The sequence below is a fragment of the Pseudomonas fluorescens genome (genome assembly GCF_018614655.1).
Lineage (GTDB): Bacteria > Pseudomonadota > Gammaproteobacteria > Pseudomonadales > Pseudomonadaceae > Aquipseudomonas > Aquipseudomonas fluorescens_BX.
Map to the genome: position 1 here is coordinate 1 of NZ_JAGGOG010000019.1, position 56,915 is coordinate 56,915.

General features: G+C 58.7%; 55 protein-coding genes and 1 riboswitch (1 of these 56 running past the window's edge). Of the genes, 21 read left to right on the top strand and 34 right to left on the bottom strand.

The genetic code is table 11. The features are described from left to right. Positions 1–490 precede the first annotated feature (490 nt). From J7E41_RS19640 to cobO, 6 genes are read right to left on the bottom strand one after another with little or no spacing between them, the layout of a single operon-like run. The gene (locus J7E41_RS19640) at positions 491–1,942 is read right to left on the bottom strand and encodes a cobyric acid synthase (protein ID WP_214995380.1); all 1,452 of its coding nucleotides are present in this window, start codon (positions 1,940–1,942) and stop codon (positions 491–493) included. After that, on the bottom strand, positions 1,939–2,928 hold the full coding sequence (gene cobD, locus J7E41_RS19645; RefSeq protein WP_214995382.1) for a threonine-phosphate decarboxylase CobD: 990 nt from the start codon (positions 2,926–2,928) through the stop codon (positions 1,939–1,941). The genes J7E41_RS19640 and cobD overlap by 4 nt, the downstream gene beginning before the upstream one ends. After that, positions 2,921–3,829, bottom strand: coding sequence for an adenosylcobinamide-phosphate synthase CbiB (gene cbiB / locus J7E41_RS19650; RefSeq protein WP_214995383.1), 909 nt, complete (start codon positions 3,827–3,829; stop codon positions 2,921–2,923). The genes cobD and cbiB overlap by 8 nt, the downstream gene beginning before the upstream one ends. Further along, positions 3,826–4,476 carry a 5,6-dimethylbenzimidazole synthase gene (bluB, locus tag J7E41_RS19655; RefSeq protein ID WP_214995385.1) on the bottom strand — a complete coding sequence of 217 codons (651 nt, stop codon included), beginning with the start codon at positions 4,474–4,476 and terminating at the stop codon, positions 3,826–3,828. The genes cbiB and bluB overlap by 4 nt, the downstream gene beginning before the upstream one ends. After that, a complete protein-coding gene (locus tag J7E41_RS19660; RefSeq protein WP_214995386.1) occupies positions 4,473–5,792 on the bottom strand; it encodes a cobyrinate a,c-diamide synthase in 1,320 nt (439 codons plus the stop codon). The genes bluB and J7E41_RS19660 overlap by 4 nt, the downstream gene beginning before the upstream one ends. Next, positions 5,789–6,400, bottom strand: coding sequence for a cob(I)yrinic acid a,c-diamide adenosyltransferase (cobO, locus tag J7E41_RS19665; RefSeq protein WP_214995388.1), 612 nt, complete (start codon positions 6,398–6,400; stop codon positions 5,789–5,791). The genes J7E41_RS19660 and cobO overlap by 4 nt, the downstream gene beginning before the upstream one ends. Positions 6,401–6,478: 78 nt before the next feature. Next, positions 6,479–6,726: riboswitch (cobalamin riboswitch) on the bottom strand. Positions 6,727–6,825: 99 nt separating this feature from the next. On the opposite strand from cobO, the gene J7E41_RS19670 reads away from it, so the two are divergent. Beyond that, positions 6,826–8,139 (top strand): PQQ-dependent sugar dehydrogenase, encoded by a 1,314-nt coding sequence (locus J7E41_RS19670; RefSeq protein ID WP_214995390.1) that lies wholly within the window; start codon positions 6,826–6,828, stop codon positions 8,137–8,139. 56 nt (positions 8,140–8,195) lie between these two features. Here the strand turns inward: J7E41_RS19670 and J7E41_RS19675 are convergent, their stop codons facing one another. The 5 genes from J7E41_RS19675 to J7E41_RS19695 form a co-directional block, all read right to left on the bottom strand. Further along, complete coding sequence (locus tag J7E41_RS19675; RefSeq protein WP_214995392.1) at positions 8,196–8,735, bottom strand: C40 family peptidase; 540 nt, start codon at positions 8,733–8,735, stop codon at positions 8,196–8,198. A 144-nt stretch (positions 8,736–8,879) separates the two neighbouring features. Beyond that, complete coding sequence (locus J7E41_RS19680; protein WP_214995393.1) at positions 8,880–9,524, bottom strand: C40 family peptidase; 645 nt, start codon at positions 9,522–9,524, stop codon at positions 8,880–8,882. Positions 9,525–9,738: 214 nt separating this feature from the next. After that, the gene (gene hda, locus J7E41_RS19685; protein WP_054049492.1) at positions 9,739–10,443 is read right to left on the bottom strand and encodes a DnaA regulatory inactivator Hda; all 705 of its coding nucleotides are present in this window, start codon (positions 10,441–10,443) and stop codon (positions 9,739–9,741) included. A 230-nt stretch (positions 10,444–10,673) separates the two neighbouring features. Continuing rightward, the gene (locus J7E41_RS19690) at positions 10,674–11,747 is read right to left on the bottom strand and encodes an AI-2E family transporter (RefSeq protein WP_214995395.1); all 1,074 of its coding nucleotides are present in this window, start codon (positions 11,745–11,747) and stop codon (positions 10,674–10,676) included. 42 nt (positions 11,748–11,789) lie between these two features. Next, complete coding sequence (locus J7E41_RS19695; RefSeq protein WP_214995397.1) at positions 11,790–12,836, bottom strand: DUF2066 domain-containing protein; 1,047 nt, start codon at positions 12,834–12,836, stop codon at positions 11,790–11,792. Between the two features lie 342 nt (positions 12,837–13,178). On the opposite strand from J7E41_RS19695, the gene purM reads away from it, so the two are divergent. The 4 genes from purM to J7E41_RS19715 all read left to right on the top strand — a co-directional run bounded on the left by purM (position 13,179) and on the right by J7E41_RS19715 (position 16,044). After that, positions 13,179–14,237, top strand: coding sequence for a phosphoribosylformylglycinamidine cyclo-ligase (gene purM, locus J7E41_RS19700; protein ID WP_181285051.1), 1,059 nt, complete (start codon positions 13,179–13,181; stop codon positions 14,235–14,237). Further along, entirely contained in the window at positions 14,237–14,887 is a 651-nt protein-coding gene (gene purN, locus J7E41_RS19705) for a phosphoribosylglycinamide formyltransferase (RefSeq protein WP_214995399.1), read from the top strand. The genes purM and purN overlap by 1 nt, the downstream gene beginning before the upstream one ends. A gap of 8 nt (positions 14,888–14,895) precedes the next feature. After that, the gene (locus J7E41_RS19710) at positions 14,896–15,609 is read left to right on the top strand and encodes a DUF3108 domain-containing protein (RefSeq protein ID WP_214995401.1); all 714 of its coding nucleotides are present in this window, start codon (positions 14,896–14,898) and stop codon (positions 15,607–15,609) included. Positions 15,610–15,855: 246 nt separating this feature from the next. Then, the gene (locus tag J7E41_RS19715) at positions 15,856–16,044 is read left to right on the top strand and encodes a hypothetical protein (RefSeq protein WP_214995403.1); all 189 of its coding nucleotides are present in this window, start codon (positions 15,856–15,858) and stop codon (positions 16,042–16,044) included. Between the two features lie 157 nt (positions 16,045–16,201). Here J7E41_RS19715 and J7E41_RS19720 read toward each other — a convergent pair whose 3' ends face one another. The 5 genes from J7E41_RS19720 to cysM form a co-directional block, all read right to left on the bottom strand. Next, positions 16,202–16,747 (bottom strand): DUF2058 domain-containing protein, encoded by a 546-nt coding sequence (locus tag J7E41_RS19720; RefSeq protein ID WP_214995405.1) that lies wholly within the window; start codon positions 16,745–16,747, stop codon positions 16,202–16,204. Between the two features lie 25 nt (positions 16,748–16,772). Then, entirely contained in the window at positions 16,773–17,606 is an 834-nt protein-coding gene (gene mazG, locus J7E41_RS19725) for a nucleoside triphosphate pyrophosphohydrolase (RefSeq protein WP_214995407.1), read from the bottom strand. A 21-nt stretch (positions 17,607–17,627) separates the two neighbouring features. Then, entirely contained in the window at positions 17,628–19,871 is a 2,244-nt protein-coding gene (gene relA / locus J7E41_RS19730) for a GTP diphosphokinase (RefSeq protein ID WP_214995409.1), read from the bottom strand. Positions 19,872–20,006: 135 nt separating this feature from the next. Beyond that, on the bottom strand, positions 20,007–21,359 hold the full coding sequence (rlmD, locus tag J7E41_RS19735; RefSeq protein WP_214995411.1) for a 23S rRNA (uracil(1939)-C(5))-methyltransferase RlmD: 1,353 nt from the start codon (positions 21,357–21,359) through the stop codon (positions 20,007–20,009). Beyond that, positions 21,359–22,261 carry a cysteine synthase CysM gene (gene cysM, locus J7E41_RS19740; RefSeq protein ID WP_214995413.1) on the bottom strand — a complete coding sequence of 301 codons (903 nt, stop codon included), beginning with the start codon at positions 22,259–22,261 and terminating at the stop codon, positions 21,359–21,361. The genes rlmD and cysM overlap by 1 nt, the downstream gene beginning before the upstream one ends. 288 nt (positions 22,262–22,549) lie before the next feature. On the opposite strand from cysM, the gene J7E41_RS19745 reads away from it, so the two are divergent. Continuing rightward, positions 22,550–23,821 carry a glycerophosphodiester phosphodiesterase gene (locus J7E41_RS19745; protein ID WP_214995415.1) on the top strand — a complete coding sequence of 424 codons (1,272 nt, stop codon included), beginning with the start codon at positions 22,550–22,552 and terminating at the stop codon, positions 23,819–23,821. 36 nt (positions 23,822–23,857) lie between these two features. Here the strand turns inward: J7E41_RS19745 and J7E41_RS19750 are convergent, their stop codons facing one another. Then, positions 23,858–24,466, bottom strand: coding sequence for a tRNA-uridine aminocarboxypropyltransferase (locus J7E41_RS19750; protein WP_214995417.1), 609 nt, complete (start codon positions 24,464–24,466; stop codon positions 23,858–23,860). 5 nt (positions 24,467–24,471) lie between these two features. Next, positions 24,472–25,365, bottom strand: coding sequence for a LysR family transcriptional regulator (locus J7E41_RS19755; protein ID WP_214995419.1), 894 nt, complete (start codon positions 25,363–25,365; stop codon positions 24,472–24,474). Between the two features lie 277 nt (positions 25,366–25,642). Between J7E41_RS19755 and speB the strand changes: the two genes are divergently transcribed. The 4 genes from speB to J7E41_RS19775 are packed head-to-tail and all read left to right on the top strand — an operon-like array spanning position 25,643 to position 29,969. Next, entirely contained in the window at positions 25,643–26,593 is a 951-nt protein-coding gene (gene speB / locus J7E41_RS19760) for an agmatinase (RefSeq protein ID WP_214995421.1), read from the top strand. Next, complete coding sequence (locus J7E41_RS19765) at positions 26,593–27,018, top strand: YybH family protein (RefSeq protein WP_214995423.1); 426 nt, start codon at positions 26,593–26,595, stop codon at positions 27,016–27,018. The genes speB and J7E41_RS19765 overlap by 1 nt, the downstream gene beginning before the upstream one ends. A 21-nt stretch (positions 27,019–27,039) precedes the next feature. Beyond that, positions 27,040–28,551, top strand: a complete 1,512-nt coding sequence (locus tag J7E41_RS19770; RefSeq protein WP_214995424.1) for a purine-cytosine permease family protein — start codon at positions 27,040–27,042, stop codon at positions 28,549–28,551. 35 nt (positions 28,552–28,586) lie between these two features. Beyond that, positions 28,587–29,969, top strand: a complete 1,383-nt coding sequence (locus J7E41_RS19775; RefSeq protein ID WP_214995426.1) for a sodium:solute symporter — start codon at positions 28,587–28,589, stop codon at positions 29,967–29,969. Positions 29,970–30,670: 701 nt separating this feature from the next. Here the strand turns inward: J7E41_RS19775 and J7E41_RS28360 are convergent. Together J7E41_RS28360 and ptrR are read right to left on the bottom strand one after the other, a co-directional pair. After that, positions 30,671–30,793, bottom strand: coding sequence for a PA1414 family protein (locus J7E41_RS28360; RefSeq protein ID WP_003210728.1), 123 nt, complete (start codon positions 30,791–30,793; stop codon positions 30,671–30,673). Between the two features lie 136 nt (positions 30,794–30,929). Next, positions 30,930–31,823 carry a putrescine utilization regulator PtrR gene (gene ptrR, locus J7E41_RS19780; protein WP_214995428.1) on the bottom strand — a complete coding sequence of 298 codons (894 nt, stop codon included), beginning with the start codon at positions 31,821–31,823 and terminating at the stop codon, positions 30,930–30,932. A gap of 104 nt (positions 31,824–31,927) precedes the next feature. Between ptrR and J7E41_RS19785 the strand changes: the two genes are divergently transcribed. Then, entirely contained in the window at positions 31,928–33,094 is a 1,167-nt protein-coding gene (locus J7E41_RS19785) for an MFS transporter (RefSeq protein ID WP_214995430.1), read from the top strand. A gap of 93 nt (positions 33,095–33,187) precedes the next feature. On the opposite strand, the gene J7E41_RS19790 is transcribed toward J7E41_RS19785, so the two are convergent. Next, complete coding sequence (locus tag J7E41_RS19790; protein WP_169353434.1) at positions 33,188–34,024, bottom strand: CvfB family protein; 837 nt, start codon at positions 34,022–34,024, stop codon at positions 33,188–33,190. Between the two features lie 336 nt (positions 34,025–34,360). On the opposite strand from J7E41_RS19790, the gene J7E41_RS19795 reads away from it, so the two are divergent. The 3 genes from J7E41_RS19795 (at position 34,361) to J7E41_RS19805 (ending at position 36,406) form a co-directional block, all read left to right on the top strand. Next, positions 34,361–34,540 carry a hypothetical protein gene (locus J7E41_RS19795; RefSeq protein WP_034146402.1) on the top strand — a complete coding sequence of 60 codons (180 nt, stop codon included), beginning with the start codon at positions 34,361–34,363 and terminating at the stop codon, positions 34,538–34,540. Positions 34,541–34,748: 208 nt separating this feature from the next. Further along, the gene (locus J7E41_RS19800; RefSeq protein ID WP_214995432.1) at positions 34,749–35,474 is read left to right on the top strand and encodes a TorF family putative porin; all 726 of its coding nucleotides are present in this window, start codon (positions 34,749–34,751) and stop codon (positions 35,472–35,474) included. 65 nt (positions 35,475–35,539) lie between these two features. After that, positions 35,540–36,406, top strand: a complete 867-nt coding sequence (locus J7E41_RS19805) for a DUF6279 family lipoprotein (protein WP_214995433.1) — start codon at positions 35,540–35,542, stop codon at positions 36,404–36,406. A 73-nt stretch (positions 36,407–36,479) separates the two neighbouring features. Here the strand turns inward: J7E41_RS19805 and J7E41_RS19810 are convergent, their stop codons facing one another. Next, complete coding sequence (locus J7E41_RS19810; protein ID WP_214995435.1) at positions 36,480–36,872, bottom strand: transcriptional regulator; 393 nt, start codon at positions 36,870–36,872, stop codon at positions 36,480–36,482. A gap of 156 nt (positions 36,873–37,028) precedes the next feature. On the opposite strand from J7E41_RS19810, the gene J7E41_RS19815 reads away from it, so the two are divergent. Next, positions 37,029–37,304, top strand: coding sequence for a hypothetical protein (locus J7E41_RS19815; protein WP_214995437.1), 276 nt, complete (start codon positions 37,029–37,031; stop codon positions 37,302–37,304). Between the two features lie 47 nt (positions 37,305–37,351). Here the strand turns inward: J7E41_RS19815 and J7E41_RS19820 are convergent, their stop codons facing one another. Further along, positions 37,352–38,698 (bottom strand): DEAD/DEAH box helicase, encoded by a 1,347-nt coding sequence (locus tag J7E41_RS19820; protein WP_169353419.1) that lies wholly within the window; start codon positions 38,696–38,698, stop codon positions 37,352–37,354. Between the two features lie 192 nt (positions 38,699–38,890). On the opposite strand from J7E41_RS19820, the gene J7E41_RS19825 reads away from it, so the two are divergent. After that, positions 38,891–40,180 carry a mechanosensitive ion channel family protein gene (locus tag J7E41_RS19825; protein WP_214995439.1) on the top strand — a complete coding sequence of 430 codons (1,290 nt, stop codon included), beginning with the start codon at positions 38,891–38,893 and terminating at the stop codon, positions 40,178–40,180. Positions 40,181–40,282: 102 nt separating this feature from the next. Here J7E41_RS19825 and J7E41_RS19830 read toward each other — a convergent pair whose 3' ends face one another. From J7E41_RS19830 to J7E41_RS19840, 3 genes are all read right to left on the bottom strand, one after another. After that, positions 40,283–41,158 carry a carboxylate/amino acid/amine transporter gene (locus tag J7E41_RS19830; protein ID WP_214995441.1) on the bottom strand — a complete coding sequence of 292 codons (876 nt, stop codon included), beginning with the start codon at positions 41,156–41,158 and terminating at the stop codon, positions 40,283–40,285. 201 nt (positions 41,159–41,359) lie between these two features. Then, the gene (locus J7E41_RS19835) at positions 41,360–41,959 is read right to left on the bottom strand and encodes an FMN-dependent NADH-azoreductase (protein WP_214995443.1); all 600 of its coding nucleotides are present in this window, start codon (positions 41,957–41,959) and stop codon (positions 41,360–41,362) included. Positions 41,960–42,110: 151 nt separating this feature from the next. Next, positions 42,111–42,425 carry a 3-phosphoglycerate kinase gene (locus J7E41_RS19840; protein ID WP_214995445.1) on the bottom strand — a complete coding sequence of 105 codons (315 nt, stop codon included), beginning with the start codon at positions 42,423–42,425 and terminating at the stop codon, positions 42,111–42,113. 49 nt (positions 42,426–42,474) lie between these two features. On the opposite strand from J7E41_RS19840, the gene J7E41_RS19845 reads away from it, so the two are divergent. The 5 genes from J7E41_RS19845 (at position 42,475) to aqpZ (ending at position 47,574) form a co-directional block, all read left to right on the top strand. Next, entirely contained in the window at positions 42,475–43,398 is a 924-nt protein-coding gene (locus tag J7E41_RS19845) for a LysR family transcriptional regulator (protein ID WP_214995447.1), read from the top strand. Positions 43,399–43,412: 14 nt separating this feature from the next. After that, entirely contained in the window at positions 43,413–44,216 is an 804-nt protein-coding gene (locus J7E41_RS19850) for an alpha/beta fold hydrolase (RefSeq protein ID WP_214995449.1), read from the top strand. A 3-nt stretch (positions 44,217–44,219) separates the two neighbouring features. After that, entirely contained in the window at positions 44,220–44,783 is a 564-nt protein-coding gene (locus tag J7E41_RS19855) for a peptidylprolyl isomerase (protein ID WP_214995451.1), read from the top strand. A gap of 83 nt (positions 44,784–44,866) precedes the next feature. Next, positions 44,867–46,699 (top strand): ABC transporter ATP-binding protein, encoded by a 1,833-nt coding sequence (locus J7E41_RS19860; protein ID WP_214995453.1) that lies wholly within the window; start codon positions 44,867–44,869, stop codon positions 46,697–46,699. Between the two features lie 170 nt (positions 46,700–46,869). Then, entirely contained in the window at positions 46,870–47,574 is a 705-nt protein-coding gene (gene aqpZ, locus J7E41_RS19865) for an aquaporin Z (protein WP_169353428.1), read from the top strand. Positions 47,575–47,585: 11 nt separating this feature from the next. Here aqpZ and J7E41_RS19870 read toward each other — a convergent pair whose 3' ends face one another. The 8 genes from J7E41_RS19870 to hrpA form a co-directional block, all read right to left on the bottom strand. After that, positions 47,586–48,710: a GNAT family N-acetyltransferase gene (locus J7E41_RS19870; protein ID WP_214995455.1), complete on the bottom strand. Its 1,125-nt coding sequence runs from the start codon at positions 48,708–48,710 to the stop codon at positions 47,586–47,588. Positions 48,711–49,001: 291 nt separating this feature from the next. Further along, on the bottom strand, positions 49,002–50,006 hold the full coding sequence (locus tag J7E41_RS19875; RefSeq protein ID WP_214995457.1) for a hypothetical protein: 1,005 nt from the start codon (positions 50,004–50,006) through the stop codon (positions 49,002–49,004). Next, complete coding sequence (locus tag J7E41_RS19880; RefSeq protein WP_214995460.1) at positions 49,999–50,472, bottom strand: CesT family type III secretion system chaperone; 474 nt, start codon at positions 50,470–50,472, stop codon at positions 49,999–50,001. The genes J7E41_RS19875 and J7E41_RS19880 overlap by 8 nt, the downstream gene beginning before the upstream one ends. Before the next feature lie 592 nt (positions 50,473–51,064). Further along, positions 51,065–52,399: an OprO/OprP family phosphate-selective porin gene (locus J7E41_RS19885; protein WP_214995462.1), complete on the bottom strand. Its 1,335-nt coding sequence runs from the start codon at positions 52,397–52,399 to the stop codon at positions 51,065–51,067. 336 nt (positions 52,400–52,735) lie between these two features. Next, a complete protein-coding gene (locus tag J7E41_RS19890) occupies positions 52,736–52,972 on the bottom strand; it encodes an anti-sigma factor family protein (RefSeq protein ID WP_214995464.1) in 237 nt (78 codons plus the stop codon). Then, entirely contained in the window at positions 52,966–53,580 is a 615-nt protein-coding gene (locus tag J7E41_RS19895) for an RNA polymerase sigma factor (RefSeq protein WP_214995466.1), read from the bottom strand. Before J7E41_RS19895 ends, J7E41_RS19890 begins: the two co-directional genes overlap by 7 nt. Positions 53,581–53,673: 93 nt before the next feature. Then, complete coding sequence (locus J7E41_RS19900; protein ID WP_214995468.1) at positions 53,674–54,795, bottom strand: beta-ketoacyl-ACP synthase III; 1,122 nt, start codon at positions 54,793–54,795, stop codon at positions 53,674–53,676. Between the two features lie 224 nt (positions 54,796–55,019). Further along, positions 55,020–56,915: the final stretch of an ATP-dependent RNA helicase HrpA gene (hrpA, locus tag J7E41_RS19905; protein WP_214995470.1), read on the bottom strand. 2,016 nt of this gene lie beyond the right edge of the window; 1,896 of the gene's 3,912 nt are visible here — the last part of the coding sequence; its start codon lies beyond the right edge, outside the window; the stop codon is at positions 55,020–55,022.

Sequence of the window (56,915 nt, forward strand, 5' to 3'; positions counted from 1 at the left end):
CCCACGGAACAATGCCTACGTTCAGCCATCGTGGTTTAACGGGGCGCCTAAGATCAAAAACAAAGCAGAAGCGAGGCGGCCTGACAGCCGACCTGACCTCTAAGGCATTCGCGTTTCCCCCATCCCCCACGTAGCAGCTGTCGAGCGCCAGCGAGGCTGCGTGCTCTTGATCTGCTTTTGATCTTGATCTTGATCTTGATCTGAGGCGCCCCGTTAAACCACGCTGGCCGAACGTAGGTATTACGCAGTGGGTATCCCGGCATGGATGCCGGGATAGCCGCGCTGGGCCATGGATGGCCCGTCGCGGCGGCCCACGGAGTAATGCCTGCGTTCGGGCACACCGAGCCTGAGCGAGGTGCCGAGTGGTGGGGCAAGAGCCCTTTGGTTACTTTGGGCTGGGCCGGCATTCCGGCTTTTCCAAAGTGACCCGCCGTAAGGGCGGAACCTTAGGTAGCCGTTACCAAAGGAATGGATATGCACCCAATCCAACTCAAACCCCACACAACCCAAGCAACAACCCCGTGTCCAAATGCCTCTCCACCAAATCCGCCAACCGCTCAATATCCCGCTCACGCAACCCGTGATAATCCACCGCCTGCACATCCTCCAACCCCGCCCAGCGCAACAACGCACTACACGCCGCCGGCGTCTCAAACACCCCATGCAGATAAGTGCCAAGAATCTGCCCATCATCACTTCGGGCACCATCAAAGCGCCCATCATCCAGCACCACCAACGGCTGCTCCAAGGCACGACCTGTGGTCACCCCCGCGTGAATCTCATAACCACTGACCTCAGCATCCTCCAACAACAACCGCCCACGCACATTACGCAGTTGCTTCTCTTCTTCCAAAACAGTGCTGAACGCAAACAACCCCAGACCCTCGCTGGAACCCGCAGCCCCTTCCAACCCCAGCGGGTCATGCACCTGCTCACCGAGCATCTGCAACCCCCCACAAATCCCCAACACCTTGCCGCCATACCGCAAGTGCCGAGCAATTGCCGTGTCCCACCCATTGGCCCGCAAATACGCCAAATCACTGCGCACACTTTTCGAGCCCGGCAAGATAATCAGGTCTGCCGCAGGAATCCCCTGCCCCGGCCCGACAAACTGCAAATCCACCTGGGGATGCAACCGCAGCGGATCAAAATCCGTGTGATTACTGATACGTGGCAACACCGGTACCACCACCTTGAGCACATGCGCGGCCTTATCAATCTGGCGCTGGTCAATGCCGTCCTCGGCCTCCAGATGCAAGTCCATCACATAAGGCAGAACACCCACCACCGGCTTGCCTGTGCGCGCCTCAAGCCAGTCCAGCCCAGGCTGCAACAAAGCCATATCGCCACGAAACCGGTTGATGATAAAACCCTTGACCCGCGCCTGTTCGGTCGGCGATAGCAGTTCCAGCGTCCCCACCAAATGGGCGAAAACCCCGCCACGATTAATATCGGCAATCAGCAACACCGGACAATCCACCGCCTCGGCAAAGCCCATGTTGGCAATGTCATTGGCCCGCAGATTGATCTCCGCCGGCGAGCCCGCGCCTTCGACCATGACCACCTGATACGCCGCACTCAAGCGCTCATGGGAAGCCAGTACCGCCTGCATGGCGATAGCCTTGTAGTCGTGATAGGCCACGGCGTTCATGCTGGTGACGGCGCGCCCATGGATGATCACCTGGGAGCCGGTGTCACTGTTGGGCTTGAGCAGCACCGGGTTCATGTCGGTATGGGGCGCCAGGTTCGCCGCCTGGGCCTGGACCGCCTGGGCCCGGCCAATCTCACCACCTTCGGCGGTCACTGCGCTGTTAAGCGCCATGTTTTGCGGTTTGAACGGCACCACCGCCACGCCCTGGCGCACCAGCCAACGACACAGCGCGGTCACCAGAGTGCTTTTGCCCGCATCGGACGTGGTGCCTTGCACCATCAAGGTACTCATGAGGCTTCCCTGTAGGCGATCAAGGCGTGTTCCAGCCGCAGCCAATCGGCGTCGGCTCCCGGCAGGCCGAAACGCAGGCTGCTGTCGTGGACAAACAAGCGCAGCAGAATGCCACGCTGGGCCATGAATTCATGCAGGTGTTCGGCGCGCTCGGTGATCAGCCACTGAAACAAGTCACAGCCGCCCTGAGGTTGCAGGTCGAAGCGCTGCAGCAGCTCGCACAGTCGCCGGCTGGCCTCTTCACAGCGCAGTCGCTGCTGGACGTGACCGGCACTGTCTCTCAGGCACACCTGGCCCAGCACTCGCGTCGGCCCGCTGACCGCCCACGGCCCGACCTGTTCGGCCAGCAGTTTGAGCAACCTGCGTTCGGCCAGGACAAAGCCCAGCCGCACGCCGGCCAGGCCGAAAAACTTGCCGAACGAACGCAACACGATCAAGCCCACTTGATCAGCCTGGCTCGCCAGGCTCAGTTGCGGGGTGTTGTCCATGAAGGCTTCGTCTACCACCAGCCAGCCGCCGCGCTCGGCAAGCCGTGCGTGCCAGTCCAGCAGGCGCTGCGGGGGCAAACTCAAGCCTGTGGGGTTATTGGGGTTGACCACCACCAGCACGTCGAGGCTGTCGAGAAAGAAGTCGACTTCCTGCTCCAGCACTTCACGCACGATATAGCCAGCGCGGCGCCAGGCTTCGGCGTGCTCGGCATAACACGGCGACAGCACGCCGACCTTGCCCGCACGCCGCAAGCGCGGCAGCAGTTGGATCGCCGCCTGGGAACCCGGCACCGGCAGCACCTGGGTGGCGCCGTAGTACTCGCAGGCTGCCTGCTCCAGGCCATCGTCGGTCTCTGGCAGACGTGCCCAGGCCCGTAGCGGGATTTGCGGGATAGGCCAGGGCCAGGGCGCGAGGCCACTGGACAGGTCCAGCCAATCGGCCTCGGGAACGCCATATTGCAGGGCTGCCTTGCGCAGCCGACCACCATGCTCAAGCATAAAACTCAGCCCCCACACACAGAATCAGCAACCACAGCCACACCCCGCGCTGCACCAGTTGCCAGCCACGGTCGATGGAATCGGCATCCGCCGGCACACCTTCACCCAGTTGTGGACGCTGATGCAGTTCGCCGTGATAAATCGCTGCGCCGCCCAACTCGACACCCAGCGCACCAGCACCGGCAGCCATCACCGGGCCCGCATTGGGGCTGTCCCAGGTCGAGCCCTGGGTGCGCCAGCATTTAAGAGCCAGCCGGGTTTTGCCCAGCAGCGCGTAGGTCAAGGCCACCAACCGTGCAGGAATATAGTTCAACACATCATCGATCTTTGCCGCAGCCCAGCCGAAGCGTTCAAAACGCTCATTGCGATAGCCCCACATGGCATCCAGCGTGTTGCTCAGGCGATAGAGCACCACGCCGGGCACGCCAGCAACGACAAACCAGAACAGCGCCGCGAACACCGCATCGCTGCCGTTCTCCAGCACCGATTCGGTAGCCGCGCGGGCGACTTCGGTGCGGTCCAGTTCGCTGGTCTGGCGGCTGACCAGATAACCGACACGTTTACGTGCTTCTTCGAGATCATCACTGCGCAGAGCCTGGGCCACCGGTGCCACGTGTTCGCCAAGGCTGCGCATGCCAAGGGCACAATACAGTGCAAGAATGTCTATGACCCAACCCATGTAGGGCGCCCACGACAGGGCCGTGGCCAGCAAGGTCAACGGTATGACCGCGATCACCCACGCGGTGACACCATGACTGCGCCAGCCACGACCGGCAGAGTTGAAACGTTGCTCGATGCGCCCGGCGAAATTGCCGAACGCCACCAGCGGATGCCAGCGCCTGGGTTCGCCCAGCAGCGCATCCAGCGCCACGGCAGCGACACTCAGCAAGGCCACACTCATTGACTCACTCCCCAATAATTTTCATACAGCATGTCGCTCAATGGACGTGGTTCGGTCCAGCCTTCGAGTTGCAACATCGGGGCCGGGTAAAACTCGGTGACCGGCCCGAGACACAACACCGCCAAAGGTTTTGCGCCGGGCGGCAAGCCCAACAGATCGGCCAGAGCCTGGGGCTCGAATAAAGAGACCCAACCCATGCCCAGCCCCTCGGCCCGGGACGCGAGCCACAGATTCTGGATCGCGCAGGACAAGGACGCCATGTCCATTTCCGGCAGGGTACGGCGGCCGAAGATATGCCGCTCGCGATCATCCATCAGTGCCGCTACCAACACCTCGGCGCAATCGTTGATGCCTTCGACCTTGAGCCTCATGAACTGGTCAGAGCGCTCGCCCAGGGCAACCGCTGTACGCACCCGCTCTTGCTCCACCAACTGCTGGATCTGGCCGCGCAGATTGCGGTCGCTGATGCGGATAAAGCGCCAGGGTTGCATCAGGCCGACGCTAGGTGCCTGATGCGCGGCTTGCAGCAGGCGTTGCAACAGTTCCGGGGCGACAGTGCCGCCGCTGAAGTGGCGCATATCGCGGCGTTCGGCGATGGCGCGGTAGACGGCGGCGCGCTCGGTTTCGGGGAAGGCGTTGTGGCTCATGGCGCTATCGCGGCCTCGCGGTCGGGCGCAAACAGTGCCGCCACCGCAGCCGGGTTGGACGGGAAATAAAAGTGCACATAAGAAGCCGTCATCCGCCCTTGCCGGTAAACCGCCTCGGCGCCGCGCCCGCCATTGGGGCTCAGGCCCCGGGCAATGGGCTGCCACTCGGTGGTGGTCAGGGAGTGATGATAGGTGTGGCCACGCAACAGGCCTTCCGGCAACTCGACATTCTGCAAGGCCAGGGCGGCCAGGCGCTTTTGCATCACGGCATCGCCCTGAAGCAGGCCGACAAGTTCTGCGCGGGTGCCGTCCACATCGGTCAGCGAGTCCAGCAGATAGAGCATGCCGCCACATTCGGCCAGCAACGGTTTGCCGGCGGCGTGATGGGCACGGATCGCTCTCAACATCGTGGTGTTTTCCGACAACGCCCGGTGATGCAGTTCCGGGTAGCCACCGGGCAGGTACACGCTGTCGGCCTCGGGCAGCTCACGATCATGGATCGGCGAGAAGAAGCGCAACTCGGCCCCCATCGCCCGCAACAGATCGAGACTGGCGCCGTAAGTGAAGGCAAACGCTTCATCACGGGCCACGGCAATGCGCACACCGGCCAGCAGCGGCTCGGCCTCGATCACCTCTGGCGCGGCGAACTCCACCGGCGGTGGCAGTGCCACCTCGCAACTGCCACCCAAGGCTTGGGCGGCAGCGTCCAGACGCAGGTCCAGGTCATTGAGCTCGCTGGCTTGCACCAGGCCCAGGTGGCGGCTGGGCAACTCAATACCCGTCTCACGGGACAGAGCGCCATACCAGCGCAAGCCCTCGGTGAGGCTCCCTTCCAGCAACTGCGCATGGCGCAACGTACCGACGCGGTTGGCCAGGACACCGGCAAACGGCAGGTCCGGCTGGTAACGCGCCAACCCCAGCGCCAGAGCGCCAAAGGTCTGAGCCATGGCCGTGCCATCGATCACGGCCAGTACCGGCACACCAAAGTGCCGCGCCAGGTCGGCGCTGGAAGGCGTACCGTCGAACAGACCCATGACGCCTTCAATCAGGATCAGGTCAGCCTCCCCCGCCGCTTCCCACAGCAATCGGCGACTTTCCTGCTCTCCGACCATCCACATGTCCAATTGATAGACCGGCGCACCGCTGGCGCGCTCGTGGATCATCGGGTCGAGAAAGTCCGGGCCACACTTGAACACCCGCACCTTGCGCCCAAGGTTGCGGTGCAAGCGGGCCAATGCGGCGGTGACGGTGGTTTTGCCCTGGCCTGACGCCGGCGCGGCGATCAGGACGGCAGGGCAATGACGGGGCTGATTCAAAGTTCGATGCCCTTCTGTGCCTTGATCCCGGCCTGGAACGCGTGCTTGAGCATGCCCATTTCGGTGACGGTGTCAGCCATTTCAATCAGCTCAGGCTTGGCACCGCGACCGGTGACCACTACATGTTGCATCGGCGGGCGGGCCTGCAAGTCGCCAAGCACCTGGTCCAGGTCGAGATAACCATGCTTAAGGGCAATGTTCAGTTCATCCAGCACCACCAAGCCGATGGACGGGTCCTGGAGCATTTCCCGGGACACTGCCCAGGCGGCCCCGGCAGCGACGATGTCACGCTGACGGTCCTGGGTTTCCCAGGTAAAGCCCTCGCCCATCACGTGGAAACGCACTTGCTCGGGAAATCGGCGGAAGAACAACTCCTCGCCCGTGCTGGTGCGGCCCTTGATGAACTGCACCACACCGCACTGCATGCCGTGGCCCATAGCCCGGGCAAGCATGCCAAAGGCCGAGCTGCTCTTGCCTTTGCCATTGCCGGTCAGCACCAGCAGCAATCCGCATTCGTTCGGTGAATTGGCAATACGTTCGTCGATCACCGCTTTTTTGCGCAGCATGCGCGCCAAGTGGCGTTCGTCACGATCAGGGGAATCAGTCATGGCAGCTCTCCGTTGGGGCTGGACAAAAACGGCGGGCAGGAAAAGATAAAACAGACAGCCAAGCATCGCCCACCGTGATGCTGTTGGATGAGTCAGGCCGGTCTCCGGGCTCATGAGCGACGCTCTCTTCAAGAGCATGTCGACGGTACGCCTTCCCATATCGCGGGGCGATACAGTGGCTGAAAGCACCGTTTTGACTCATTTACCGTTGCGGGGGCAGCGCCGGGATCGCGGCCTCACTGTTGAAAAGTGTGCTCACTCACCGGCTTCCCTGTTTCACTCTGTCGACACACACGCCACAGAGCACCTGAAACAAGCCGCGAAGGTTAGTGGGTTGGGGGTGGAGCGTCAAATAAAGCCGGCTGTGCACTTGAACCATCGCACTACTAGGCTCCTCTATCACTACAGGTATTAAGGAGAAAACCATGCACAAGACCCGACTCGCCTTACTCATCATGGTCGCAGGCACCCTCGCCGCCTGCGGTGAAAGCTCCACCCTGCAAGTCTCGGACGGTACCGGGCGATCCCCCCAATTGCCGGCGCCGAACAAGACCCTGATTCCCACCGTCAACATCGCCCCGGCGATCGGCTGGCCCGACGGCGTCAAGCCGACCGCAGCCGCCGGCACGCAAGTGGCGGCGTTCGCTGAAGGCCTGGATCACCCGCGCTGGCTGTACGTACTGCCCAACGGCGATGTACTGGTAGCCGAAACCAACGCACCGCCCAAGCCGGATGACAGCAAGGGTATTCGTGGCTGGGTCATGGGGAAAGTCATGGGGCGCGCCGGTGCCGGGGTACCCAGTCCGAACCGCATCACCCTGCTGCGCGATGCCGATCACGATGGTGTCGCCGAAACTCGCACGGTGTTTCTGGAAAACCTCAACTCACCGTTCGGCATGACTCTGGTGGGCAACGACCTGTATGTCGCCGATTCGGATGCGTTGCTGCGTTTCCCCTATCAGCCGGGCGAAACGGCCATCAAGGCGGCGGGAACCAAGGTCGTCGATTTACCCGCAGGCCCGCTTAACCATCACTGGACCAAAAACGTGGTGGCCAGCAAGGATGGCAATAAGCTGTACGTCAGCGTCGGCTCCAACAGCAACGTCGCCGAGAACGGCCTGGAAGCGGAGCAGGGCCGAGCCGCCATCTGGGAAGTGGACCGCGCCACCGGCCAGCACCGAATCTTCGCCTCAGGCCTGCGTAACCCCAACGGTATGGCGTGGGAACCCCAAAGCGGCAAACTGTGGACGGCGGTCAACGAGCGCGATGAAATCGGCAGCGACCTGGTGCCGGACTACATCACCTCGGTCAAGGACGGCGCCTTCTACGGCTGGCCGTTCAGTTACTACGGACAACACGTTGATGTGCGTGTAACACCGCAGAATCCTGAACGGGTAGCCAAGGCCATCGCCCCGGACTATGCCGTCGGGCCACACACCGCCTCACTGGGGCTGACCTTCGCCGAAGGCAGCACGCTGCCCGCTCAGTTCAGCAACGGGGCGTTTATCGGCCAGCACGGCTCGTGGAACCGCAAGCCCCACAGCGGTTACAAGGTGATCTTTGTGCCGTTTGAGGCAGGCCAGCCGAAAGGGATGCCGGTGGATGTGCTGACCGGCTTCCTTAATAGCGACGAGAAAGCCATGGGTCGGCCGGTGGGTGTGGTGATCGACAAACAAGGGGATTTGCTGGTGGCGGATGATGTGGGGAACAAGGTGTGGCGGGTATCGGCGGCTAAATAGCCATTGCTGAAAACAAAAGAGGGAGCCCAAGGCTCCCTCTTTTGTTTTGTGTTGCCTTATGGATTGCGCGCCAGATGCTCAGGCTGCAATACGCGCTTGGCACTCAGGTAGGCGTTCTGCCAATAAGCTTTGGACAGTGTGTCCAGCTTCACCGTACCGCCGGTTTGCGGCGCGTGTACAAAGCGCCCCTCACCCACGTAGATCCCGGCGTGGCTGACTCGCGAGCCACCACCGGTGGCGAAGAAGATCAAGTCACCGGTCTGCAAGGCGTTTTCGCTCACATCCTGGGCACGCATCACAATCAGCTCACGCGTGGTACGCGGCAAAGAGATACCCGCGGCGTCACGGTAGACAAAGCCAATCAAACCACTGCAATCAAAGCCCGAGTCCGGTGTATTGCCGCCCCAGCGATAAGGTGTACCGACCAGGCCCAGCGCACGAAAAAGCACGTCTTCGGCCGCTGGCGAAAAGGTTTGGCTGGAATAGTTGAACACCGGCCTGGGCTTGACGGCCACGGGTACAGGTGGGGGGCGACTTGCACAGGCGCTGAGCAGCGCGGCGCAAACGAGAAGAATTAGGCGGGCCGAGGTCGACATGGGCAGAACAATCCTGATCTGGATGCGGCTTTCGCTGCCGAACGCTGGAAACCAGATCGCGCAAGCAAGGCTCGCGCGATCAGTTCACAACAATGTCCAGAGATTCTAGCTCTTACACGTCAAACTTCAAGTATCACTTTAACTTTACTTGCGAGCGGTAACGCTGGTCGGGGCCATGGCGAGGGCGCGCTTGGCTTCGATAAAGGTCTTGCTCCAGTAGCTGTCGCCCAGCTTGTCGACCCGCACACCACCGCTGCGGCGGCTGCTGGAGTGGATAAACTGGTCATCACCCAGGTAGATACCGGCGTGGCTGACACGACCACGACCATTGGTACTAAAGAAAAGCAGATCACCGGGTTTGAGGTTGTTTCGTGCGACCAACGGTGCATCCACGTTGATCATTTCGCGGGTAGAACGCGGCAAATTCATGCCAGCCTCTTCACGAAACAGGTAACCGATGAAGCCACTGCAGTCGAAACCGGCTTCAGAAGTACCGCCAAAACGGTAACGGGTACCGATCAGGGACATGCCGCGTTCGAGGATGCTGTCGGCCAGAACTGGAAGCTGGTAAGGCTGGCTGCCGGCGAAATCGGCCAGTTCTTTTTCGGTGGCGACTTCTTCTGAATAAACAGCTTCCTGATAAACAGTGGAAGACTGCGCAGCGACGAATTTTTGTTGATTCTGTTGTTGAGGTTTTTGCTGCTCAGCCACTTGTTGCGGGTGGGTGGCGCAACCAAACAACAGGCTAACGAGTGCGAGAGGCACGAGGGGTGCAAAGCGATTTAGCATGGGCACGACCGTGGCTGAATGTGTAAAGAAGCCGAGACTATGCCTTCTATCATATCGATTTGCAAATTCAATCGTGAACTATGTGACTTCTTGTTTGAAGCGCGACATCTAAGCCCTTACACCCCATTTAGACCCTTTTGCGTGGCCAAACCGGCAAAAACGCAGGTTTTCTGGCGCCTGAAATTTGCCGAAGGCCCCATTTTTAAAGGGCTGGCTACCAGCCGAGGGTTTCCTTGAGGAAGGGAATGGTCAGCTTGCGCTGAGCCTGCAAGGAGGCCTGGTCGAGCCGTTCGAGCAACTCGAACAGCGCGCTCATGCTGCGGGTGCCACGGGTGAGGATAAAGTGCCCGACTTCGTCGGTCAGGTGCAGGCCACGACGGGAGGCACGCAGTTGCAGGGCGCGCAATTTGTCTTCGTCGGAGAGTGGACGCATCTGGAAAATCAGCGCCAGGGTCAGGCGGGACTTGAGGTCCGCCAGCTTCACCGGCAATTCCCGGGGCGAAGTAGACGCGGCAATCAGCAAACGCCGGCCGCTGTCACGCAATCGATTGAACAGATGGAACAGCGCCTCTTCCCAATCCGCACGCCCTGCCACTGCCTGCAAATCATCCAGGCACACCAGCTCGTATTGCTCAAGGTTGTCGAGGATCTCGATACCACGGTCCAGCAGCTCCGCCAGCGGCAGGTAAACCGCGGGTTCCCCCATCTGCTCGAACCGCAGGCAAGCGGCCTGTAGCAAGTGGGTACGCCCCACGCCGTCCTTGCCCCACAGATAGATCAGGCTTTCGGTCCACCCGGCGTCGGCTTCGCATAGCCGCTCGACATAGCCGAGTGCAGCGGCATTGGCGCCTGGGTAGTAATTGATAAAGGTAGCGTCGTCACGCAGACGCACACCTAGGGGCAGCTGAATCGGTTTCATGCTGACTGAACAGTTCCCATCGAACCGTTAGGGGCCTCTGTGTAAAGTTTGCAAAGTTTATACCCGTGACGCCGGGCGCACAATGCAACAGACCACAAGCAAAATCAAAGGTTTGCGTTAACTCGTTGGATTTCGTGGAGATTGTTTGACGCGATGGCCAAATGCCCAGGCCCCATCAACAACAAACCCGGCACCAGGCCGGGTTTGAAAGAGGGAGCCCAACCTTGGATTTATAAGTCAGGTTCGTCGACACCGGCGTAGATATCCGAGTCTTTATACAAATCATGCACATGGCGCACCAGCACCATAATCACCGCTGCCACCGGCAGCGCCAGCAAGATACCGGTAAAGCCAAATAACTCACCGCCCGCCAGGATCGCAAAGATCACCGCCACCGGGTGCAAGCCGATCCGGTCTCCCACCAGCAACGGTGTCAGTACCATGCCCTCCAGGGCCTGGCCAACCATGAACACCGCGACAATCCCCAGCATCGGATACAAGTCACCACCAAACTGGAACAACCCGGCCACCAGCGCCGCGCCAATACCAATGACAAAGCCCATGTACGGCACAATCGCCGCCAGGCCGGCAATCAGACCAATCAGCAGCCCCAGCTCAAGACCGATAGCCATCAGCCCCGCCGCGTAGATGACTCCCAGGGCCAGCATCACCAACAACTGACCACGGACGAAGGCACCGAGCACTTCGTGGCACTCCTCGGCCAGGGACACGATGCGTTCTTCGCGGTCACGAGGCAGCAGACTGCGGACCTTCGCCATCATGATGTCCCAGTCCCGCAGCAGGTAGAACGCCACTACCGGAATCAGCACCAGGTTGGTCAACCAGCCAATCAGCGCCAGGCTGGACGCCGTGGCCTGGCTGAGCACCACGCTGACAATGTCCGTGGTCTGACCCATGTGCTCACTGATGGCGGCCTTGACCTTGTCGAACTTCCAGAAGCCATCAGCCAGGCCAAGCTTGGCCTGGGCCCAGGGCATGGCAGTGTGCTGCAACCAATCGAGCATTTGCGGCGCCAGCTCATAGAGCCGAAACAACTGCTTGGCCAGCATCGGCACCAACACCAGCAGCAGCGCCATGATGATCAAGGTGAACAGCGCAAACACCGTCACCACACCCCAAGTCCGCGACAGACCAGCCTTCTCCAGGCGATCCACCACCGGATCGAACAGATAGGCCAGCAGCAACGCGACCAGGAACGGCGTCAGGATCGAATGCAGCAAGAACACAAAAACGCACAGCAGGACAATCCCGCCAAGCCACACCCAACGACGCGTATCCGTCATAAACCACTCCATTTTTCAGTTGCTGCTATATAAGAAGAACATTTACCAGCGAAAACGTAACTGCGCCTGCGGTTCTACCGGTGCTGGCTGCGCACCTTCTACAGCAGCGGGTTGCTGCACAGGTGCCGGGGTTTCACCCGCCGGAACCTCCTGCAATTTGGCCAGGCTCAACTGCGTACGCAACTGGTCGGCACTGCCATTGACCCGATAGACGATACGACTGCCATCCACCCGCAAAGGTTGCCCGCCAAAAGGCTCAAGCAAACGACCCAAAGCGGCGTAGCGCTCCAGGCTCATGCCCTGCACTTCCAGCAATTGTTCGCTGCTTACCCCAGGCTTGACCGCGAAACGCGGCGCCAGGCGCTCGCTGACTGCCAGCAATACAGCATCGGCGAGGGCTGCCGTATCAGTGGCCTGCGCAGTACCCTGCTCACTTTTGTCACCCAACCACAGCCGCCACGTGGCCTGCCACTGGCCGCTGTCCTCACGGGCGTGCACCGCCAGCAACGCGTCAGCGCCATAACGCTCGGACGCCGCTCGCAATGGGGTCGCATCCGGGCTTTCAAGATTCGGTGCGCTGGCAACAATCTGCTCATCCAGGTCGCCCAGGGGCAGGCGTAATGGCAAGCCTCTATGCTGAGCGGCCCGCCGCAACGGCTGGGCGATGGCCTGGCCATCACCCACCAGGCTGCTGCCCTCGGTGGAGTCGTTCAGCCACCAGCCAAGGATCGACGGCCGATTAGTGCCCCACAATGCCAGGCCCGCCCCGCGCAAGGCGCGATCGGTGCTGACCGGATCGAAATCCACCTGCAGGCTTTCAGGCGGTCCGGCGTCATAACCGTACTGGCTGATGATCTGCTGCGGGTCTTTGCGGATCTCCGCCAGGCCCGGGCCTTGAGCGGCCTTGGCGTCACCGGTCAAACGGATGACCAGAGTCTCCAGGGCACGCTGTGTCGCCTGAGCGCGCTCGTCCGGGGACTGGCTGCTCACCGGTTCCAATACTTGATAAAGGCCATGGAGGGTTTCGGCATGACTCGCCAGGCTGACCAATGACAAACAGCCCACAAAGATGAATTTACACAGACGCATGGAAGATTCCCGACACAAAAAAACGGCTGGAACAGACCGAATGAAGACCGCTTGGCAAGGCTGTGACCACAGCAAGCAGCAAAACATTCACAGGGCCTTGGTAAGTTTTCGTACTGTCATAACGATAGCCGGTTAAAGGCTATACCTTAATACGGCCTCGAAGCGCCTCGATTAACGTTTTTTTTAACACCATATGCCCCTGCCCGTCGGCCCGAGGATGGCCGCTGCCCCTCAAGCCTGATAAAATCGCGCGCCTTCGCAGACCGGCAACGTCTGGGCATTTCCCCAAGTGCCCCGCGCCATTCGGTCGTTACCCCTGAATCCCCCCTAAAGGCCTGGATCATGAGCAAGCAACCCTCCCTGAGCTACAAGGACGCCGGTGTAGACATCGACGCCGGTGAAGCATTGGTCGAACGCATCAAGAGCGTCGCCAAGCGCACTGCGCGCCCCGAAGTCATGGGCGGCCTGGGCGGTTTTGGCGCCCTCTGCGAAATCCCGGCCGGCTACAAGCAGCCAGTCCTGGTGTCCGGCACCGACGGCGTGGGCACCAAGCTACGCCTGGCACTGAACCTGAACAAACACGACAGCATCGGCATCGACCTGGTCGCCATGTGCGTCAACGACCTCGTGGTTTGCGGTGCAGAGCCACTGTTCTTCCTCGACTACTACGCCACCGGCAAGCTCAACGTCGAGACCGCCACTCAGGTGGTGACCGGCATCGGCGCAGGCTGCGAGCTGTCTGGTTGCTCCCTGGTCGGCGGCGAAACCGCTGAAATGCCAGGCATGTACGAAGGCGAAGACTACGACCTGGCTGGCTTCTGCGTTGGCGTCGTGGAAAAATCCGAAATCATCGACGGTTCCAAAGTGGCCGCCGGTGACGCCCTGCTGGCCCTGCCATCGTCCGGCCCGCACTCCAACGGTTACTCGTTGATCCGCAAGATCATCGAAGTGTCCGGCGCCGACATCGAAAACATCCAGCTCGACGGCAAACCACTGACCGACTTGCTGATGGCCCCGACCCGTATCTACGTCAAGCCGCTGCTCAAGCTGATCAAGGACACCGGCGCCGTCAAGGCCATGGCCCACATCACCGGCGGCGGTCTGCTGGACAACATCCCGCGCGTACTGCCCAAAGGCGCCCAGGCCATCGTCGACGTGGCCAGCTGGCAGCGTCCGGCGGTATTCGACTGGCTGCAAGAGAAAGGCAACGTCAACGAAACCGAAATGCACCGCGTGCTGAACTGCGGTGTAGGTATGGTGATCTGCGTCGCTCAAGAGCACGTTGAAAGCGCACTGAACGTACTGCGTGAAGCCGGCGAGCAGCCATGGGTCATCGGTCAGATCGCTACTGCTGCCGAAGGCGCCGCTCAAGTCGAGCTGAAAAACCTCAAGGCTCACTAATGTCCGCAACCTGTGATGTCGTGGTGCTGCTCTCCGGCACCGGCAGTAACTTGCAGGCCCTGATCGACAGCACGCGCACCGGCTATAGCCCGGTGCGCATCGCTGCGGTGATGTCCAACCGCAGCGACGCCTACGGCCTGCAACGCGCCAGGGACGCAGGTATCGACACCCGCTCCCTGGATCACAAGGCTTTCGACGGTCGCGAGGCCTTCGATGCCGCCTTGATCGAACTGATCGACGCCTTTAACCCCAAGCTTGTGGTCCTGGCCGGTTTCATGCGCATTCTCAGCGCTGACTTCGTCCGCCATTACCAAGGGCGCCTGTTGAATATTCACCCTTCCCTGCTGCCCAAATACAAAGGGTTACATACGCACCAACGCGCCCTTGAGGCCGGCGACACGGAGCACGGCTGTAGCGTGCACTTCGTCACCGAGGAACTCGATGGCGGGCCTCTGGTCGTACAGGCAGTAGTTCCGGTAGAGTCTGCGGACTCTGCGCAGACGCTTGCGCAACGGGTTCATACCCAGGAACACAGGATTTACCCGCTGGCTGTTCGCTGGTTCGCTGAGGGGCGGTTGATTCTCGGTGAACAGGGTGCATTATTGGACGGTCAGTTACTCGCGGCCAGCGGCCACTTGATTCGAACCTAGGAGATTTTATGCGTCGCGCCCTGCTCTTCGCTTTTGCGCTGTTTGCCTTGCCTGCCGTGCAAGCGGCAGACCTTCAACCGTTCTCCGCCAGCTACACCGCCGACTGGAAACAGTTGCCCATGAGTGGTTCGGCCGAACGCAGCCTGACCAAGAATGACAACGGCACCTGGACCTTGAATTTCAAGGCTTCCATGATGATCGCCAGCCTGACCGAGACCAGCGTCATCCGTCTCGACAAAAATGCCCTGCAGCCTCAGAGCTACACCTTCGAACGGGGCGGCCTAGGCAAGACGAAGAAGATCAACCTGGATTTCGACTGGACCGCCAACAAGGTCACCGGCTTTGAAAACAAGGACCCGGTGAATACTCCACTTGAAAGCGGGATGCTGGACAAGTCCACCTACCAGTTGGCCTTGCAGCGTGATGTCGCTGCGGGCAAGAAAAGCATGAGTTATCGGGTTGCCGAAGGCACCGACACCGACACCTATGATTTCCGCGTGATCGGCCCGGAAAAGGTCCAGACCAAGGCGGGCTCCATTGATGCCATCAAGGTCGAGCGCGTGCGTGACCCGACACAAACCAAGCGCATCACCCAGATGTGGTTTGCCAAGGACTGGGGCGGCATCCTGGTTGCCCTGCGTCAGGTAGAAACCGACGGCAAGGAATACAACATCATGCTGCAAGACGGTACCGTGGACGGCAAGGCTGTCAAAGGCAGCTGATCCACCGCTATCGAATAAAGAGCCTCGCTGAATGCGGGGCTTTTTTTCGCCCTACAAACATGAAACTTTTGTCATAAAACTCAACCTCCTGCGACGCAATGTCGCGGTTTTCGGGGGCTGGAGAATTGTTCCAATTCCAGTAAAGGTCTGTTGCAGTTCTTGCTTATTTACTTAGCAAGCTAACAAACCATATAACAAAGACCTGCGACGCCTTGCCGCAGATCAACCAGAGATTGGAGCAAGCAGATGACTGTAAAAGTAACTGAACGCGACGATGCACATATGTCCCATGAAGGCGTAGCCCATGGCATCCGTATCTGGGATGTACATCAACAAGACCTGCTGGTAGGTATGTTTCACTCCGAAATCGATGCTCACAATTATAAAAACGAGCTCGAAACGCTAGAGACGAAACGCCAGGTGCAAAGCTCCTGAAGCATTGAAATCCTGCTGGTACCCGGCCCACGCAGCCGCGGTACCGGCAAACAAAAAACCCGCCGTTGAGCGGGTTTTGTTGTTTTATGGGCCTTACTGGGGCTGCTGCGCAGCCCAACGGGGGCAAGCCCCCTCGCCACAATGTTGTTTTAAAGCCTTACCACATCAGGTCGTCAGGGATCTGGTAGGCCGCATACGGATCATCCTCATCCGGCACCTGGCTCTCGGTCAGGATATTGAGTTGGACAATTCGCTCTGGCGCCCGCTCCTGAATCTTCAGCGCCGCCTCACGCGGAATCACTTCGTAACTGCCACCGTGATGGACAATCGCCAGGGAGCCGTTGCTCAGCTTATTGCGCATCAACGTGTTGACCGACAGGCGCTTGACCTTCTTGTCATCGACGAAGTTGTAGTAGTCCTCGGTAGTCAGTTTCGGCAAGCGCGAGGTTTCGATCAATTGCTTGACCTGGGCGGTACGGGCCTTGGCCTCGGCCTTTTCTTGCTGCTGGCGGTTCAGCTCCTGGTCGCGCTTGACCTTCTCGGCGTGCGCCTCAATGGCCAGGCGTGCCTGGGTGTCGTCGGCCTCGACCTGGCCTTTATGGACCAGTCGCTGCTGTTTCTGTTTATCCTTGCCGACCTGCTTGGCCTGCTTTTGGTTGACCAGACCTGCTTTGAGCAACTGGTCGCGAAGGGAAAGGCTCATGGTGCTTACTCACTTAGGCAACTGCTCAACCGCAGCTGGACACATTCTTTTCCTGACGTTTGGCTTCGCCCCACAGGGCGTCCAACTCTTCGAGGGTGCAATCTTCTATGGGACGGTGGGTCTCGCGCAATGCCTGTTCGATAAATCGGAAACGTCGTTCGAATTTGGCATTGGCGCCACGCAGGGCGGTTTCCGGGTCGACCTTGAGATGACGGGCCAGGTTGACCGCCGCAAACAGCAGGTCACCGACTTCATCAGCGATAGCCGCCGGGTCGTTATCGGCCATGGCTTCGAGCACTTCATCCAGCTCTTCACGCACGTTATCCACGACCGGCAATGCCGCCGGCCAATCGAAACCGACTTGTCCTGCGCGCTTTTGCAATTTGGCCGCACGGGACAGAGCGGGCAAGGTTGCAGGCACATCGTCGAGCAAGGATAACTGCTCAGGCGCGTCGGACTTTTGCGCCCGCTCCTCGGCCTTGATCTCCTCCCAACGCTCTTTGACCTGCTCTTCGCTCAACTGCGGGACATCCAGTGGCGCGTACAGATCACCCGTCGGGAACACATGGGGGTGGCGACGAATCAGCTTGCGGGTGATGCTGTCGATCACCCCGGCAAATTCAAAGCGCCCCTCTTCCCGAGCCAGTTGGCTGTAATACACCACCTGAAACAACAGGTCGCCCAGCTCACCTTGCAGGTGATCAAAATCCCCCCGTTCAATGGCGTCGGCGACTTCGTAGGCCTCCTCCAGGGTGTGGGGGACGATGCTGGCGTAGGTTTGCTTGATGTCCCACGGACACCCGTATTGCGGGTCCCGCAGGCGATTCATCAGGTACAGCAGGTCTTCAAGTGAATACATCGATCTCTGTCCGCTTCCTGCTTATGGCGTCCGGTTGCGCCGGGTCTCAATGATGTTCGGCAACTGGGAAATACGCCCCAGCAACCGCCCCAGCGCGTCCAGCCCCGGAATCTCGATGGTCAGGGACATCAACGCGGTGTTGTCCTCCTTGTTCGAGCGGGTGTTGACCGCCAACACGTTGATCCGCTCATTGAGCAGCACTTGCGACACATCCCGCAGCAGACCCGAACGGTCATAGGCGCGAATGACAATGTCCACCGGATAAGTGAGCACCGGTACCGGTCCCCAACTGACCTGGATGATCCGCTCCGGCTCACGCCCGCCCAGTTGCAACACCGAGGCACAATCCTGGCGGTGAATGCTCACCCCACGGCCTTGAGTGATGTAGCCGACGATTGCGTCACCCGGAAGCGGCTGGCAGCAGCCAGCCATTTGCGTCATCAGGTTGCCTACGCCCTGGATTTGGATATCGCCGCGCTTGCCTGGCTTGTAGCCGGTGGCCTTGCGCGGAATCAGCTCCAGTTGTTCACTGCCACGCTCCGGTTCCACCAGTTGCTGGGCCAGGTTAACCAACTGCGCCAGGCGCAGATCACCGGCACCGAGGGCGGCGAACATGTCTTCGGCGATCTTCATGTTGGCCTTTTCGGCCAACTTGTCGAAGTCCACCTGAGGCAAGCCCAGGCGCCCCAGTTCGCGCTCGAGCAAGGTCTTGCCGGCCGCGACGTTCTGGTCGCGGGCCTGCAGCTTGAACCAGTGAACAATCTTTGCTCGCGCCCGGGATGTGGTGATGTAGCCCAGGTTCGGGTTCAGCCAGTCGCGACTCGGTGTACCGTGCTTGCTGGTGATGATCTCGACCTGTTCACCGGTCTGCAGGCTGTAGTTGAGCGGTACGATACGCCCGTTGATCTTGGCGCCACGGCAGTTGTGGCCGATTTCGGTATGTACGCGATAGGCAAAGTCCAGGGGCGTGGCACCCTTGGGCAGGTCGATAGCGTGGCCGTCCGGAGTGAAGATATAGACCCGGTCCGGCTCGATATCCACCCGTAACTGTTCGGCCAAGCCGCCGATATCGCCGAGCTCTTCGTGCCATTCCAGCACCTGGCGCAACCAGGAGATTTTCTCTTCGTACTGGTTGGAACCGGCCTTGACGTCGGTGCCCTTGTAGCGCCAGTGGGCACACACACCCAGCTCGGCCTCTTCGTGCATGGCGTGGGTGCGGATCTGCACTTCCAGCACCTTGCCCTCGGGACCGATCACTGCGGTGTGCAGCGAGCGATAGCCGTTTTCCTTGGGGTTGGCGATGTAGTCGTCGAACTCCTTGGGAATGTGCCGCCACAGCGTGTGGACGATGCCCAGCGCGGTGTAGCAATCGCGCATTTCCGGCACCAGTACCCGCACGGCGCGCACGTCGTAGATCTGGCTGAAGGCCAGGCCCTTGCGCTGCATTTTGCGCCAGATGGAGTAGATGTGCTTGGCCCGGCCGCTGATGTCAGCTTCGACACCCGTGGCTTGCAACTCGGAGCGCAACTGGCCCATCACGTCGCTGATGAAACGCTCACGGTCCAGCCGCCGCTCGTGGAGCAGCGTGGCGATCTGTTTGTATTGATCAGGTTCGAGGTAGCGGAAGGACAAGTCCTCCAGCTCCCACTTGATATGACCGATGCCCAGGCGATGAGCCAGCGGCGCGTAGATATCGAAAACTTCCCGGGCAACGCGATTGCGCTTTTCGTCATCGGCAGTTTTTACCGCACGAATCGCGCAGGTACGCTCGGCCAGTTTGATCAGGGCGACGCGCACGTCATCGACCATCGCCACCAGCATCTTGCGCAGGTTTTCCACCTGGCCCTGGGTGCCCAGCACCATCGACTGACGTGGGCTGAGGCTGGCGCTGATCGCCGCCATGCGCAGCACACCATCGATCAGCTTGGCGACCACAGTGCCAAAACGCTGGCTGACCAGCGGCAGCGCAATATGCCCTTCGCGCACGCCGCGATACAGCACGGCTGCGATCAGCGAATCCTGATCGAGCTTGAGATCGGCGAGGATCTCCGCGATTTCCAACCCGGTGCGAAAGCTTGAAGTGCCTTCGGCCCACAGGTTCTTGGCCGCATTATCTTGCTGTTCAGACTCACGAGCGAACTCGCACGCTGCTTTCAAGGCTTCACGGTCCAGTGCCGGATCGACACTGACGGCATGATCCAGCCATGCCTCGAGATTGATACTGCCGTCGGTGTTGATCGGCTGGTGTGCTCTCACCTGTACCATCTTGCTTACCTTCCCTACGACGCACCTTTAAGTGCATCAAAATCATCGCTGACCTGCTTTACAAAACAAGCTTGCGCACACTCCCTGGCAGGTCACAGGCCCAGAGATGCAGGCCAGTCGGATTAAACAGGCATCCTAGCCCGCTTCAAATAACGCCATCGCCTCGACATGGGCCGTCTGCGGAAACATGTCGAGGATCCCGGCACGCTTTAGCCGGTAGCCTTGCTTGACCAACTCAACCGTGTCCCGCGCCAGCGTCGCTGGGTTGCAGGACACATACACCAGGCGATCAGCCCCCAGAGTGGCGAGCTTGCGCACAACCTCCAGGGCACCATCGCGGGGCGGGTCCAAGAGTACCGCAGAAAAGCCCTCTTTGGCCCATTCCACGTCGGTCAAAGGCTGGGACAAATCGGCCTGAAAAAACTGCGCATTATGCAAATTATTGTTTACGGCGTTGGCGGCGGCGCGATCAACCATCGCCTGCACACCTTCTACCGCCACCACTTCCCGTACCTGACGCGCCAGGGGCAAAGCGAAGTTGCCCAGGCCGCAAAACAGGTCCAAAACCCGTTCGTCGGGCTTCGGTGCCAGCCATTCCAGAGCTTGGGCAACCATCGCCTCGTTGATCCCTGCGTTGACCTGGACAAAATCTCCCGGCCGATAAGCCAGCTCCAGACCCCATTGCTCCAGCCGGTAGCCCAGGGCCTGATCTGCCTCGAAAGGCTGCGGCTGTCCTTCGCCATGGAGCCACAACTGCGCTTCATGGAAGGTACAAAATTCTTTCAGGATCGTCAGGTCCGCGTCGGACAACGGCGCCATGTGCCGCAGCAACACGGCGATGGACGATCCGCTGAACAGTTCGACATGGCCGAGGGCCTGAGGTTTGCTCAAACGCCGGAGCATATTCGGCAAACGCTGCATGATCGGTTGCAAGGCCTGTACCAGCACCGGGCAATCATCGATGGCAACGATGTCCTGGCTGGCGGCAGCGCGAAAACCCACCTCCAGTTTTTTCGCCTTGGCATCCCAGCGCACGGCCACCCGGGCACGACGGCGATAGGCGAATTCCGGGCCGCTCAATGGCGCAGCCCACTCTTGGGGTTCGACACCCGCCACGCGGGACAACTGCTCGGCAAGCATGCGCTGTTTCAGGGCGAGCTGTTCGTCGTGGGGCAAGTGCTGCAGGCTGCAACCGCCACAACGACCGGCATGCACACACGGTGCGGGACGACGCAACTCGCTGGCCTTGAACACCCGCTCGGTACGGGCCTCGACCACTTTGCCATGGGCACCCAGCACCCGCGCCTCGACCTCTTCGCCGGCCAGGGCACCGGTCACAAACCAGGTGCGTCCTTCGAAGAACACGATGCCACGGCCGTCATTGGCCAGGCGCTCGATGGTCAGGCGCTGTTTCTTGCCCGTCGGTATTTGTGGGGCCCGGCTGCCGCCCGTCGGTTGGAAGCGCAGGCCTCTCTCGTGCTTGGCCATCAGTTAGGCGCGTCGAAAATGCCGGTCGACAGGTAACGGTCGCCACGGTCACAGATGATCGCGACGATCACCGCGTTTTCCAGTTCCTGGGACAAGCGCAACATGCCCGCCACGGCGCCACCTGAGGACACGCCGCAGAAAATGCCCTCTTCACGGGCCAGGCGCCGGGTGGTGTCTTCGGCTTCACGCTGGGCCATGTCGATGATGCGGTCGACGCGGTCGGCGTTGTAGATCTTCGGCAAATACTCTTGCGGCCAGCGGCGAATCCCGGGGATCGCCGAGCCTTCCATGGGTTGCAGACCGACGATCTGGATCTCGGGGTTCTGCTCCTTGAGGAAGCGCGACGTACCCATGATGGTGCCGGTGGTGCCCATGGAACTGACGAAATGGGTGATGGTGCCCTGGGTCTGGCGCCAGATTTCCGGGCCGGTGCTGGTGTAGTGCGCCTCGGGGTTATCGCCGTTGGCAAACTGGTCCAGCACCTGACCACGGCCTTCGGCGGCCATGCGCTCAGCGAGATCGCGCGCGCCTTCCATGCCTTCTTCCTGGGTCACCAGGATCAACTCGGCACCATAGGCGGTCATCGCGGCCTTGCGCTCGGCGCTGCCGTTGTCGGGCATGATCAGGATCATCTTGTAACCCTTGATTGCCGCGGCCATGGCCAAGGCAATCCCGGTGTTACCAGAGGTGGCTTCGATCAGGGTATCGCCGGGCCGGATCTGCCCACGTAACTCGGCACGGGTGATCATCGACAGCGCCGGGCGGTCCTTGACCGAGCCCGCCGGGTTATTCCCTTCGAGCTTGAGCAACAAGATATTGCTGGTGTTACCCGGCATGCGCTGCAAGCGGACCAGCGGGGTGTTGCCGACGCAATCGGCGATAGTTGGGTACTGCAAGGTCATGGCGTATTCGCAATCCAGACTGCGGGGGCGCCCATCATACCGACAAACACCGGCGGGCCATATCACGCAAAGTATGGTGCTTATGCAGGAAAGCTATAAGCCAAACAGTATTCCTACGCGATGGGCCCGCGATGGAACCAACCAAAGCAGGACGGCCACTGAGCCTTCGGCATTCAAAGGACTACGCGTAGCAAACTCAAGCTCTACAAGGTGCGCCCCAAGTTACTGACAATCGCGTACATGCCATGAAAACCAACAGGGACAATTTCCACTCAAAAGAGAAATTTGATGCCTAGCCTTTATACCTCTCAGGACATTACTACACCTTCGATCACGGCCCATCAGCCTGTAGATTCAAAATCGATGACTGATGCCTCCCTGACTCGCCTGAGTGAAACAGAGCAACAACAGATGTTACAGGCCAGAGGTCATAGCGAACTGCTCAAGAATCGCACCGGCAATCATCTGATGCTTGTCGCTCACCGTGGAACCGGCCCTACCAGCGTATTTGGCTCGACATTTCCCGAAAAATTTCAGCCCGAGAACAGCCTTCAAGCCATCAAGTCCGCAATCCTTCAGGGTGCAGACGCCATTGAAATTGATATTTTTAAATCCAAGGATGGAAAAGTCATGGTCACCCATGACGACGAAATTTGGCGCAATGCGTTCAATGCTGATCGCAGCGGCTCTAGCCTGCCGAAGGGCGAAACCAAAGAGTCCTATTTAGTGGGGAGTAAAACAGCCAATGAACTCAAGACCATCCCCATCGGGAGAAATGGCGAAACAACGCCGACCTTGTCTGAAGTGATTGGGCTGGTCAACGACGCCAACCAAACGCTTAAGCAATATGGCAAGAGCCCAATCATCCTTAACATCGAACTGAAGGATGCAACAGCTGTGTCCTCCATGCTGGATCTCGTTGCACAAGGGTCAGAACACCCCAACAAACTTGCCCCAGAAAACATCATTTTCTGCTCGTTCAAGCATGAAGCGCTCAAAGAGTTGAAGGCAGAAGCGGAGCAAAGAGGACTGACCGGAATAAACATCGCTCCCGGCATCAAGACAGCAGACTTGTTCGGCAAGGAAAACATGAAAGAGGACTTCTCCCTTAAAGACCCAAAGGCCGAGTATCAGGCCAGCGCGATGGATAACCTGCGGGCCCTCGTGGAAGGCAGTGGGTTTCAGGGGTATGACGGCATCTTGTGGGACTTACGCGCGCCCATCGTCGACCTCGCAGTGTCTGGCGGCAAGGCGATTCACGCCTCCACTTCCGACTTCAGGCAGTACAACGACAATCGAGACTTTGCCTCGGTGCTGCTTGAGTTAAGCAAGCGTGTCGATACTTTTTTCAAGTCCGATAACGTCGACGACGCAAGAAAGGTATTACTTGAGTCCAGTCTTCTACTGAATGGGATCGGCATCCAAATGATGCACAAGAAAACACCTGAAGGCGAAGACAGCTTCTATTTCTACCGGCCTGCCGATCAACAGGACAATAGCCAGGTTCTGAAAACAGGCGCAAAGAAACCTATCGCCTATTCAAAGCTGGTATCTGAATAACCCCCTCAACGTTGTAGTACTGCCCCCTTGCAGCACCTACAAGAGGGCTTTTTTCTGCCCATGGTTTCGCTGAAAGACCGTTTCCCCCATCGCTGCAATCTGCCCTTCGATCAACGCCTCGAATGGCTTCAACAACGGCTCGAACGACGCGGGCGCTTCCAACACCTGCAACGCCTGCACAATTGCCTCCACCGTCGACAACGCCCCCGGCCCCGGCGCCTTGCGCAGCCGATATCTGGACACGGCACCCTCGGCCAACGTGACTCGCGGTAACGCCGCCAACAAAGGGTTGAGGTGCAGCAATTTGCGCGCCTTGCGCCAGGTACCGTCGGGCACCACCAACAGCAACGGCTCGTCGGACGGCGTGTACGCCTGCAACGGCTGCGCATCCTCGGCAGGAAACAACAGTCGCGTCCGGTACCCGGGTACGTTCAATAAGGCTGGCAGTTCCTCAAACACCTCCCCCACCACCAACTGCGCATTCATCAGCCCCAATGCCGCTAACCGTGCGGTATTCAGTGCATGGTTGACCTCGCTGGGATGCTGCAACAACAGCACTCGGGTGCGGCTATCGAGTTGGGGGATCAGTGGGCACAGACAATGAGTGGAGGGGCGCAGGCAGCGTGGGCATTGAGGTCTGGACATAAGGGTCACGCCTGGTTGAGCTGGGCTTTGAGCAAGTCGCGGAAGGTTTGGATCAGCGGCTCGCGGCTGCGGCCCCGGCGCATGATCATCGAAAACGGTGCCTGATAACCAAAAGTCGCCGGCAGCAGCACCCGCAGATCACCCTTGTCGGCCCAGGCCTGAGCGTAGTGCTCCGGCAGGTAGCCGATATAGGCGCCAGAGAGCACCAGGATCAGTTGCGCCTCCATACTCTCCACGGTAGCGGCGCTGTGCTTGAAGCCGTGGCGCGCCAGTTCTGCCTGGCTCCAGTAGCCACGACCGACCATGCGTTGCTGGGTGATCACTTGTTCAGGAATACGCCGCTCGGTGAACAACGGGTGGCGGGTGCTGCAATACAGCCAGTGCTGCTCCCGATAGAGCGGCATGTAGATCAGCCCGCTCATGCGCGTGGAAAAGGCGCCGATGGCCAAGTCCAGGCGATTGTCCTGCACCCCCAGTTGCAGTTCGTAGGGACTCATCACCGACAGGTGCAAATGCACCGCCGGGTGCTCAAGGCTGTAGGCACCGATCACTTCGGCGAACGGCAGGGCCTTGTCACTGACGGTGGAGTCCAGCACGCCGAGCTTGAGGGTGCCGCGCAACTCACCCTTGAGCGCCGCGGCGTATTGCTCGAAGCCTTCCAGCTCGCCGAGCAGACGCAAGGTTTCCTGGTGGAACAGCTCACCCTTGCTGGTCAAGCTGAAACCGCCCCGCCCGCGATGGCACAGCACTAGGCCCAACGCGCCTTCCAATTGGCTCATGTAAGTGCTGATGGCCGACGTCGACAGGTTGAGTTCGTGCTGGGCGCTGGCAAACCCTTGATGCCGCACCACGCTGACGAAGATGCGCAGGAGTTTCAGGTCGGGCAAGGTGTTGGCCATAAGTTCTCCGCTTGGTCTCAGGCTCGTGATCCCGTAGCCGCTGCCGAGGAACGAGGCTGCGATCGTCGACGCAGTCGGCGCAGTGTCTCAAGATCGCTGAAGGCCTTCGGCCTTATCGCAGCCTGCGGCAGCGGCTACAGGATGTTACGAAGTCTATCTCTCCCACGATACTTAGTTTAGAAAAATCTGAACTAAGTATTTGCCCCCAGCGATTCTTCCCCTCCCCTGCATTTCGCAGAATCGACCTCTAATAAACAAAACACGATGAGGCAATCCCGTGGACAAGATTTTCCACCAACCACTGGGCGGCAACGAAATGCCGCGCTTCGCCGGCATCGCCACCATGATGCGTCTTCCCCATTTGCAATCGGCCGAGGGTCTCGATGCCGCCTTTATCGGCGTGCCCCTGGATATCGGCACCTCCCTGCGCGCCGGCACCCGCTTCGGGCCTCGTGAAATCCGCGCCGAGTCGGTGATGATCCGCCCCTACAACATGGCCACGGGCGCCGCGCCGTTTGACTCACTGTCCGTCGCGGACATTGGCGATGTCGCCATCAACACCTTCAACCTGCTGGACGCCGTGCGGATCATCGAAGAATCCTACGATGAAATCCTTCAGCACGATGTGATTCCGTTGACCCTGGGCGGCGACCACACCATCACCCTGCCGATCCTGCGGGCGATCCACAAAAAACACGGCAAGGTCGGGCTGGTGCACATCGATGCCCACGCCGACGTCAACGATCACATGTTCGGTGAGAAAATCGCCCACGGCACCACCTTCCGCCGAGCCGTGGAAGAAGGTTTGCTCGATTGCGATCGCGTGGTGCAAATCGGCCTGCGAGCCCAGGGCTACACCGCTGAAGACTTCAACTGGAGCCGCAAGCAGGGCTTTCGCGTGGTCCAGGCTGAAGAGTGCTGGCACCACTCCCTGGCACCCTTGATGGCCGAAGTGCGTGAAAAGGTCGGCGGTGGCCCGGTGTACCTCAGCTTCGACATCGACGGCATCGACCCCGCCTGGGCACCTGGCACCGGCACCCCGGAAATCGGTGGCCTGACCACCATCCAGGCGATCGAGATCATCCGCGGCTGCCAAGGCCTGGACCTGATTGGTTGCGATCTGGTGGAAGTTTCGCCGCCCTATGACACCACCGGCAACACCTCGCTGCTGGGCGCCAACCTGCTGTACGAAATGCTCTGCGTACTGCCAGGCGTGGCCCACCGCTAATGAGCGAGCGCGACGAGGTTTTGGACGCGGCGGCCGACCTGGTGTCGGCCTTCGCCCGCAATGATCGCGACGCCTACTTCGGCGCGTTCAGCACGGACGCCAGCTTCGTGCTCTACACCCTTCCCAAGCCGCTGCTGAGTCGCGATGCCTACCAGGCGTTGTGGGACAGCTGGCGCCGGGACGAGGGCTTCGAGGTGCTGTCCTGCACCTCAAGCAATGCTTTCGTCAGCCTGCAAGGTGACGTGGCGATATTTATTCATGACGTGGCCACCGAGCTACGCATGAACGGGGAGCAAAGCGTTAGCCAGGAACGCGAGACCATTGTCTTCACCCGACAAGGCTTGCGCGCACAACAACAAAAAGGCCTGTGGCTGGCCTGTCACGAACATTTGTCCGCTATGCCGGAAGGGCTGCCGCCCCCTTAGCCAATATGATCGGAGCAGATCATGAATAATAAAAACAACGAAAACAGTATTCGCAACATAGAAACCAACGGCGTCGAACAGATCCCGGACCATGAGCGCACCGCCGGGCCCAAGGATTTGTTTCGCCTGATTTTCGGCGGTGCCAATACCTTTGCCACGGCAGTACTGGGCAGCTTCCCGGTGCTGTTTGGCTTGTCGTTCCAGGCCGGCGTCTGGGCGATTGTCCTCGGCGTGCTGGTGGGCGCGGTAATCCTGGCACCCATGGGCCTGTTCGGGCCGCTCAATGGCACCAACAATGCCGTGTCTTCCGGTGCGCATTTCGGCGTACATGGGCGGATTGTCGGCTCGTTCCTGTCGCTGCTGACCGCTATCGCGTTCTTCTCACTGTCGGTGTGGAGCTCCGGCGATGCATTGATCGGTGGAGCGAAACGGCTGATTGGCTTGCCGGAAACCGACCTAACCCTGGGCCTGGCTTACGGCGTATTCGCGATCCTCGTGCTGACGGTCTGTATCTACGGCTTTCGCTTCATGCTGTGGGTCAACCGCATTGCCGTGTGGGCAGCAAGCTTGTTGTTTCTGCTGGGGATCTTTGCCTTCGCGCCGGCTTTCGACAGCCACTTCGCCGGCACCGTCGGCCTCGGCCAGACTGGCTTCTGGGCGGCTTTTATCGGTGCTGCGCTGGTGGCCATGAGCAACCCGATTTCCTTCGGCGCATTTCTCGGCGACTGGTCGCGCTACATCCCTCGGGAAACGCCTAAGGGCCGGATCATGCTGGCAGTAATCGCCGCGCAGATCGCGACCTTGATTCCGTTCCTGTTCGGCCTGGCCACCGCGACCATCGTGGCGATCAAGGCGCCGGACTATATCGCGGCCAATAACTACGTCGGCGGCCTGCTGGCCGTGGCGCCGAGCTGGTTCTTCCTGCCGGTCTGCCTGATCGCGGTCATCGGCGGCATGTCCACCGGCACCACCTCGCTGTATGGCACCGGCCTGGACATGTCCAGCGTGTTCCCACGCCTGTTGTCGCGGGTCAAGGCGACGCTGCTGATCGGCGTGATGTCGATTGCCTTCATCTTCATCGGACGTTTCGCCGCCAACCTGGTGCAGAGCGTGTCGACCTTCGCCGTGCTGATCATCACCTGCACCACACCGTGGATGGTGATGATGATCATCGGTTTGATCGTACGCCGGGGCTTCTACTGCCCGGATGACCTGCAAGTCTTCACCCGGGGCGAGACCGGCGGGCGCTACTGGTTCAGCCACGGCTGGAACTGGCGTGGCCTGGGCGCCTGGATTCCCAGCGCACTGGTGGGGCTGTGCTTCGTCAACCTGCCGGGGCAGTTTGTCGGGCCGCTGGGCAACCTGGCCGATGGCATCGACATCAGCCTGCCAGTGACCCTGGGGCTGGCCTCGGTGGTGTACCTGACCTTGCTTCGTCTGTTTCCGGAACCGGCCTCCGTTTACGGGCCGAACGATCCTCGCAGCAAGCGCATGGATGCGCTCGATAAACCGGCGATGCAACACGCCGCCTGATAGCCCATAAAAAAGATAATCGGAGACTCGCCGTCATGGCTTTAGATCTATTCGTCGTACTCATCTACGCCGCCGGCATGCTGGTGCTCGGCTACTGCGGCATGCGCCGCGCCAATACCCATGAAGACTACCTGGTGGCCGGCCGCAACCTGGGCCCGACGCTGTACATGGGCACCATGGCCGCAACCGTGCTCGGTGGTGCATCCACCGTCGGCACCGTGCGCCTGGGTTATGTCCACGGCATTTCCGGGTTCTGGCTGTGCGCAGCCTTGGGCGCGGGGATCATCGCGCTGAACCTGTTCCTCGCCAAACCGCTGCTCAAGCTGAAAATATTCACCGTGACCCAGGTCCTGGAGAAGCGCTACAACCCCATGGCCCGCCAGGCCAGCGCGGTGATCATGCTGGCCTACGCACTGATGATCGGCGTGACCTCGATCCTGGCCATCGGCACCGTGCTGCAAGTACTGTTCGACCTGCCGTTCTGGATCTCGGTATTGGTGGGCGGCGGTGTGGTGGTGGTCTACTCGACCATCGGCGGCATGTGGTCGCTGACCCTGACCGACATCGTGCAATTCGTGATCAAGACCGTCGGGCTGATGTTTATCCTGCTGCCGATCTGCCTGTACCGCGTCGGCGGCTGGGACGAACTGGTGGCCAAGCTGCCCGCGTCGAATTTCAGCTTCACCGAAATCGGCTGGGACACCATCATCACCTACTTCATGATTTACTTCTTCGGCATCCTGATCGGCCAGGACATCTGGCAGCGAGTGTTCACCGCGCGAGACGAAAAGGTCGCCAAGTACGCAGGTACCTTCGCGGGCTTCTACTGCATCCTCTACGGCCTGGCCTGTGCACTGATCGGCATGGCGGCCCATGTGCTGCTCCCGGACCTGGACAACGTCAACAACGCTTTCGCCGCCATCGTCAAAGCCTCGCTGCCTGACGGCATTCGCGGCCTGGTGATCGCCGCCGCACTGGCCGCGATGATGTCCACCGCCAGTGCCGGCTTGCTCGCCGCCTCCACTGTGTTGACCGAAGACCTGCTGCCGCGCCTGCGGGGTGGTAAACAGTCGAGCCTGAATATCAACCGCCTGTTTACCCTGCTGACGGGTATCGCCGTGTTGGGCATTGCCCTGGTAGTGAGCGACGTGATCAGCGCCTTGACCCTGGCTTACAACCTGCTGGTGGGCGGTATGCTGATCCCGCTGATCGGGGCGATTTTCTGGAAGCGCGCAACCACCTCGGGTGCGATCACCTCCATGACGCTGGGCTTTGTCACGGCCCTGGCATTCATGATCAAGGATGGGCTGGACGCCAATACGCCGATCTATTACAGCCTCGGTGTGGGCCTGGTGAGTTTTGTGCTGGTGAGTTTGTTGTCTCGTCGGCCAGAGACGGCGGCTGTTCGCGCGGTCTGATAACGAAGCTTTCTTCAGCGGGTGCGACGTCGGTTGTCGCACCCGTTTTTTTACCTGATCTAGCGCTCGGCCCTGACAAATAGATCGTCGCATTCCTCACACGCAAAATATTGCTCCAGCGCCGGACACTCAATCACCCCGGTGGCTCCCGCCCTCACCTGCCACGTGCACGCTTGCCCCTGGTATTTCAACGTACCTTCAAGGTAACAAGGCGCCCACTCGTAGCGATCATGCAACGTGCGACTATCAATAGTTGCGGCGCGCTGGAAAAAATCCCGCACCTTGTTCCGATCAAGAGGGACGTCTGAAGGACGACAGCTTTGAGGTTCCAGAGACTGGAAGTGGGAGATGACGATGTCTTCTACGTTGTTTTTAAAGTCTGAGGCATGGGGGCTTACGCAGCCTGCGATAAGCACCACAATGCCCGACAACCGAAACCCGGACCTCATATGCACATCGCTCTGCTTTAAGGGAAGAAGCAACATAGGGCTTTAGAACAATGAAAATACTGGCGGGTACCGCAACAGGAAATGTCCGATCAGAACGGTTTCATAGTCAGACAAATTCAATAGTTCAGCGAAAACAAGATTTGGGGAATTTTAGCCTGCAGGCCCAGCCTCAGGGGCCAAAACAACCCTGAGTAACCCACCCGGCAGCGCTCGCACGATAAACCCAACCTTCGCGTGAGCGCCTTTCAGGACTTACCTGCGACGCGGCCGACGTTGCTCATCATCGGTGCGGATAGGCACCGGTTGCAGCGGAGGCTCGATCAAGCCAAGTGCGACGCCGAGGTCGTGCAGCCAGTTTTGCAGTTTCTCTTTCATGGTGCCCCCTTGGGGTAATGCCGAACGGCAGGGTTCTGTCGCCGTTTCATACCGATAATAGCCCTAAGTCCTACGTAATGCTTGCTTGAAAGCACAACGAACTATTACTGAATGGATCAAAATCCTGACGGATCGTTCAAGCAATCGCTCGGGTATCTTGTGCCGGTTCAACCTTGCCCTCTTGTTGCAGATCAATCCATGCATTGAGGTTAGCCCCGAGCATGCCCTTACGCCACATCAGCCAGGTGGTGGCACTGGCAAAAGGCTCCGCCAGCGGATGAACGGACACGCTGTCCTTGCCGGGCAAGCTCTCGAGCATCGATTCAGACATCAACGCCACTCCGGAACCGGCGATCACGCAGGCCAGCATGCCTTGGTAAGACTCGATTTCGATGGCCCGGCCCATGGCCACGCGGTCGTGGGAAAACCACGCCTCCAGCCGCGCCCGGTAGGAACAGCTGCGTCGGAAGGTGAACACCGAGCGCCCCGCAACGTCCTGGGGCCCGCGCACCGGCGAGTGATCAGCTTCGCAAATCAGCACCAAACGCTCCTCACACAGCGGCACGCCGTCCAAAGTCGCCAGAGCCAGCGGCCCGTCCACCAGCGCGGCGTCCAGGCGCCCGGTGATCAGGCCCTCAAGCAGCTCGCCACTGGGCGCCGATTGCACCTGCAAGTTCACCATCGGATAAGCCTTGTGATAGCGCGCCAGCAAGGTCGGCAAATGGATCGCCGCCGTGCTGTACATGCTGCCCAGGACAAAATCCCCGGCCGGCTGCCCGCCCTGCACGGCGCCATGGGCTTCATCATGCAAGGCCAATAGTCTTGTGCTGTAGTCCAGCAGGACCTTGCCGGCCGGCGACAACTGCAAGCGCTGGCGCTCACGAACAAACAACTCGACGCCCAACTGTTCTTCCATCTGTTTGAGCCGGGTCGACAGGTTGGACGGCACCCGATGCAGGCGCTCGGCGGCCCGAGTGATGGAGCCTTCCTCGGCCACGGCCTGGAAAATTCGCAATTGACTGAACTCCACACCATTCTCCTAAACAGAACAAGTTACTCACTATTATTCATTTTTAAAGAAAGTCAATCCGTCCTAGCCTAGTGGTTACTCGCTGCTTGCAGGAAACATTGACCATGTCACCCCTCATTCGCTTACTCGCCAGTTTTATCGCCCTGATGATGGCCATGGGCATTGGCCGCTTCGCCCTTACGCCACAAATGCCCCATTTGCTCGGTGAAGGGCAGATCGACCTGACACAGGCCGGCCTGATCGCGGCGGCCAACTACCTGGGCTATTTCGTCGGTGCGGTGGATTCGATGTTCGCCCGTAGCCATCACCATGTGCGTGGGCGGCTGCTCGGTGGATTGTGGTTGTGTGTGCTGCTGACCCTGGCTTCGTTCTGGGCCAATGGGTTCTGGTCGCACCTGTTATTGCGCTTTGGTACCGGCGTCGCCAGCGCCTGGGTGCTGGTGATGATCACGGGCTTGAGCCAGCCGCTGGCCATCGCCGCCGGTCGTCCACGCTTGGGGGCCTTGGTCTTTGCCGGACCAGGGCTCGGGATTTTTCTGACCGGGCTTCTGGCACTCGGCTCACACTTGCTGAATCAGACGTCTGCCACCTTATGGCTGATCTACGCAGCGGTCGCTCTGGTGATGTTGCTGGTGATTCTGCCGCTGCTGCCCCAGGCAAACGCCAGCACGACGCCCGCCGCCAACACTCAGGGTGGCACCAACGGCAGCATTGCGCGTTTGGGCTGGATCTATTGCCTCTACGGTCTGGGCTACATCATTCCGGCGACATTTCTATCGCAGATGGCCAGCGCCCAGTTCAAAGGTGCCTGGCAGGCTGATTTGTTCTGGCCGTGCTTTGGTTTGGCGTCGGCGATTGGCGTACTACTGGTCAGCCTGCGTCGGCACAACCCGAACGCCACCCGGCATTGGCTGATGGCGACGTTATGGCTGCAAGGTGCCGGCGTCTTCGTTTGCCTGCTGGGCAATGGCGTGGGGTTGGCGCTGGGGGTTCTGTTGTGTGGAATGCCGTTTTTGGCGTGTATGCAGTTGGTGATGCAACGTCTGCGTGAAGTCGCACCCCATGACACCCAACGCAATGCCGGCTTGCTGACTGCATGCTTCGCCGTTGGCCAACTGAGTGGCCCACTACTGGCGGCGGCGAGCAGTCACTTCAGTGGCGGGCTGCAACCCGCCCTGATCGTGGCCGGTAGCGGTTTGTTGCTGGCCGGCGCGCTGTTGCTGCGCCCCGCCGCAACTACCGTAACGGCCACAACCCCGCTCAACCAGTGACGTTGTCGAAGCGCGAAAGGGTGGTAATCAACACGACGGCAAACCGCAACCTTCTGCAGGAGCCGGCGTGCTCCTGCAAACAATCAGTCGCGATCAGCTCAGCTCAATACGATCCGCATGAATCACAATGTGCCCCTGCTTGTAGAGCGCACCAATGGCCTTCTTGAAGTTGCCTTTGCTGACGCCGAACAAACTGCTGATCAAGGCCGGGTCGCTTTTATCGCTGACCGGCAACGTGCCGTTGTTGTCACGCAACTTGGCGAGGATCTTCGAGTTCAGGCTGGAGGCCGCCTCTTCACCCACCGGCTGCAGGCTCAGGCTGATGTTGCCGTCGGCGCGGATTTCCTTGATAAAGCCTTTCTCTTCTTTGCCCGGGCGCAGGAACTTGAACACTTCGTTCTTGTGGATCAGGCCCCAGTGCTTGTTGTTGATGATCGCCTTGAAGCCCATATCGGTGGCTTCGGCAACCAGCAGATCAACTTCCTGGCCGACTTTGTAGTTGGCCGGGGTCTTGTCCAGGTAACGGTCAAGGCGTGCAGTGGCGGTGATGCGCTTGGTGTGTTTGTCGAGGTAGACATGCACCACGCAGTATTCACCGGCAGTCATCTGACGCTTTTCTTCGGAATACGGCAGCAACAGATCCTTGGGCAGCCCCCAGTCCAGGAACACGCCGATGCTGTTGACTTCAACCACTTTCAGACTGGCAAATTCACCCACCTGCACTTTTGGCTTTTCGGTGGTGGCGATAAGTTTGTCATCGCTATCCAGATAAATAAAAACGTTAAGCCAGTCTTCATCTTCACTGGGAATATCTTTGGGAATATAACGATTAGGCAGGAGGATTTCGCCCTCTTGATCACCGTCCAGGTACAAACCAAAGTTAGTGTGTTTAACCACTTGCAAGCTGTTGTAGCGTCCGACTAAAGCCATTTCCAATACCCTCGTTACGTGGGCGGCATTCTACCCGAGTTTGGCGACAACGGAGCCCCGACCGGCCCCACAGCCCTGAAAAATCATGGGCTGGACTGACCTTTTCCTATCAAGTCTCCGCTCGTCTGGTCAGTACGGTACATTTGGCCGATGATCGAGGTCGCTTTTTACTCGCAGGTTTCTAGTTAAAACAGCGAGTTAGGCGCTTATTTCAAACATCAACTTCGGTATTTCAGAACAGCGCCGCTTATTTCAGGGGGATATTTACCGAGCAATTGTCAAGCTTTTCATGTACGATGCTTGGCCAAGTTAATTTTCTACAGGTTAGTGGCCGCCATGCGTGTAAAAGCATCCAACAGCAAAGCAAAGCCAGCTCCCGCCGTTGAAACCAGCGAATCGATCAACAGCCAGATTGCTGCTTTCCTCAAGTCCGGTGGCGAAATCCAGCAGATTGCTAAAGGCGTGAGCGGCCAGACTTTCGGCCCGTCCAAGCAGATCACCCTCGGTAAAAAGTAATACCCGCGCATGACACCTGGTCCCTAAGCGCTTTGCCTTCCAAGGCGCTAGGACTAGAGCCCGAAATCCCCCTTTGATCCACCTTCTATTGCGCTAATCGACGAACGGGCCTCAGCACCAGGCTTTCGCCGGTATGCTTGCACACGTCTAAATCGGGCGTTTACCTGATATTTCCTGTTACTGCTCCTCGCTTTCCACGGAGTGAAGCATGCTCAAGACCTGCATTTTCCTGGCCTGCGCCCTATTGGCCAGCCCCCTCGCCGAAGCGCAGGTTTTCCAGCGTGAACTGGGGGACTTCGACCTCAAGCTAGGCACCACCCCCAGTCGCAGCATGGCCCAAGGCCTGGTCAAACCCACGTCTGCCGGTAGCGATTCTTTCCACGGTGGCCTGGACCTGTCCCACGACAGCGGCCTGTATTTCGGCCAATGGTCGCCCAGCATGGGACTTTCATCGACCACCAACCTTGAAGTCGACTCCTACATGGGCTTCAAGCGCCCTTTCGATCAGACCCTGGGCTATGAACTTGGGATGATTCACTACAGCTATCCAAAATTGAGCCCCCTCGACAGCCAAGAGTTCTATGGCGGCCTGACCCTGCTGGGCAATCGTTTTGGCGCGGCCTTCAGCAACGACCCGGACCGCCGCGACAGCACGCTGTTTGCCGACTTGGGTGGAACCCAGCCCTTCGGCATCGGCGTCAGTATCAAGTACACCACCCATCAGTTGGGCAGCCCGGTGTCGGTGAGCGATGGCGGCTCGATTTCCAGCTTCAGCGACTGGTCAGTGAAGTTCTCGCGGCCGTTCATGGGCGTCGATCTCAACCTGATCTACAGCGACTCCAGCCTCAGTGGCGGCGACTGCTCGGCCTACTCCGGACACAACTCGCAATGTGACGGCCTGTTGACCTTGAAGGCCGAGCGGTCGTTTTATTGATGGGCTGAACTGTCGCCGTCGCGATGGGTTCAGATGAACTACCCCATCTGCGCAAGGACTCGCCCATGCTGCGTCGGTTAAAACTACTGGTGGTCCTGCTGACCCTGAGCCTCGTGCTTGCCGGCTGCAATCGGGTGGGCCTGGCCTATCGTAACCTCGACGTGATCATCCCCTGGACCCTCAACGACTACCTGGATATGAACGCCGGGCAAAAGAGCTGGTTCAACGACACCCTCAAGGAACACCTGGCCTGGCATTGCACCACCCAACTGCCGGGCTACCTGGATTGGCTGGACCGTCTGCAACAGATGGTCGACAACAACCAGGTCACCGACGCCGCCCTGCAAATCCGCACCGAAGAGGCCAAGCAGGCGATTGCCGAAGTGGCCCGGCAAATTACCCCGTCGGCGACCGAACTGTTGCGTGGGCTGGACGATCAGCAGGTCAACGACATGAAACAGGCGTTGGCGAAGGATCTGCGCAAACGCCAGAACGAATACCTCAAGCCACCACTGGAACAACAGATCAAGGAACGCGGCGAGCGCATGATCAAGCGCCTGGACAGCTGGCTCGGGCCGCTTAGCCCCAGCCAGCAGAATCGAGTGATAGCCTGGTCGATTACCCTGGGTGACCAGAACCAGCAGTGGATCGGTAATCGCGCCCATTGGCAGGCGCAGTTCATCGCAACGGTGGAACAACGCCAGAGCAGCGACTTCCCGCAGAAAATACAGCAACTACTGGCGGACCGTGAACGCCTGTGGACGGCCGACTATCGTCAGGCTTATGCCCAGACGGAACAGCAGGCCCGCAGTCTGATCGTTGACCTGATGGCCGAAAGCACCGTGCAGCAACGGCAGAAGTTGGTACAAAAGATCGACAAGGTACGCAGTGATTTCAAGGCGCTCAAATGTTTGCAAAGCGCCTCACTTTAGACCCAGCGCAATTCACTGCGATCCTCACCTTCCGCCCCGGTGTAATCAGCACCCGCTGTCCGAAAAGCCGGATTCAGGCTATCTGCGCTTTGGATGCCACTTCATCAAACGTCGCCGGATCCAGCGCATCCATCTGTTCATCCAGTACCTGGCGCGGGTGATCGTTGCCCGGAATACAGCTGTCGATCAGGCTCAGTAACTGAGAGCCACGGGCCGTCAGGATGAAGTTTTCGCCATTGCCGCCCTCATCCTCGGGACGCGACTCGATAAAGCCACGGTCCAGCAGCAGCTTTTCGTATTCGGTGGCGGTGTTTTTCAGTTCATCGAGATTGACGGTAGGCTCGCCTGCCGTAGCCTTTTGCGCGGCGTGCTGTTCGGCATATTTGCGCGGAGCAAAGCTGTTACCTGCACCGTTTTGCACTTCATGGAGCAAGCGTTCGAGTAAATCCCAATTGTAAATCCTCATCGTGATTTCTCCTTCAGGCACACGGAGTGGATGCCCTTCACAGCTTGTGACAGACGCTGCCGGCTGCCGTTCAGCCAGTCGGACAGGCGTCATTACGCTGAACTTTTGCGCTGCCCTCCCCCTCAACTGAACATCACCGCCATGGAGTTCAGAACGATGAAAACCCTGCTGAATATGGTCGTTGCCGCCACGCTGCTGGCTGCTCTGCCCGCCTGGGCATGCACTCCGGAAGAAGCCACCGCCAAGCGCGAGCAACTGGCCAAGGAAGTGAGCAAACTCACTGAACAGAACCCGACCAAAGCCAAGGAGATAAACGAAGAGCTGCAGCACATGGACTTGGACACTGCCAGCGCCGACCTGCCGGACAAGTGCCAACTGATCGACAAACGGCTCCAGGAACTGGGCGAGGCCGCTGCCAAAGCCAAAAACTGAGGGCGAAAAAAAACCGGACAGCGTCCGGTTTTTTTATGGATCAAGCCTTACTCGGCAGCAGGCGCTTCTGGCTTGCGGCGCTTGAGCGGGGCCATGCCGTCCTTGCTGACCAGCGACAGGTTGTCGGTCTTCGGTCGATTGGCGATCTTGCGCTTGGTCGGCGACTTGGCGCCGGTTTTCTTCTTGTCGCCCTTGGCGTCGACCTTTTTCTTCTTCACGCCAACAGCCTTGCCCGACGCCTTGACCTTTTTCGGTCCGCCGTAGGTGCCTTTGACTTCCTTGATCGTGCGGCGCTCGAAAGACTGCTTCAAGTAGCGCTCGATGCTCGACATCAAGTTCCAGTCACCGTGGCAGATCAGCGAAATGGCCAGGCCATCGTTGCCGGCGCGGCCGGTACGACCGATACGGTGCACGTATTCGTCGCCGCTGCGAGGCATGTCGAAGTTGATCACCATATCCAGGCCATCCACGTCCAGGCCGCGAGCAGCGACGTCGGTGGCAACCAGGATCTTCACGCCGCCTTGCTTCAGGCGATCGATGGCCAGCTTACGGTCCTTCTGGTCTTTCTCACCGTGCAAGACAAACGCCTTGTACTCCTGAGCCACCAGGCGGCCGTAGATACGGTCGGCCATGGCCCGGGTGTTGGTGAAGACAATGGCCTTCTGGTAGGTCTCGTTGGCCAGCAACCAGTTGAGGATCTGTTCTTTATGCACATTGTGGTCAGCAGTGATGATTTGCTGACGGGTAGTGGAGTTCAGGTCGCTGACGCTGTTGACCTGGAGATGCTCAGGGTTGTTCAGGACCTTGGCGACCATGTCGCGCAAGGTCGAGCCACCGGTGGTGGCCGAGAACAGCATGGTCTGCTGGCGATTGGTGCACTCTTGCACCAGGCGTTGCACGTCATCGGCAAAGCCCATGTCGAGCATGCGGTCAGCTTCGTCGAGGACCAGGACTTCAACTTCCTTGAGGTCCAGGTTGCCGGCGTTCAGTTGTTCGATCATCCGACCCGGCGTGCCGATCAGAATGTCCGGCACCTTGCGCAACATGGCGGCCTGGACCTTGAAGTCTTCACCGCCGGTGATCAGGCCGGACTTGATGAACGTGAACTGGGAGAAGCGTTCCACTTCCTTCAAGGTCTGCTGGGCCAGTTCGCGGGTCGGCAGCAGGATCAGGGTCTTGATGCTGACGCGGACTTTCGCCGGGCCAATCAGACGGTTGAGGATCGGCAGGACGAAAGCAGCGGTCTTGCCACTCCCGGTTTGAGCCGTCACCCGCAGGTCACGCCCTTCGAGCGCGAGCGGGATGGCCGCTGCTTGCACAGGCGTTGGCTCGACAAATTTAAGCTCGGCCACAGCTTTGAGCAGGCGTTCGTGCAGGGCGAATTGGGAAAACACGGGTGCTACCTCGAAGAAATACAAAAAAACAGCTGCATAGAGTAACGGTTTCGGGCGCTCAGGCCGAGTTTCTTTACGCGAACAACGCTAATCAGGCGCTTTTTTGTCAGGGGATTTGTCCGCAGCACTAACTTTGAAGCACTTCAATGCTCTAATCGCCCCGTCAGTCCTACAGAAGAATCGCTTTAGCCCATGGATATCAAACAGCTCTGGCTCAACGTCCAAGACTTATGGGGTGCCCTCGATCAGCACCCACTGCTGCATTCAAGCCTCGCGCTGGTGGTGTTGCTGGTGGTGGCCCTGCTGCTCGGACGGGTGGCACGTTACCTCATCCTCCACGCCGTCAAACTGCTGGGTCGGCAACCGTCCCTGCACTGGCTCAATGACCTGCGGCACAACAAGGTCTTCCATCGTCTGGCGCAGATGACGCCGTCCCTGGTCATTCAGTTCGGCCTATACCTGGTGCCGGAGCTGAGCAAGACCAGTACCGTGTTCATCAGCAACGTCGCCCTGGCATTCACCATTCTGTTCCAGGTCCTGGCCCTGAGCGCCCTGCTCAATGCCCTGCTGGATATCTACGCTCGCACGGAACACGCTCGCACCCGCTCCATCAAGGGCTATGTGCAGTTGGCGAAAATGGTGCTGTTCGTGTTTGGCGCCATCATCATCGTCGCCACCCTGATTGACCGCTCGCCGCTGTTGCTGCTCTCAGGCTTGGGCGCCATGTCGGCCGTGATTCTGTTGGTCTACAAGGACACCCTGCTGTCATTCGTCGCCAGTGTGCAACTGACCAGCAACGACATGCTGCGGGTCGGTGACTGGATCGAAATGCCTCAGGTCGGTGCCGACGGCGACGTGGTGGACATCACGTTGCACACGGTCAAGGTGCAAAACTTCGACAAGACCATCGTCTCTATCCCCACCTGGCGGCTAATGTCCGAGTCGTTCAAGAACTGGCGCGGCATGCAGGCCTCGGGTGGGCGGCGGATCAAGCGCAGCCTGTTTATCGACGCCAGTGGCATAAGGTTCCTGCGGGACGATGAAGAGGTGCGCATGACTCAGGTGCACCTGCTGACCGATTACATCGGCCGCAAGCAGGCGGAATTGAAAGCCTGGAACGAAGCCCAGGGCCACAGCGCGCAGTTGACCACCAACCGTCGACGGATGACCAACCTGGGCACCTTTCGTGCCTACGCATTGGCCTATTTGAAAAGCCATCCGGACATCCAGCCGAACATGACCTGCATGGTCCGCCAGATGCAGACCACCGCCCAAGGCGTGCCGCTGGAAATCTACTGCTTCACGCGAACCACGGCGTGGGCCGATTACGAGCGGATCCAGGGCGATATCTTCGACTATTTGCTGGCGGTGCTGCCGGAGTTTGGCCTGAGCTTGTACCAACAGCCCAGCGGCAATGACTTGCGGGCCAGCCTGTTTCCGGTGAAACAGAACGCCAGGGCCGTGGAAGCCCTGGAAAACTGATATCGATTGCTGCGAGGGGTGCTACGAGCGCTGGAACTGCGGATCGCCCGTCAGTTGGAACAGCAACTGAGCCCCCTCACTTTAGAACACCCGTAAGACTGATCAGGCCGCCGACTTTACGCCAGGCCCGGACTTTATACCCAACCGGCTGATCCACACCGCTCCCAGAATCACCATCCCACCAAGGAACAACCGCCCTAAAGGTTCATGCTGATTCCAGATCAACAGGTTAAGCAGCAAGCCCACCGGCACATGCAGGTTGTTCATCACCGCCAGGGTGCCGCCGTTGACCAGGCAAGCGCCTTTGTTCCACCAGTACAACCCCAAGGCTGTGCTGACCAGGCCGAGGAACACCAGCACACCCCATTGCAACGGCGCTTCAGGCAAGAAGTTGGCCTTGCCGAACAGCAGGAACGCCGGTAATGCCACCGCCAACGCCCCCAGGTAGAAGTAACCAAAACGCCGATAGTGCGGCAGATCGCTGGGGTGACGGGCCACCAGGTGCTTGTACATCACCTGCCCGGCGGCATAGGTGAAGTTGGCCAATTGCAGCAGCAGGAAGCCCATGAAGAAGTTCGGCGTGATCTGGTCGAAGCGAATCACTGCCGCTCCCGCCACCGCCACCAAGGCCGCAATCAGCGCCCAAGGGTTAAAGCGCCGATTCAAGGCGTCTTCGATCAGGGTCACATGCAGTGGGGTCAGGATGGTGAACAGCAACACTTCCGGCACCGTCAGCACGCGAAAGCTCAAGTACAGGCAGACATACGTCACGCCAAACTGCAGGGCGCCGATCAATAACATACCGCGCATGAACGCGGGCTCCACGGAGCGCCAGCGGGTCAACGGGATAAATACCAGGCCGGCCAGCAGCACGCGCACCAATACCGCGAAGTAACTGTCGACGTGACCCGCCAGATACTCGCCGATCAAGCTGAAGGAAAATGCCTGGATCAGGGTGACAATCAGTAGGTAGCCCATGTTCGCCTCATATCGAATGGGCGGGACCTTAGCGGTTTTCGAACACTTGCGAAACTCAAGGCAAAAAAAACCCGATCTCGCTAAAGCGTCAATCGGGCAGGAGCACTCAGGAGCAACAAGTGCAAAGGGAGGTTCGATACGCGTACTTGAAGGGTTGCGTGGCCATATATAAACAGCGGGCGATTATCTGGAGATTAACAATCAGGCCACCTGGGCCAGCAGTGCCTTGGCCTGGTTCAGGCCCTTCTCCTGGAAGTCACCACCCATGTTCACTCCTTCGGCATGAATGAAGGTGACATCGTGGATGCCGACAAAGCCCATGACCTGGCGCAGGTAAGGTTCCTGATGGTCACTGACGCCGCCGGCATGAATGCCACCGCGTGCGGTCAGGACAAAGGCGCGCTTGCCATTGAGCAGACCCTGGGGACCGGTGGCGGTGTACTTAAAGGTCACACCCGCCCGCAGCACATGGTCGAGCCAGGCCTTGAGCGTGCTGGGAATAGCGAAGTTGTACATCGGCGCGGCCATCACCAGCACGTCGGCCGCCAGCAGCTCATCGGTCAATTCATTGGAGCGGTCCAGTGAGGCCTGTTCAATATCGTTGCGTTGTTCGGCCGGCTTCATCCAGCCACCCAGCAGGTTAGCGTCCAGATGCGGCACCGGGTTGATGGCCAGGTCACGCACAGTGATCTGATCGGCTGGATGGGCGACCTGCCACTGGCTGATGAACTGTTGGGTCAGTTGACGGGAGATTGAATCCTGCTGACGGGCGCTGCTTTCAATAATCAGAACACGGGACATGGCTATGTAGGCTCCATCGGTAAATGCTGTAAGTCGATGGAGTGAAGGTTAAACAGAGCCCATTCGATAAAAAAGCGTAAAAAACTGCTATAACCCATCTATAAATTTGTTTATAAGCGGAGTATTGCTGTCGGCGTGCTCCGCTTATGCGTTATTTCGGTGCGCAGGTCAGGGCGATGCGCATCTTGATAATGTCGCGGGTGAACTTGGCCGTGGTGTTGGTGCTCTTCCCCGCCGGAACCGTGACCTGGCGAGTGCGAGGGGATTCCGGGCCGTTGGTGAAGACTACCTTGCACACCGCGTCGTTAGTGCCGTAGTTGTTTAGCTGGATCGAACTGATATCGCTGTCAACATCAGATGCCATGTAATCGACACTGACGCCATCGGTCTTTTTTGTCACGTCGATGGGATAGGCAAATGCACTCAGCGGCAGCAGCGTCAGCAGTACACAACAGAATTTTCTCATTCGGCAGTCTCCAGTAAGGACTGTCAGCTTAGGACAAGAGGAGCTCATCTTGAAAGCGCCCCGCGTTACCCTTGATCAATGGCGCACGCTGCAGGCCGTAGTCGACCATGGTGGTTTTGCCCAGGCGGCCGAAGTGCTGCACCGTTCACAATCCTCGGTGAGTTACACCGTGGCCCGCATGCAGGACCAATTGGGCGTGCCATTGCTGCGCATCGACGGGCGCAAGGCCGTGCTGACCGAAGCCGGCGAAGTGCTGCTGCGTCGCTCCCGGCAACTGGTGAAAAATGCCAGCCAGTTGGAAGACCTGGCTCACCACATGGAACAGGGTTGGGAAGCCGAAGTGCGCCTGGTGGTCGACGCCGCCTACCCCAGCGCCCGACTGGTGCGCGCCCTGACCGCCTTTATGCCGCAAAGCCGTGGTTGCCGCGTACGCCTGCGCGAAGAAGTGCTGTCCGGCGTCGAGGAGCTGCTGCTAGACGGCATGGCCGACCTGGCCATCAGCAGCTTCATCATTCCTGGCTACCTGGGCACCGAAATGAGCGACGTGGAATTTATCGCCGTAGCCCATCCAGAGCACTCATTGCATCGACTGAACCGCGAATTGAGTTTCCACGACCTGGAAAGCCAGATGCAGGTGGTGATCCGCGATTCCGGCCGCCAGCAGCCGCGAGACGTCGGCTGGCTTGGCGCCGAACAGCGCTGGACCGTCGGCAGCCTGCCCACCGCCGCCACCTTCGTCAGCAGCGGCCTGGGCTTTGCCTGGCTGCCCAGGCACATGATCGAACGTGAACTCAAGGAAGGCCTGCTCAAGCAGCTCCCCTTGGAGAAAGGCGCCAGCCGCAACCCGGCGTTTTACCTGTATTCAAACAAGGACAAACCCTTGGGCCCCGCCACGCAGATTCTCGTCGAGCTGCTACGTACCTTTGACACCGCACCGCTGGACGCACCTTTTGCCGCACCGCAGCAAGCCTGAACAGGAGTTCATCAATGGCCTATTTCGAACATGAAGGTTGCACCCTGCATTACGAGGAATATGGCCACGGCACACCGCTGATCCTGATCCACGGCCTGGGCTCCAGTTGCCTGGATTGGGAGTTGCAGGTGCCGGTGTTGGCACAACATTACCGGTTGGTCGTCGTGGACACACGCGGTCACGGCCGCTCCGACAAACCCCGGGAGCGCTACAGCATCCCGGGGTTTACCGCCGACCTTGTAGCGCTGATCGAGCATTTGCATCTGCCCTCTGCCCACGTGGTGGGCCTGTCCATGGGCGGCATGATCGCCTTTCAATTGGCCGTGGATGAACCCCAGTTAGTCAAGAGCCTGTGCGTCGTCAACAGCGCGCCTCAGGTCAAGGTCCGCACCGCCAGCGATTATTGGCAGTGGGCCAAACGCTGGAGCCTGGCGCGAGTCCTGAGCTTGAACACCATCGGCAAAGCCTTGGGCACGATGCTTTTTCCCAAACCTGAGCAGGCCGAACTGCGGCGCAAGATGACCGAACGCTGGGCAAAAAACGACAAACGTGCTTACCTCGCCAGCTTCGATGCGATTGTTGGTTGGGGTGTACAGGAACGACTTTCCAGGATCACCTGTCCAACCCTGGTCGTCAGCGCCGACCACGACTACACCCCGGTGGCGCAGAAAGAAATCTATGTAAAACTGCTGCCTGATGCACGGCTGGTGGTGATCAACGATTCCCGCCATGCCACGCCCTTGGATCAACCCGAGGTCTTCAATACCACCTTGCTCGATTTTCTGAATACCGTCGAAACCACTACCCAGGATCACTGACCCATGCTGAAAAAAATCGCATTCTTTGCAGGCTCCGTTCTGTTTGCTGCCAACCTGATGGCCGCTGAACCTGCCAAGGCGCCCCACGTATTGATCACCACCACCAATGGCGAGATCGAAATCGAACTGGACCCGGTCAAGGCTCCGATCAGCACCAAGAACTTCCTGGCCTATGTCGACAAGGGTTTCTACACCAACACCATTTTCCACCGTGTGATCCCGGGCTTTATGGTCCAGGGTGGCGGGTTCACTGCGCAGATGTCGCAAAAACCCACCGAAGCACCGATCAAGAACGAAGCCAGCAACGGCCTGCATAATGTACGTGGCACCTTGTCCATGGCCCGTACCAACGACCCGAACTCGGCCACCAGCCAATTCTTCATCAACGTCGCGGACAATGCGTTCCTTGATCCAGGCCGCGATGCCGGCTACGCAGTCTTCGCCAAAGTCGTCAAAGGCATGGACGTGGTCGACGTCATCGTCAACTCGCAAACCACCACCAAACAGGGCATGCAAAACGTGCCAATCGATCCTGTCCTGATCAAGTCGGCCAAACGCATCGACTGAGGTCTACAGGGAGTTTCGCGCGGTACCCACAAGGCACCGCGCGTATTTGAACAGGAGAGCCCGCCCGGCGGGCGTCAGACCTAATGCTCTATCGTCGTTTTGAACAACTGATCGATATTTTCCGCGACGCCCCTACCGCGTCTCCTCCCGATAAAGTCCTGCCGTTCTACCTCTATTACCTGCGTCAGGTGTGGCCATGCTTTGCCGCGCTGCTGGTGGTGGGCCTGATCGGCGCACTGATCGAAGTGGCGCTGTTCAGCTACCTGAGCCGCATCATTGACTTGGCCCAAGGCACGCCGCCACCCGACTTCTTCCAGATTCACGCTACCGAGCTGATCTGGATGGCGGTGGTCGCCTTGCTGCTGCGTCCGATCTTCGGCGCACTGCACGACTTGCTGGTACACCAGACCATCAGTCCCAGCATGACCAGCCTGATCCGCTGGCAGAACCATAGCTATGTGCTCAAGCAGAGTCTGAACTTCTTCCAGAACGATTTTGCCGGGCGTATTGCCCAGCGCATCATGCAAACCGGCAACTCCCTGCGGGACTCGGCGGTAGCGGCGGTGGATGCCATCTGGCACGTGGCGATCTACGCCATCAGCTCTCTGGTGCTGTTCGCCGAGGCTGACTGGCACCTGATGATCCCGCTGGTCACCTGGATCGTCTGCTACAGCCTGGCTTTGCGTTACTTCGTCCCACGGGTCAAGGAACGCTCGGTAATCTCCTCCGAAGCACGCTCCAAACTGATGGGACGGATCGTCGACGGCTACACCAACATCACCACCTTGAAGCTGTTCGCTCACACCCATTTCGAGCAGAACTACGCCAAGGAAGCCATCGTCGAGCAGACCGAGAAAACCCAACTGGCCAGCCGTGTCGTCACCAGCATGGACGTAGTGATCACCACCATGAATGGCCTGCTGATCGTCACCACCACGGGCCTGGCCCTGTGGCTGTGGACCCAATCGATGATCTCCGTCGGCGCCATCGCCCTGGCTACCGGCCTGGTGATCCGGATCGTCAACATGTCCGGCTGGATCATGTGGGTGGTCAATGGCATCTTCGAGAACATCGGCATGGTCCAGGATGGCCTGAAAACCATCGCCCAGCCGGTCGCGGTCAGCGACGTGGAAAATGCCCCACCCCTGAGCGTGCCCCACGGAGAAGTGCGTTTTGAGCAGATGGATTTTCACTACGGCAAGAAAAGCGGAATCATCGGCGGCCTGAACCTGGAGATCAAAGCCGGGCAAAAAATCGGCCTGATCGGCCCGTCCGGTGCAGGCAAGTCCACCTTGGTCAATCTGCTGCTGCGCCTGTATGACCTGCAAGGCGGTCGCATCCTGATCGACGGCCAGAACATCGCCGAAGTCGCCCAGGAAAGCTTGCGCGAGCGCATCGGCATGATCACCCAGGATACCTCGCTGCTGCACCGCTCGATCCGCGACAACCTGCTGTACGGCAAGCCCGACGCCACCGACGAAGAGCTCTGGGCCGCCGTCCACAAGGCTCGCGCCGACGAGTTCATCCCGCTGCTGTCGGACTCCGAAGGCCGCACCGGCCTGGATGCCCACGTCGGCGAACGTGGCGTGAAACTCTCCGGCGGCCAGCGCCAGCGGATTGCGATTGCCCGGGTACTGCTCAAGGATGCGCCGATCCTGATCATGGACGAAGCCACCTCGGCCCTCGACTCGGAAGTGGAAGCAGCGATCCAGGAAAGCCTGGAAACCCTGATGCAAGGCAAGACCGTAATCGCCATCGCCCACCGGCTCTCGACCATTGCCCGGATGGACCGGTTGGTGGTGCTGGAGAAGGGGCAGATCGCCGAAAGTGGCAGCCATGCCGAGCTGCTGGCTCATCGCGGGTTGTATGCGCGGTTGTGGCAGCACCAGACGGGAGGTTTTGTAGGAATCGACTGACGCCCACTGTCTCAAAATCCGAACAATTCTGACAGTTTTTCTCTATCAAACTGGTCATACGCCATAATCCTGCTGTACTGCAATCAGGATTCAGGAGGATCCTGACATAAGCGGCAAGGAAGCTTCACCGACCAGTTAATCAGATAGAGCAATCTATTAAGGACGTGTTCATGTCTTCTCTGTTCAAACGTTCCGTTACGGAAGGATTAGGTACGTTTTGGCTGGTGTTGGGCGGCTGCGGGAGTGCGGTATTGGCCGCATCGTTCCCCAACGTCGGGATCGGTCTGCTTGGTGTGGCCCTGGCATTCGGGCTCACCGTGCTGACCATGGCCTATGCCATCGGGCATATCAGCGGGTGTCACCTCAACCCGGCAGTATCCGTGGGGCTGGTAGTGGGCGGGAGGTTTCCGGCCAAGGAGTTACCGGCGTACATCGTATCTCAGGTTATCGGCGCCATCGTCGCGGCTGCTCTGTTGTACTTCATTGCCAGCGGCAAACCTGGTTTTGAACTGGCCGGCGGCCTGGCTTCCAATGGCTATGGCGAGCATTCACCGGGTGGTTACTCGATGGCTGCGGGCTTTGTCACTGAGCTGGTGATGACGGCGATGTTTGTGCTGATCATCCTCGGCGCCACCGACCGTCGTGCCCCAGCTGGCTTGGCGCCGATTGCCATTGGCCTGGGGTTGACGCTGATCCACCTGATCTCGATCCCCGTCACCAACACTTCGGTCAACCCGGCGCGCAGTACTGGCCCGGCGCTGATTGTCGGCGGCTTGGCACTCCAGCAGTTGTGGATGTTCTGGGTCGCGCCGATCCTCGGTGCAGTGGTCGGCGGTGTGGTCTATCGCTGGTTGGGCAAAGAAGAGAAAGCCTGAGCCAAACGGGTTCAGCCCTGCCGATAAGGCAGGGCTGTTCTCGCCTCCTCGGCATACGCCAGGATCCCAACCCGCTCCCGTTCCAGAAAGTCCGCCACTGCCGTCTTCAAACCGGGATGGCGCAGGTAGTGCCAGGAATGGGTGATGACCGGCTCGAACCCACGAATCAGTTTGTGCTCGCCCTGGGCACCAGCGTCGAAACGCTGCAAACCGTGGGCAATCGCGTAATCCATTCCTTGATAGAAGCATGTCTCGAAATGCAGGCGGTCGAACTCCGCCAGGCAGCCCCAGTAACGACCATAAAAACTGCCGCCGCCGATCAAGCTGAAGGCCATCGCTACAGGCCGTGACCCTTGTTTGGCCAGCACCACGCGAATCGCTTCAGGCATGCGTTCGGCCAACAGGCTGAAAAAGGCTCGGGTCAGGTACGGCGACTGCCGGCGCACGGCATAAGTATTGGCGTAGCAGGCATAGACAAAATCCCACTGCGCCTCACTCAGCTCATGGCCTTGCAACCACTCGAACTCGATGCCCTGCCCCGCCACCTGTTCACGCTCCTTGCGCATCTGTTTGCGCTTGCGCGAACTCAAGGCGTCGAGAAAGTCCTGGAAGTCTCGATAGCCACGGTTCTGCCAATGAAACTGGCAACCCAGTCGTTGCAACCAACCGGGCTGCCCGGCCAGGGCGCTGTCGGCCAACTCATCGGTGAAGTTGATATGGGCACTGGAAAGACCTTCGATTTCCAGGTAGCCAGGCAGGCTTTTGAGCAGCTCAAAACCGTCCTCGACACTGGCCACCAGCAGGCGCGGCCCACTCACCGGGCTGAAAGGAACGGCCGTCAGGAGTTTGGGGTAGTAGTCGATACCGGCACGCTCGCAGGCATCGGCCCAACCATGGTCAAAGACGTATTCGCCATAGGAATGCCACTTGCGATAGCTCGGCAGAGCGGCAATCAGGCGCCCCTCTTCATAATGCAGCAGGTGTTCGGGCTGCCAGCCGGACGGCGGACCGAGGCTGGCGCTGTCCTCCAAGGCACTGAGGAAGGCATGGCGCAAAAAAGGCTGGTCGATGGGGACCAGTGCATTCCACTCTTCGGGGGTAATCTCGGACAGGCTATTCAAACGTTGTAACGGCATCCCATTCCCCGACGGTCATGGCTTTTGTGGGAGCGAGGGGGACGCCAAGTCCTGGCTCGCGATGGTCGTTAATAATAACGTGACCATTCTGACAGAACACGGCGACCTTCGGGTTCTTCGCGAGCAAGCTCGGTCATAAAGAGAGGCAAGGCGTTTTCAAAGGCATAGAGCTGGAGGTGGGCTTTACGTCTATCGTCCTCTCACATCTCGCACACGGCTGCGTATACGTTGTAGCGCTCCGTCCAAGTGTCGAGCTTTGAAAGTATGCGTTCTCTTACCCCTCTAAGCCGCCTATGACTTATCATCTTTTTTGACTGCGGCCTCGATGTATTTATCAGAAAAAAAATGCCTTGCGACTTTTATCTCCGGGCGATACATACCATTAACAAGTTTATTTATTTGATTCTCCCCTGCGCTTTCAAGAAGGCGCCGTCCTGATTCTGGTGGAAGCTTACGCAGATCACGAATAATAGACAGCCCGATGCCCGCCTTCATATCTCCACCGGAAAAAACAGTTTCAAAAGGCTGCAATGTACGCTTGGATAAAACACTGTACTCCTCGGCACTAAGTCCTTCGATGTGACGATCCAAATTAGGTGTTTTAGCAAAACGCATCTCGACCAAACTTAGCCAAGCTGCGTCCTTAAATACAGGCTCATCAAAATCGAAACGAAAGGTTGTACCACCAAAACGGCTGCTTGGCTTTTTCGGCTCGACGCCTGCTTCCAGCGCAAAAAATACAAAATCATCATTCCCCAGCAATTTTATATCTTCTTGCGGTGAGTTTTCCGCATTAAAGATAATATTACGATCAATCAATTTCTGGCGAGAGAACAGAGCAACGCTATCATCTTCCCGCTTTACAGGTGCCGCAGTACTATGAGTTGCAAATAATGGCACTTCAAAAAACCTTTCTAGAAACCCCTTTTCCTCAGTCGTTAAGCTGCCTAATTCTTTACGCAGGCTTTGAAGATTACTTTTTGAAAGGCTATCAATATGGTTCTTTTCCGCCTGCGCAGGAACATCTTTCCAGAGCGTCCCATTATGGATCATTTTTGTATGGGATTTCCCACTTACAAAACCACGCAGCGCTTTAACTACTTGGCGAGAAGCCACATCTTTTTCCACCGCGGAATTGCTACTAAAAGAATCATTCCGAGATACTCCATAAAGGTCGTTGGCTTCACCCAGGACTACCTTACGAGTGATGCCATTATTCTCTGTAACTTCGGCAGCCCTCTCGCCAATGGAGTCTAAAGAGGTACTGGAAATATGAGCCGGACTTATACTAGGCATTGTGATAACTCGCGAGTCCATGGGAAAGCTTATGTGATGGATATAGTGATTTAGAAACTACCGGTGGATAGCTCATGGAAAACCTTCGAGAGCAATCCATTACCCAATCAATCAATCCACTTAATTCCTCACTTAATAATTGAACCGATACATCTTCATCCAAAACATGACTCATCGCCACCATCGCACCCGACGCTGAGTTAAGTCCAACAACTGCTGTATCTTTATGCAAGAAATCAAACTGAGTCTCGAATAGAAAATTGCGCCAGGACTCCACCTCCGCACTATTCATAGACGGCCCTGATAGTTCACAAAGAATAGTAATACCTCCCCGGGCGCGATTATCATAAACTGCAAATTTCAGACCCTCGACCCTCAACTGGCACATACGATAACGATCAAACGTTAAATCTGACAAACCGAGTTTAAGCCCAAACCTTTGCAAAAAATCGTCATGTTTTTTCATGCTTGATCGCTCCTACCTAGCCGATCAAGCAATAGGCCATAAACAATGAGATACCTGTACCTAGAAGCTTCCAAAACAGTAAGCATAATATTAACTCCGAAATTTATTAAAATTCATATCAGAGCATCCATGCGAAACCTCTGACAATGGAAGCCTACAGCCGTTCTGTGCCACCGAGCGAAAAACGCAACTCAACCGTTACTGAAAAATTCAATAAAATACAACTGGAACCAAAAACACCAACCTAACCACAAACAAACCTTAAAATATTATCCCGCCAAGACTTACATCCGATAAGGCCTAATAGAAAACTATAGTTCCATGAATATTTTCAGGCATGAAAAGACATCCAAAAATACGTTAAAAGCAATCACTGAACGTGATCAATCCCAACCAGGGTATACCTGCCACTTTGGATAATCGGTCATGGATTGATGTGAAGCAGCAGCCCTTGGTGTTTGAGCGGCGACACCAGACCGCCAAGTGCAATGTTTGGCGCACCCAAAAAAAACCCCGCCAAACGGCGGGGCAAAAAACGAGGAGCGCTTTAACGGATGAAGGAAGAGCGCTTTGTGGCTGTGTCGCAGATTACTTAAAACACGTACTGCACGCGCGCTACAAAGTTGTCACCACTGTCATCGCCATTGGCGTTCTTGATCTTGTCAGTGCTGACTTTGACGTAGTTGGCCGAGATCTTGACGGACTCGTTGGCGTACCAGTTGACCCCGATGGTGTTCAGGTTGGCCTTGGCGTCGCCGGTTTCACGGGTAGCGCTGTTGCGAACGACGTTCTTGTCGTCAACGCTGATGTTGTCGTAGCGATAGAACACTTCCCACGCCCCGTACTGCTTGTTCTCGGGCTTGATGGTGTCGAACTTGGCGCCGTCGAGTTTGTAGACACGGGCTTCGCCGGTCAGGGTGTAAGCCACTTGGCCGTAGAAACCGGTGGCTTTCACATCCTGGTAGGCGCTGCTGTCAGCCTTCATCTTGCGGTTCAGGTATTCGGCCTGCAGGGACAAGGGACCTGTGGCGAAAGCGAATTCGCCGCCGAACACAGTGTCGGTGTCATAGGCATCGGTGCTGGTCAGGTTGCCAGAATCCAGGCCCACGCCGCCGCCGAAGGTGGCACGGTTACCATTAGAGCCGGCGTCGTTGCCACCCGCAGTCGATACGCCACGAGCGCCGAGGCGCGGACGGATGCGAGAGTCGAAAGCAGTGTCTTTCAGGTCACGTACTGCAACATCCAGACCTACGTGCAAGACGTTGCCGGTTTCATGCATCGGCGCGAACACGGCACGGCCGTTGAATTGCTTCACGCCCTTGCCGTCCTCGTCGTTGATGTCTTTGGAGGCAACGCTGGCGGACAAGTAAGCCATGTCGGCCACTACCGAGCTGATCTGGATGCCCATGCCGTTTTCATGGGAGTTGATCCAGTCGGCCAATTCGTAGGCCGAGTTACGCTCGATGCCCGTGACCCACTTGGAACTGGTGGCTTTTTCCAGGCCGAAGTCCGCATCGAAACGGCCGACACGGATGGCGACCGGCTTGAAGCCCACATAAGACATAGACGCTTCGTCGAAGTAGCCGTCGTCGGAGCTGCCGGAGTTGTGGGAGAAATCGTAGCTGATCTGGTATTTGAAATCCTTGTACAGAGTGCCACCCAGTTCCAGGTAGGCGCGACGGAAGTAAGTGGCGTCGGCCGAGTCACCGTTCTTGGTGTAGAAACCATCAAACGTGCCGTAATCGGCTTGCAGACGACCACCCAGTTTGAAGCTGAAGTTCTGGTCGGTAGTAGCAACCTCAAGGCCGCCCTTGGTTTTGACTACGATATCGGCGCCGTCAGTAGTGACAGTACCAGCGAAAGCCTGGGCGGTAACAGCCAGGGCCAGGGCGCTGGCCGCAAAACCGGCGAAGTGCTTACGGATCATCGAAGAATTCCCCTAATTGATGGTCTTGTGCATTGGCAAAACACGCGGGTCATGCCCGCTGGTGTTGGGTGGGGATCTTGGCGAGGAGATATTTCAGACGGGTTGCTGCAACATAAAGATTTTGTTACATGGGAACTTTTTTATAGCGACTGGAAATAAGCGAAAAGCCACGCCCCGTAAGGCTCTCATGGTAAAAGGTGCTAAAAATGGCAGATGAAACAAGATGTAAAAAACCTGACAAAAATGAAATGTTTTTTAAGAAAATGATTTTCAGAGCAAAAAAAACCCGCGTCCGGAGCCGGCGCGGGTTGGGGTGTTGCTGTAAAAATTGCCAGGTTATGACGGGTCGCGGGAGCGCTCGGCGGCCAAGCGTTCAGCCAACTCGTCGACACCCGGCACAGGTGGCTCGGGCATGACCCGCAAGGTGGCTTGCATCAGGCGCATCTGGCGGATAAAGCGCCGGCAATTAGGACAGAACATCAGGTGATGACGCACCAGCAAGCGTTCGCGAAAGGTCAGTTGCCCATCGAGATAGTCACTGGAACGTGCCACTTGTTCTTTACAGGTCAACATTCGCCGGTTTCCTCAAAATGTTCCACGGTGGCGAAAACTTTAAGCCGTGCCCGATGCAACAGCACACGAACATTGGAGAGCGAGATCTCCAGAAGATTACAAATCTCCTCCAGCTCCAATCCCTGGCGCTCGCGCAACAGCAATACGCTGCTTTGCAATTCAGAAAGACTCAACAGCGTGTGCTCCAGGCATTCGCGCAGTTCATTTTCGGTGAGCAACGCTTCAGGTGTGTCCTGGTGCCAGGCAAACGGTGCGACCAACCAGTGACCATCCTCCGGCACGAAGCGATCATCACCGAGGGTACCGTGAGGCGACGGCAGGTCATCCAGCAGGACTTCCCGGCGATTTTGTTTGTAACGGCCTTTGGCAGCGTTGGCGGTAATCGTCAGTAGCCAGGTCTTGAGGCTGGAACGTCCCTCGAATTTGCCCAGGTTGCGCACCACCGAGAGCCACGCGTCCTGCACCACTTCATCAGCATGACGCTGGCCAACAATGGCGTAGGCGACAGCGCGCATGGCGCTTTGATAGGTGGTGACCAGTTCCTTGTAGGCACGCTGCTCGCCCTTGAGCAGTCGTTCGAGCAGGTGCGAGTCGTCCGCTGCTGCCATTCAGACCTCGGTACAAACACATTTCAAGATAAGCACACAGCCAGTGTGGGGCCGGGCTTACCAGCTCCCACACTGACCGCGTCGCTTCGTTAATCAGCGCTTGCGCAGAATCACGCTACCAATCGAATAGCCCGCGCCAAAAGAGCTGAGTACCGCCACAGCGCCCTTGGGCAAGTCATCCTGGTAGGTGTGAAACGCAATCACGGAACCCGCCGAACTGGTATTGGCGTAAGTATCGAGGATCACCGGCGCTTCTTCCACCGTGGCTTCGCGACCCAGCAGTTTCTTGACGATCAGGTGGTTCATGCTCAGGTTGGCCTGGTGCAGCCAGAAGCGCTTCACGTCATCCACATTCAACTGGTTTTCCGCCAGGTGCTTGCCGATCAACTCGGCGACCATCGGGCAGACATCACGGAAAACTTTGCGGCCTTCCTGCACGAACAGCTTGTCCGGTGCACCAATGCCCTCTTCCGCTGCGCGATTGAGGAAACCGAAGTTATTGCGGATGTTATTGGAGAACGTGGTCAGCAGCTTGGTGCTGACCACATCGAACTGGTGCTTGGACGTGGCCAGGTCGGCCCGCTCGAGGATCACCGCCGTGGCTGCATCACCGAAGATGAAGTGGCTGTCACGGTCGCGAAAATTCAGGTGACCGGTACACACTTCCGGGCTGACCACCAGGATCGCCCGGGCCTGGCCCAGCTGGATGCTGTTGCACGCGTTCTGGATGCCGAAGGTCGCGGAAGAACAAGCCACGTTCATGTCGAAGCCAAAACCCTCGATACCCAAGGCTTCCTGAACTTCGATGGCGATGGCCGGGTAAGCGCGTTGCAGGTTGGAGCAGGCAACGATCACACCGTCGATATCGGCAGCGGTCTTGCCGGCGCGCTGCAAGGCTTGCTCGGCAGCGCCGACCGCCATCTGGCAGAGGACCGACCACTCGTCGTTGGAACGCTCGGGCAGGCGTGGCGCCATACGCTGGGGGTCGAGAATACCGGCCTTGTCCATGACAAAGCGGCTCTTGATGCCCGAAGCCTTTTCGATAAAGGCGGCGCTGGATTCGGTCAGTGCCTGCACCTCACCGCGCTCGATGGCCGCTGCGTTATCCAGGTTGAACTGTTGTACGTAAGCATTGAAAGACTGCACCAGCTCTTCGTTGGAGATGCTGTCGGCCGGGGTGTACAGGCCTGTGCCGCTGATGACGACGTTATGCACGGTCGTTCCTCTAAATCTGTTCAGGCAGATAGTATTGGCACCGTCGTACCAAACCGTAAGTAGTTCTATTCCGCCCCGCGGACATCAAACTGGAAACGCTTTATTCCATCGCGTCGCGGCTGCAACAGCCCTTTTCGACGATCCCGGCATTTATAACAGCGAAGTTTGCCATAAAGCCGGGGGTTTGGCGCCATTTGCAAAGCGTGCCAGGCCCCGGCGTACGGTCAGGCTTCCACCAAGCTCCATTGTTTGCTCAAACGCTTGTCGGAAATCGGCACTTTGGTCCCCAACTGCTGGGCAAACAGCGATACCCGGTACTCTTCCAGCCACCAGCGGTATAACTCTAGCTGAGGGTCGCGCTTGCCTTCCTGGGCATGTTTGTTCAGGCGCGCCTGATACTGGCTCCACAGTCCGCCAAACTCGGTACTCCAGACACGATCCTTCTGCACCTGGCTCGGCAGTTTCTCCAGGCGCAACTCGATAGCCTTGAGAAAGCGCGGCAACTCCTTGAACCACTGGGCTGGGGTTTCCCGCACGAAGCCCGGGTACACCAGGTTGCTCAGTTGCTGCTTGATATCATTGAGCGCCACGGCCTGGGCCAGGTCAATCTTGCCTTTGAAGCGTTTTTGCAGGCCGTGCCACAGCTTCAGTACCTCAAGGGTCAAGCGTGCCAGACGTTCGGCATGTTCGGTCCAACTGCCGCGCTTGCGCTCGGCCAAGGCGGCCAGGCCGGCCCCATCCCGAGGCAGAGTGGCCTCCCCTTCCAGCACGCAGCTGTCGAGGCTGGCCAGCAAAATGTCTTCCACCAAGGCATCGATGCGCCCCAGTTCGCGGTACATCAGCCCCAGCTCAGTCAAACCGGGTAATTTACCCCGCAGGAATTTTGCCGGCTCCGCCAATTGCTGCATCAACAAACGCTGCAAGGCTCGACGGTGCTGGAACTCGGCTTCAGCGGCGGTGGAGAAACGTCCTTCCTTGACCGTGCCACTCTCCTCCACCAACGCCGGATAGACCGTCATCGACAGCCCGGCGATCTTCTGCTGGGTCTTCTCGGCCACTGCCGCGAACACCTTGGCTTCCACCGGCTGTTGGCTTTTCGCCGTTTGTGGCACGGCTAAGGCCGCCTGGCTGGCTTCGGCGAAGCGCGCCGTCAGTTCAGCCAGGTCGCGCCCTTCACCGAGGAACTTGCCTTGGCCGTCGACCACTTCCAGGTTTATCTTCAGGTGGTTTTCCACCTGCTGAGCAGATTCAGCCCAGGCTTCGTCGCTGACCCGCGCGCCCGTCATGCGCAACAATTCACGTCCCAGGGCCTGCGGGAGCGAGCCCTGGGCAAACTCGATCCGTTGCAGCGCCGCCTTGACGAAATCCGGCACCGGCACAAAATTCTTGCGCAGGGCCTTGGGCAAGTTGCGCACCAGGGCGATGCACTTGGCCTCGATCACCCCCGGTACCAACCATTCCAGGCGCTCGGCCGGCAGTGCCGGCAACAGCGGCGCCGGCACGCGCAAGGTCACGCCGTCACGGGGATGGTTGGGCTCGAAGTGATAGCTCAAGGCCAAGGCCAGGTCACCCAGGTGCAAGGTGTCCGGGTAATGCGCGGCGGTGACTTCACTGGCTTCGCGGGCCAGCACGTCTTCCTCACGCATGATCAGCAGTTGCGGGTCTTTCTGGCTGTTGACCTTGTACCAGCTGTCGAAAGTGGCGGTCTGGTGGATCTCCGCCGGCAAGCGCGCGTCGTAGAAGGCAAACAGGGTTTCTTCGTCCGCCAGGATGTCACGACGGCGGGCCTTGGCTTCCAGTTCGTCGAGCTGTTCCAGCAGTTGCTGATTGGCCGTCAGGCACTTGGCCCGCGACTGAATCTCGCCCCTCACCAGCCCTTCGCGGATGAACAGTTCGCGGGAGGTCACCGGATCAATCGGCCCGTAATGCACAGGCCGACGACCGACCACGATCAGCCCGAACAGGGTGATCTGCTCAAAGGCCACGACTTGTCCGCGCTTCTTCTCCCAGTGGGGTTCGAAGTGGTTTTTCTTGATCAGGTGCCCGGCCAGCGGCTCGATCCAGTCCGCGTCGATCTTGGCCACCATCCGTGCATAGAGCTTGGTGGTTTCCACCAGCTC

Bases quoted from the DNA above. Each gene is read 5' to 3' on its own strand.
- J7E41_RS19640 (WP_214995380.1), bottom strand. From the start codon at position 1,942: ATGAGTACCTTGATGGTGCAAGGCACCACGTCCGATGCGGGCAAAAGC.
- J7E41_RS19805 (WP_214995433.1), top strand. From the start codon at position 35,540: ATGCTGCGTCGGTTAAAACTACTGGTGGTCCTGCTGACCCTGAGCCTC.
- J7E41_RS19840 (WP_214995445.1), bottom strand. From the start codon at position 42,425: ATGAGAAAATTCTGTTGTGTACTGCTGACGCTGCTGCCGCTGAGTGCA.
- rlmD (WP_214995411.1), bottom strand. From the start codon at position 21,359: ATGGCCAAGCACGAGAGAGGCCTGCGCTTCCAACCGACGGGCGGCAGC.
- J7E41_RS28360 (WP_003210728.1), bottom strand. From the start codon at position 30,793: ATGAAAGAGAAACTGCAAAACTGGCTGCACGACCTCGGCGTCGCACTT.
- J7E41_RS19765 (WP_214995423.1), top strand. From the start codon at position 26,593: ATGAGCGAGCGCGACGAGGTTTTGGACGCGGCGGCCGACCTGGTGTCG.
- J7E41_RS19850 (WP_214995449.1), top strand. From the start codon at position 43,413: ATGGCCTATTTCGAACATGAAGGTTGCACCCTGCATTACGAGGAATAT.
- J7E41_RS19680 (WP_214995393.1), bottom strand. From the start codon at position 9,524: ATGCTAAATCGCTTTGCACCCCTCGTGCCTCTCGCACTCGTTAGCCTG.
- relA (WP_214995409.1), bottom strand. From the start codon at position 19,871: ATGGTACAGGTGAGAGCACACCAGCCGATCAACACCGACGGCAGTATC.
- J7E41_RS19775 (WP_214995426.1), top strand. From the start codon at position 28,587: ATGGCTTTAGATCTATTCGTCGTACTCATCTACGCCGCCGGCATGCTG.
- J7E41_RS19860 (WP_214995453.1), top strand. From the start codon at position 44,867: ATGCTCTATCGTCGTTTTGAACAACTGATCGATATTTTCCGCGACGCC.
- J7E41_RS19825 (WP_214995439.1), top strand. From the start codon at position 38,891: ATGGATATCAAACAGCTCTGGCTCAACGTCCAAGACTTATGGGGTGCC.
- aqpZ (WP_169353428.1), top strand. From the start codon at position 46,870: ATGTCTTCTCTGTTCAAACGTTCCGTTACGGAAGGATTAGGTACGTTT.
- J7E41_RS19715 (WP_214995403.1), top strand. From the start codon at position 15,856: ATGACTGTAAAAGTAACTGAACGCGACGATGCACATATGTCCCATGAA.
- J7E41_RS19810 (WP_214995435.1), bottom strand. From the start codon at position 36,872: ATGAGGATTTACAATTGGGATTTACTCGAACGCTTGCTCCATGAAGTG.
- cobD (WP_214995382.1), bottom strand. From the start codon at position 2,928: ATGCTTGAGCATGGTGGTCGGCTGCGCAAGGCAGCCCTGCAATATGGC.
- J7E41_RS19835 (WP_214995443.1), bottom strand. From the start codon at position 41,959: ATGTCCCGTGTTCTGATTATTGAAAGCAGCGCCCGTCAGCAGGATTCA.
- J7E41_RS19710 (WP_214995401.1), top strand. From the start codon at position 14,896: ATGCGTCGCGCCCTGCTCTTCGCTTTTGCGCTGTTTGCCTTGCCTGCC.
- J7E41_RS19670 (WP_214995390.1), top strand. From the start codon at position 6,826: ATGCACAAGACCCGACTCGCCTTACTCATCATGGTCGCAGGCACCCTC.
- purM (WP_181285051.1), top strand. From the start codon at position 13,179: ATGAGCAAGCAACCCTCCCTGAGCTACAAGGACGCCGGTGTAGACATC.
- J7E41_RS19695 (WP_214995397.1), bottom strand. From the start codon at position 12,836: ATGCGTCTGTGTAAATTCATCTTTGTGGGCTGTTTGTCATTGGTCAGC.
- J7E41_RS19875 (WP_214995457.1), bottom strand. From the start codon at position 50,006: ATGCCTAGTATAAGTCCGGCTCATATTTCCAGTACCTCTTTAGACTCC.
- cbiB (WP_214995383.1), bottom strand. From the start codon at position 3,829: ATGAGTGTGGCCTTGCTGAGTGTCGCTGCCGTGGCGCTGGATGCGCTG.
- J7E41_RS19770 (WP_214995424.1), top strand. From the start codon at position 27,040: ATGAATAATAAAAACAACGAAAACAGTATTCGCAACATAGAAACCAAC.
- mazG (WP_214995407.1), bottom strand. From the start codon at position 17,606: ATGTATTCACTTGAAGACCTGCTGTACCTGATGAATCGCCTGCGGGAC.
- J7E41_RS19815 (WP_214995437.1), top strand. From the start codon at position 37,029: ATGAAAACCCTGCTGAATATGGTCGTTGCCGCCACGCTGCTGGCTGCT.
- J7E41_RS19890 (WP_214995464.1), bottom strand. From the start codon at position 52,972: ATGTTGACCTGTAAAGAACAAGTGGCACGTTCCAGTGACTATCTCGAT.
- J7E41_RS19785 (WP_214995430.1), top strand. From the start codon at position 31,928: ATGTCACCCCTCATTCGCTTACTCGCCAGTTTTATCGCCCTGATGATG.
- J7E41_RS19675 (WP_214995392.1), bottom strand. From the start codon at position 8,735: ATGTCGACCTCGGCCCGCCTAATTCTTCTCGTTTGCGCCGCGCTGCTC.
- J7E41_RS19745 (WP_214995415.1), top strand. From the start codon at position 22,550: ATGCCTAGCCTTTATACCTCTCAGGACATTACTACACCTTCGATCACG.
- J7E41_RS19750 (WP_214995417.1), bottom strand. From the start codon at position 24,466: ATGTCCAGACCTCAATGCCCACGCTGCCTGCGCCCCTCCACTCATTGT.
- J7E41_RS19855 (WP_214995451.1), top strand. From the start codon at position 44,220: ATGCTGAAAAAAATCGCATTCTTTGCAGGCTCCGTTCTGTTTGCTGCC.
- J7E41_RS19790 (WP_169353434.1), bottom strand. From the start codon at position 34,024: ATGGCTTTAGTCGGACGCTACAACAGCTTGCAAGTGGTTAAACACACT.
- cobO (WP_214995388.1), bottom strand. From the start codon at position 6,400: ATGACTGATTCCCCTGATCGTGACGAACGCCACTTGGCGCGCATGCTG.
- J7E41_RS19885 (WP_214995462.1), bottom strand. From the start codon at position 52,399: ATGATCCGTAAGCACTTCGCCGGTTTTGCGGCCAGCGCCCTGGCCCTG.
- hda (WP_054049492.1), bottom strand. From the start codon at position 10,443: ATGAAACCGATTCAGCTGCCCCTAGGTGTGCGTCTGCGTGACGACGCT.
- J7E41_RS19880 (WP_214995460.1), bottom strand. From the start codon at position 50,472: ATGAAAAAACATGACGATTTTTTGCAAAGGTTTGGGCTTAAACTCGGT.
- bluB (WP_214995385.1), bottom strand. From the start codon at position 4,476: ATGAGCCACAACGCCTTCCCCGAAACCGAGCGCGCCGCCGTCTACCGC.
- J7E41_RS19800 (WP_214995432.1), top strand. From the start codon at position 34,749: ATGCTCAAGACCTGCATTTTCCTGGCCTGCGCCCTATTGGCCAGCCCC.
- J7E41_RS19795 (WP_034146402.1), top strand. From the start codon at position 34,361: ATGCGTGTAAAAGCATCCAACAGCAAAGCAAAGCCAGCTCCCGCCGTT.
- J7E41_RS19690 (WP_214995395.1), bottom strand. From the start codon at position 11,747: ATGACGGATACGCGTCGTTGGGTGTGGCTTGGCGGGATTGTCCTGCTG.
- cysM (WP_214995413.1), bottom strand. From the start codon at position 22,261: ATGACCTTGCAGTACCCAACTATCGCCGATTGCGTCGGCAACACCCCG.
- J7E41_RS19870 (WP_214995455.1), bottom strand. From the start codon at position 48,710: ATGCCGTTACAACGTTTGAATAGCCTGTCCGAGATTACCCCCGAAGAG.
- purN (WP_214995399.1), top strand. From the start codon at position 14,237: ATGTCCGCAACCTGTGATGTCGTGGTGCTGCTCTCCGGCACCGGCAGT.
- J7E41_RS19755 (WP_214995419.1), bottom strand. From the start codon at position 25,365: ATGGCCAACACCTTGCCCGACCTGAAACTCCTGCGCATCTTCGTCAGC.
- J7E41_RS19830 (WP_214995441.1), bottom strand. From the start codon at position 41,158: ATGGGCTACCTACTGATTGTCACCCTGATCCAGGCATTTTCCTTCAGC.
- J7E41_RS19895 (WP_214995466.1), bottom strand. From the start codon at position 53,580: ATGGCAGCAGCGGACGACTCGCACCTGCTCGAACGACTGCTCAAGGGC.
- J7E41_RS19720 (WP_214995405.1), bottom strand. From the start codon at position 16,747: ATGAGCCTTTCCCTTCGCGACCAGTTGCTCAAAGCAGGTCTGGTCAAC.